The following is a 55,402-nucleotide window of genomic DNA, read 5'->3' on the forward strand; positions in this document are numbered from 1 at the left end:
GCTTCTCGACAACCCGCAGGACGAGCGCCTCAAGCGCTTCCTCAGGCGTGTCGGCTAGCGGTGCGTGGCGTGGTGCCCCCAGAGAGACTCGAACTCCCGACCCACTGATTACAAATCAGTTGCCCGCGTGATCTGTTGATTTTGCGCGTTAGGCATTGTTTCGCACCTAAGCGCTTACCCATCTTGCTTTTCTCTGCCGTTCTGGCCCATCAATGGCTCTCGTGGGATAACGCTGAAAAACATTCATCTGTTACCCCTCTGTTACCCCGTGCGACCGACTGATTGCGGCGCCGGACCAATTGTTGGGGGTGTGAATGGCGTCGAAGAGGTTCACCGCGAAGGGTGTGGAACACATGAAGCCGGACCCGGATAAGCGGCGAGAGGTTCCCGACCCTGCGCTTCCTGGGCTCTATCTCATCATTCAGCCGAGTGGCGCAAAAAGCTGGGCCCTGAGGTATCGGCATTCCGGCAAGCCGAAAAAGATGACGCTCGGCCGATGGCCCGTCATGGGGCTGGACTATGCTCGCACCGCGGCGACCGAGGCGCTCCAGCGGCTCGAGGATGGCACCGATCCGAACAACGCAGGGCAGGCCGAGAAACGGGCGATAGCGGCGGCGTCGGAGACCTTCGCTAAGGTTGTTGAGGACTACAGCGCTAGACACCTCGCGAAGTTGAAAAGCGGCGCGCATGTCACGCGAGAACTACAGCGGCACGCGGTGGCGCGATTTGGCCATCGACAACTAGGCGAGATCACTCGGCGGGACGTGCTCGACCTTCTGGAAGAGATCGCCGCGACGGGCAAGCTCACAACCGCCAACCGGCAAAGGGCTTATCTGGGAAGGCTCTTCGCTTGGGCGCTCGAGCGCGACATGATCGAGTCGTCTCCCGTAGCCGGCACGAAGCCAGTTGCACGGGAAAGGCCGCGCGAGCGCGTCCTGAGCCATGATGAAGTGCGGTGGTTCTGGCGGGCTTGCGAGCGTATCGGCCCACCCTTCGGGCCGATGGCGCGGCTGCTCCTGCTTACCGGCCAACGGCTGGGTGAGGTAGTCGGAATGACCAAGGGCGAATTGCGCAGCGACCTCTGGCACCTTCCCGCCGAAAGGACGAAGAACCGCCGGGCCCACGAAGTGCCACTGTCGCCGGCCGCGCTCGAGGTTCTGGCCGAGGCGCCACGGATCGCCAACGCGTCCGGGCTGGTATTCTCGACTACCGGCGTAACGCCGTTATCAGGTTACAGCCGCGCTCGAGATCGGATCGCGGTAGAAATGGAGCGACTCGCCGCGTCTGAGGTGGGCGAGCCAGTAGAGATTTTGCACTGGTCTTTCCACGACTTGCGGCGCACGGCGGCGACCGGCATGGCGCGGCTGGGCATCCCGGTGCGCACGACCGAGGCGGTGTTGAACCATGTGAGTGGCACGGGCGGCGGCATCGTCGGTGTATATCAAAGACACGATTTCGCCGTGGAGAAGCGCCGTGCCCTCGAAGCGTGGGCCGGGCTAGTGGCGGAGATTGTCGAGGGCGGCGGCGCCGCGAAAGTGGTCGGGTTGGAGGTGAAGCAATGAAGCGGAACCAGCGACAGACTATCTTGGAAGCGATCTCAGGTGACGGGGCTCGCCACTTTGCCGGACTGGTTGAAAAGGTGGAACGTGTTCGATGGGCCGAGAAACGCCTTGGCCTAAGATACGCCACCAATGATGGCGAGGCGAGAATCAGCGCTGCGGAGGCCGGAAACCTTGAGCCGTTGCGCCTTGCGCTGATCGATATTAGTTCGCCCCTCTCGGTTAGAGAGCGCTGGGCCATCTCTTACTTTCTTGAAGACACACGGAGGAGCGCGGGCCGCCCGGTCAACGTCAAAGCAGACTTAGACTCCGTGCGGTTGGTCTGTTGGTTCGAATTGGCCGAAGGCAAATCGCGCGAGCTCGCCGTCGAAGACGCGGCCAAGATCCTCCGTCTTTCCGTTCGCGGCCTCAGAGATCGGCTAAGGCGGTTCGAACGTAAACATGCCCAAGCGACGGAAATGATTCGCTGGCTTTGCGTAGCCGCTTGGCTGCATCCGGAACACGCCGAGACGATCAGGCGGCTCGCGCTTGGTGGCCGCCTCAGCCAAGAAATTAAGGCACTCGGCAAGTAACACCGAATTATTGCCGAAAACATCTTTGGCTTTTCGTTGGCCGTCGTGAGAATTGGTTTGCCGTCCCAACAGTGGAGACGGCAATGCCCGATGACCGACCCCACCACGCCTGCAAGCTTCTAACCGCTGATCAAGTCCGGCATCTGTTCGGCGGGGTCAGCGATATGAGCTTGTGGCGCTGGACCCAGGATTCAACTCTGGGTTTCCCCCAAGCAATCTATATTCAGCGGAGGCGGTACTGGCGCGAGGCCGACGTGCTGTCCTTCATAGAGCGCCGCGCTATGGCCAGCGCCGCCGAGGGCGAACGGCAAGCCGGGGGCGCGCCGTGAACTGTCCCCGCATGTCCCTTGAGGCCCGTGACTTCCTGAGCGTGTTCCGTGATCTGCGCGGCCATCACGCGAAGCCCACCGAGCTGACCGAATGTTCTGTCGTGACGCCGGTGGAGCTGCACGGCGCCGCGCGCGAACTGACAAATGCAGACCTCCTGCGCATCGAGTGGCGGAATGCCCCGAACACCGGGCAGCCTGGGCCGTTTCGGTGGCATCTTATCTCGAAAGAAATCACACGAAGTTAAAGGGTTAGACCCCGGCGCGGGTAAGCGGCCGGGGCCTCAGCAGTCGTCTTTCACGGGTTAGGCGGGGCTTCTGAGGTAGAGCGATACCGTGGAACGGCGCACATCGCACGGGCAGCTATTCCGCCACTGGCGGTCTCCCCACGCCCGAAGCGCCCACTGCCACCCTCTGGCGGTGAAAATCGGGGAGCGGACCAAGCCGAGGGAAAGGCAGGTCTGACCTAAGCGGCGGCCCGGCTCCGGTGAGCAGGCAAGATCGCGGCAGTCAGGGCGGGAGGCGGGGTTTCATCCCCTGCCCAGTAACCCGCTTTCTGACCGTCACAACGACCACTCACCAGTGAGCAGGTCAAGCGAGTAAGCACGAGGTCATTGTGACAAATACGGCTACCGAGATTGTTACAGCGCTGGAGAATGGGCCTTCGACTGCTCGGGAGCTGTCACATCGGCTGCACAGGATTGGCTACGCGAACCTGCGCCAGGCCCTGTCTAGGCTGGCGAAGTCCGGCATAGTGATCAAGCTGGGTCGCGGCCTCTACGCTCTGCCCTCGAGCGTAACACCGCCGGCCTGTTCTGCGTTCGTACCACAACCGAATGAGCGGCTGTCCAAACCGACCAAGAAAAGCGCAAACGAGGCATGGGTTGCCGACTGGCGCAGCCGAGTACAACAAGCGTTCGAGGACTACGAAGCTCTTGACCATCTGGGCAACCCGGAGGCGTTCGCACATCCGAAGCCGGATCGATAAACACATACTTTCGACATTAACGAGCGGATCAAGCGACGCCGTATAGGTCACTCACGAAGCTTTCACGCGGAACGCTATTTGCGCTTTTCCGTGCTCTTGGCGGGCCTATCACGCGCGCAGGCTGACCGTTGGTTCGGCGAGGGCGAGCTAGCCGGCGGTGGTCTGAGTTGCCCTTGTATTTTATTGCTAGGGCAATTCGGTCCGGCAACTGCTCCAGCTTCAAATTCCATCGAGCTGCCGGCCAATTTTGTCTGGCGGATCTAAGAGAGCATCTCTGCAAACGCTCAAGTGATTGATAAACCAAACAGGGCAAGCGCCAAGACGTCCGGAGACGCATGGCGGCGACAAGTGCTAAGAACTGAACGCATATCCCTCCGAGTATCGGAAGATACCCATTCGACGACCGCTCGAAGTCTGCGATCAAAGTTTACGGATTGGTGGAGCCGTCCTTGTCGCCGATCTGGAGTTGAAGCTCGTTCGACCTCAGCCACGCTGAAAGGAGGTCGGCAGTGGCCATTACCTGATCCGGTTTCCGGAGAGTGCACTCCCATACAGTGGCTAAGCGCCAACAGTCTTCCAGAAGCTTCTCGCGGACCGCTTCGTCCCGAGCGACATTGGCCTGAAATTTCTTCCGCCAGAACTCTTCGCGGGTCGATGGGGTCGTAGCGAAGCGGCAGCCCTCGTGGCGATGCCAGAAGCAGCCATGTACGAAGACAGCGGCGCGATACTTCGGCAGAACAAGGTCCGGTCGCCCGTAAACTTTCTTGGAATGGAGCCGGAAGCGGAAACCGCGCGCGTGCAACGCCCGCCTAAGCGCAAGCTCAGGCTTCGTGTTTTTTCCCCGGATCCTCGACATCATTCGGGAGCGGGTCTGCTGATCCACGATATCTGTCACATGCGTCCTGGTTTTTGTCCCTTAACCGAGTATACACCGATTGAATGAAGTTCGTCAGGAGCCTGATTTGCCTTCGACTTTCGGCATCGTTGATCTCTTCGCCGGCCCCGGCGGACTTGGCGAAGGGTTTGCGTCCCTTGTCGAGGATGCCCATGCGCCATTTCGGATCGGCATCTCGGTCGAGAAGGAGGCATCGGCGCAGCGGACCCTCATGCTGCGCGCGTTTCTGCGCGAGTATCGGTCGCGTCATGGCAGCTTGCCGAAACAGTTCATCGATTTCCATGCGGGAGATGCTGCTGAACCGGACTGGTCGGACATCGACGCTTCTGCTTGGGGATTGGCTGTCGAGGAGGCCCGCGGTCTCGAGCTCGGCACCGAGACCGCAGCAACAGCGATCGATGCCACCATCGAAAAACTGAAGTCGGCATACGACGATACGATACTAATCGGCGGCCCGCCGTGTCAGGCCTACTCCCTCGTGGGTCGGGCTCGGTCGAGGGGCAAGGTTGGCTATGTGCCGGAGGAGGATGAAAGGCACTACCTGTTTCGGGAGTACATCAGGGTGCTCGAGCGGCTCCGGCCGGCAGCCTTCGTGATGGAAAATGTTAAGGGTATGCTTTCCTCGACGGTCGAGAGCCGTCTCGTGTTTGAGATGCTGATGGACGATCTTTCATCGCTCGGGACCGGCCATGGCCATAAGTACGAACTGCGGGCCATCCGAGTCGACGATGGGAAGGCCAGCCTGAAGGAGGCTGCGCGACCTTCTGACTTCATCGTGCGGGCCGAGGACTTCGGAGTTCCGCAGCGGCGTCACCGGGTGATTATCGTGGGGATCAGGTCTGATCTGGCTCGAAAGGCGGCGGATGTCGATATAGCCGTTTCGAGGCCATCTCGAACTGTCGACGACGTCATTGGCTCGGTGCCTTCATTGCGTAGCGGCATAAGCCGCGCGCCAGACAGCGCAGTTGAATGGCACGATACAGTTGTTGATGCTGCGCGCCTGCTGACACGAATTCATGCCGGGAAGGATAATGAACCGCTCCGCGAGGCATTCAATTCGGTAGCACGGCGCATGGCGACGGAGGCTCCGAGACGTCGGACTGAAACGCGACTACCTGAGACCTACGGCAATTCGGACGACGAACTTCTAAATTGGCTGGAGCGTGGTGAACTCCGGGCAATCGCACAGCACGAGACGCGGGGACATATGGCGGCTGATCTGCGCCGCTACCTCTTCGCCTCCGTTTTTGGGGCCGTACGCGGCTACAGCCCGAAATCCGCCGATTTTCCGCTCGTACTAAGCCCGGATCATCGCAACTGGCACAGTGGCGCATTCAATGACCGGTTCCGGGTCCAGCTGGCCGATGAGGCTTCAACCACTGTGACGAGTCACATTTCGAAGGATGGCCATTACTTCATCCATCCCGATCCTCTGCAGTGTCGCAGCCTGACGTTGCGTGAAGCGGCAAGACTTCAGACATTCCCTGATGACTACCTTTTTATGGGCAACCGGACCCAGCAGTACGTCCAGGTAGGAAACGCTGTGCCGCCATTCCTGGCACGTCAGATCGCGGAACTGCTGCTGTCTTGTCTAGGTTAGCTCTGATTAATTGGCATGCATGAGTTAGTCTGCGATTGCATGCCGGAGGTTGGTCACGTGTGTTGTCAGTTCTGGCAAGGCAGAACAACGCTCAAGGAGATAATTCAAGGCATTACTTTCTGATCGATCAAGCTTCACGTTGCCTTCTCCAATCCTTGCCAGCGCGCGACATGACTTGGGTGATAACCAGTTGCGGCCTGCCGCAATCTTGCGGATCTCAAGGGCCGAGAAACCGATCGCCTCCTGCGTAGGCCGTGTTGCTTCGACAGGCAGCTTTGCTCTCTGCGCCTCAAGTTCGCTGGCGACGTTGGCCGCGGTAGAACCGTCGGTTTCGACCACGCTCTCCTCCCAAGCCGGCTCGGGTCTATCTTTGGGCATCTGAGCCATGGCCAGAAATTTTCTAAGTTCTTGGGAGTCACCTCGATGGAGAGCCAAGGTGTCGGCGACGTTCAGAACATGCTCGATTGCAGCTCTCTCACGCTTCGAGAGCCTTCCGGAGTGCGTCGAAGCCTTGCTCAGAGCTGACGCTGCAGCACGCCAGCGCCTTTTCAACGCAAAGGTTTGCAGTCGCTCAAAGGCAACCTTAGCGCTAGTTTCGTTTGCATCGGCTCCTTTCGAATGTCCTCCCTCAGAGGAATTCCCCGAAATACTCTGAACAGCGAATTTCGCAGGCGGATCGAAGTCGAATTCCTCAAGGCTCCAATCTGCTTCTGCGTGGTCCCAGCGGACCCTGTCTATCTCTTGGAATACTCCTCGCGCCGCCTCCGTCGTATTGGCCTTAAAGTAACTCTCTGCCGTTGCCTCCGCTTCGAAATCGAGGTTTGGGAGAAACTCCGGAACCACTTCGTTTTCCGACTCTCTGCTCCGCACCTTGGTACGCTGAGGTGTTTGTTGAGCATCAGTAGCTTGCGAGAGGGGCGTAGACCCTTTTCTCCTACCCGTCTCACTAGATAGAAGAGTTTCTTCGCGTGTGATCAGCTGTTCCGCGTCGTTTTCCGATCCGAAGGCAAATCGATGAACCACGGATCTTAATTTGCGAAGCAAGATCAGTTCTCCACTTGGCATTAGCGACTAACGGTCGTTTCTCGCTTCATCCTGAGGCATGCTCTATGTGCCTTGTTTCTCGCAACTCTTGAATGGAACCGTGTGGCGCGGGGAATTGAGCAGATCGCATTTTCGTCCAAGTGTCTGCTCGTTTCGCCACCTCCGAAATCTGCTGGCCTGGAGCAATCCTATTGAACTCATCGTTAACTATTACTGCCCACTCCCACAGAAGATTCCGCAGACCAACGGAAATCCCTTGCCGCAGCCATATTTGCTCGAGATCGAGCCGATCACCAAGTCGGTCCGCGACTATCGACACGACATACGTAGCAATATTTATCCACCCTTGGCGGAATGTCTCCTTGGCTTCCTTAGTCTTGATCATACTTTCGATTGCCTTGAACAGAATCACCTTGGCGATCATCCTACGATACCAGCGGACATCGAGCGGACTGGGCACAATGGTCGGATCGTCGTCGATAGCAGCCATGAAGGCCGCAAAGTTCTTTTCACCCGCCATTGCGACTTGGTTTGGCTTGCAACGCCATGCTTCATGGTACTTGGCGATGTCATTCTTGGTCAGCTTCCGTTTCGGCGGTATGATCTCCTTCAGATTTCGTCTCTTTGCTGGTGTGCTGCCTTCTCTCAGCAGCATGACGTTGTAGGCGCCAGCTGCACGCTCGTAGAACCATCTCGTCGCGCCGTCGGGGCACCATGTTTCGTTCGCGAGTTTCTCAAGTTCTCGATGAAACGGGCGGTTCGCCGACAGGTCGGACATCTTCACTGCGTTCTGACTGTTCGCATATCTGGAGACGTTGCTGATCAATCTTTCCCTAGCTTCGTCCTCGGAACCCTTGAGGATAATGATCTTCGCGGGAACCATAACGTGGCTGAGATCGATGGTGCGATCGTCGCGGGACGAGAAGTAGATAGTCGAGGTCGTCTGGCCGCCGTTGACGATCTGCAGCCCCTTCAGGAAGGACAAGCCCAGATTGCCGTCGTCAGTCCGCTCGAAGGCCGCTTGGTCGCAGACCAGCACGAGGCCATTGTTGAAGGCGAGAAAGTGCTCAGGCTCCTTTCGCAGCGTTTCGATGATGCCTTTATTGACTGCACGCTTGTTTCCCAGAAAGGTACGGATGTTGGCCTCTAGCAGAGTCGTGCCAAAGCGAAGATAGAGATCTCGGATGAGCTGTCCTGGAATTGCGGTAAGGGCGTATTCGTAATCTGCATCAGGGTCTGGCACGTGTACGCAGGGTAGTGCCCGACCGATCGATTGTACGAAACTCACGGCCAATTCGTCTCGCGGCTTGCCCTCGGTGTGACGGAACAGCCTCTCAATATCCATGGCCTCGACGTGCACCATTTTCTGATGAACTTCTTTGTTCGAGAACCGTTTGGTCTTGGTCTTGCCATCGGTAATAACGAAGACACGAAGACGATCTATGTCGCCCCAGCGAGATCGAATGGTTGCGACGAGGTCCCGGACCGGATGTACCGGATCGATCTTTGCGTCGAGTTTCCCGCTTGCCGCCCTAAAGAGAAATCGAATGCCCTCGCTTGCGGTCCCAGCGGCGTCTGAGTCCCTGAGATCGGACAGTTCTTCGGTTCCGAAATAGTGGGTCACGAACAGATCGAGAGCCGTTTCATCGGAGCTTAGCGCGTAGCCTGTGATGCGAAGCCTTGCGTTGCCGACCTTGCCGCTCCAGTGGCAGACCGTAGGTGCCTGGCAGATACCGGTTTCTGCGACATGCTCCATCACCATTTCAGCAAAGACGAGCTCATCCGAAGGAAATGGGCCTTCGCCAGCCTCCACACGCTCAGCAATGACTGTCTGCAGGTCGGAACGAAAGTTTCGGTGGAATTCTTCGAGGTTCATGTCATTCCAATCCAAATTCATTTAACAGCTCCGGAACCCCAATAGATGGGACTTCTAGGGCATCGAGGTCGAGTACATAGGCGGCGGAACGGATAGCGGCTGGCAGGGAGGCACGGATGAGGCGTGGCATGTCACCGTCCGAGCTGAATATCCTTGCATCCTTAATTGCCAGGGTTCGGCTGTAGAGCTGTGCATGCTCTTCGAGGTATCCCATCACCATGAGCAATGCCTCGAAGCCGCGCTGAACTCCAGCCAGTCGAAACCTCTCGCGGAGTTCGGACACGAGATCGACAAGCGAGATCCCGTCCGTATCTTCCTCAAAGCGGTAGGCGCAAAGGAAGATGGGAGCCCTATCGCAATCCAGTTGCTCAATGCTGTTGATCCGCGCCAGGAAGCTGCCGGTCCGGACAGTGCTCTTCACCTCTATCGCGCCACCCCGGACGTGGAAGTCCTGTGCAGTCCGCAACGGTCCCTGCCAGCAGTCGAGAGCACCTGCTCCGAGTGAGGTGTCCGTGAGCAGGCTGAGCATCCAGAGTTCGCCGAGCAGGCCGATCTGCGCATCGGACGAAAGAGGGCGGTGCGTTCGGGACATGAAAGCCTGCCACTCCTTGACCCGTTCGAGGAAGGTCCCCATGACATCGCGGCCCCGACTGTTGGCCGCTGTCTCCAGAGTTCTCAAGACATCAACGGCCATGATGGCGAAGATGTCGGGAGAGCCCTCTGACCGCCTGACGAGAGCAATCGCCGTCTTACCTACGAATACGGACTGACCCTCGATGCGGGAGACGTCGAAGCCCTTGCCTTCAGGAAGCCTTGCCGGGTTCACTGGCCACGATCCAGGAAAGGAGACGATCAAAGCCTCCCGTCCGAGGGGGAAGTGACACCCCGCCTCGACCGAGACGGCGCCCATCTTGGTGAGATGCACAAATCGCCAGTCTTCCGCCGCTTCCTGTCTTGCGAGCGCTCGCCAGGCGCGCGCTATCCCGTCTTCAGTCCACCCAGTCATTGAGTCCTCCCCAAAGTACGCTGTTGGCGATGTACCTCGAGTTGGAGACCCTTCTCTCGGAAGTACTTGACGGAAAACTGATTGCCCAAGCGACAACGGGATCGGCATTCTTCAGTTCATTGACCCCCGAACCCTCGGGATCGAGCAGATAGAGCATGAGCAAGCCGCGTTCGCGGCGAGGCGGAATGCCCGCTTCGGCGACGCCTTCTCCGAGTACATGACGGATTTGTGGGCCTCTCGGTTCGGACGGAGGCTCCTTGCCTTCGTTTCGATCCGTGTCGTTACGCCAGGTTTTCTGACTGAGATCGAGCGCAGCCTTCCATTCCGCCTCGGTCAAATCGATGGCCTGATCGCGAGGCGAGATCAGGGTCTTGATCGAGTATCGATCCGCATGTTCAGTCGTGCGTTTGCGCTGGAGCATGTTGACCGAACAACCACCTACCGTGCGAGGCTTGTCATCCGGGCCGCTGTCCTTCCCGATCAGTGCGACTGTCCAGTTTGTTAGCTCACGATCCTTTTTCATCTCCTCGATGAAGTCCGCGATCAGGGGACTCATGATCCGGAAGCTGGCGGGGTGGGTCCTGTATTCCCTCAGGAACGAGATGACGCTAAGAGCTGGTACATCTCGCCAGAGGTGACCGTTCCACTTCTGACCTTGTGGAAGGAAATGCTGATCGTTCAGATCCGTCGACGGACCAAGTGCGTCGATGAACCGATCTGTAGCTTCGAAGTTCGCCGTGACGTCCTCCTTGCGGTTGGGAAAGACGATCGTCTGCAGAAGGTCGCCCGAATAGGTCAGCTGCATCGCGCGAGCGTTTCTCATCTTGGCCCGAGAGGTGACCGTCAGCACCGAATGCGATTTCACCCGCAGACCGAACTGTTTTGGTGTGGCGCCGGCCGCGACCATGTTGTCGAACTCTTGGCGCAACTCTTCTGCGGCATCGGCGATGTGGCCGAACCACTCCACCATTTCCTGCGATGTGTAGAGGCGACAGACATCGAGGTAGCCGTCACGATAGCCGAACCATCGCCCCATTTGCATAAGAGTGTCATACATGCGCGCGGTTCGAAGGAAGTAGCTTGTGCAAAGACCTTCGAGCGTCAGGCCACGCGCCAGCTTATCGCCGCCAACGGCAATCACCTTGAGACCAGTGCCATCGTTTTCGGCGTAGTCGAGCGCATCCTTGGCAGTGCCATTGATCTCGCGAACGCGAATGTCGGACAGTACGTCGGGCAGGACGACACGAATTTCCGCCCAAGAGAAGTCCTCGAGAGTCTCACCTTCGACGAGGGAGGAACGGATACTCATCATTCCTGGTAGAAAGACCTCTTGATACTCAGTGCACATGGACGCTTCGAGGTCCGCCAGCGCGATGCCGCGGGTGTAGCGGCCTTTCAGATCGCGCACGTAATCTGCGACCTGGTTGACGACAGCGTTCTGTACCGAGGTGAAGCGGGTCACGTGAATGAGCATCGAGGAGTGTTTGCTGCCCTGTCCGCGCAGCTTTCTCACGGCACAGGCATAAACGAAGGAGCGGATCGCCTCTGCGAGCGAGTCCGGCACACGATCCTCTCCCTGCCATCGCGGCCGGTAGCCGTTCTTGTGTCGTGGCGGAATCCACGGCTGAAACTCTTCGTCCGACAGCGGGCGCACTAGGGGCAGGTCTTCCGCCGTGCTTGAAGACGAACCAAAGACGCGACCTGGCCCGATATAATTCGATGGCGCCGCAAGGCTGGTGATGAAGGCTGCCGGGAATAGATCTGGTCCGTGTTCCTGCGTCTCGCCGCGGTCATGAATGAAAATGTTCGCGAAGGGCGTCGCCGTGTAACCGACATAGGCCTTCCGAGAGAAATGAAGGAGGACAGAGCGAATTAACCTATTGATCGTCTTGGGTTCATGTTCGAGATCCGGATTGCCGAATTCGTCCACCACATCCTCACCAGTGTCGACCGATCCGTGGTCCGACTCGTCGTCGATCACCAGCAGCGGCAGATTAGTGACGAGCTTCTGACCAGTTTCAGGGTCGACGTGATTGGCCACACGGTTGCGGATCCAGTAAAGGAGCCGGTCAAGCACCGTCTTGTTCTTCTTGACCACAAATAACCACGGCCGCTGTTCTGGGCTGATGTTCATCTTCGCGGCGACGGCTGTATTGAAGTCGCCCTTGTCGCTCCGATTTGTGGCGGCGTTGGGACGGACTGACATGTCCGAGTCGATCAGTCCTACGCCTACTGCTGGGAGCTCCTCAGCATCCGCGATCGTAGCAAAACCGAGAAACCCCTCGTCCAGGCGGATCTGGGTCTGTGCTCTCAGGTTGTTGTGGAGGCCAGCCAGCACGATGATGATCTTGTAGCCGGCGTCAGCGGCCTTGCAGATCAGTCCGGTATAGTTGCCTGTCTTGCCCGACTGAACGTGGCCCACGACCAGTCCGCGACGATCCCAAGCGCCTTCCCGAGACGGGTCCTCGAGCTGTGAAAGAACCTCGTCAGTAGCGTCATCGAGGGCATCGAGGGCCGCCCAAGGGATGCGCGCTTCCATGTACTCAGAGTAACGCTGCCAATAGGTCCAGCCCTTCTTCCTTTCCGCATCAAGCCAAGCGACATGGTCCTTGCCGCTCGAAAGGGTGGCGTTCGCGCCCACGGTGCGGCTTGAACGGCGGATCAGTTCATCGACGAGCGCGTCCCGATCAACAAGGGTGAAATCGTCCTCCATCATGATCGACAACTTGGTCAACTCATTCTCGATCATTTCTGGCGTGACGGGGCTTTGAGCACGTTCCGCAGCGAGGCGGAGCATGTTCTGAGCCATTGAAAGGATTGAATCGAAGGCTTTCTGGTTTGAAATCGTCATTCCGTTTCTTCCGCTTCAAGCGCTGCAACTAGATCGAGGTGCCGATCGAATGGGGGCGAACGGCCAAGCCGCTCGCGCGCCTCGGTCGGGCTAAGCCCGCGGAATTTGACCAGTGCTTCAAAGATCGAGGACAGGGTTTCCCTGACTTCGTTGTCCGCCGCTCCGGCGAAACCGGTTCTCGGCGTCTCTTTGTCTTCCGCTGTATCCAACCAGATGCGCTGCACGGGAACTGTCTCTTCGATCAGCCGCAAGAGAGCGAGGATGTCGGCTTTGAGTGGACCGGCGCGATCTAGGATCGAGGCAACAAGGTCATGGTCACGAGCGATCCGGTATGACGTGCCTTGTGCCGAGCGCCTCGTTTGCCAAGCTTCGGCAATTGCGCTCGAACGCGTACCTGAGGACGGGGTGACGTGGCCCCGATGGGCGAAGACGCGCCGCGCCGTTTCGCGTGTTTCTGTTGCGAGACGGTGGAGCTGGGATCGAAGGCGTACCGGGGGGCTGGCTGTCGATTTTAGGACATTGATCTTCCAATCGGCATCCGCACTGTTCGGTATATCGAGCCGAATACGGGCGAGTCTGTGTGCTTCATCGCGGGGCCATGGCTTGCCGCCATCGCCTAGGCCAAGCCAGCCACCTGCGAGAAGTAGACGCCTGTTGCGGTAGACATAAAAGCCCTCCTGCTGGGTCCATCCTCCGGGCCCCGCCGCAGTTTCTTGTTCGGCAGGCTTGAGCATGTCGCGGTGCGGAAGGACATGGCATTGCACAGTCACACCGGTGGTGTGGAGGATCCGATACTCGGGGCTTTCGAGCGCCTTGCCGGGATGACCAAGGAGGTACGGGTCCCAAGGCTTCAATCCTCGGCCATTGAGAGCCAAGCGTAGCTTGGGCTGTTGGCCATCGAGGAGCCGATGAAAGGTCATCGAAAGATGCGAATCCACGCGATCCGCGAGCTCGATCATGTCGGTGGCCGCGAAGCCATCGGTTACTATACGGTCCAGCTTTTCCCAGAGAACAACTGTGCCGTGATCCATTTGGTCCAGCGGCCCGAGCAGATGCTCTGATCCCAGCGCTGGACCCTCGAAGAGCGGCCATTCGGCGCCGGGTTCCTGACCGATGAGATCGAGGTCCCAGCGCAAGCAGACGACCTGACCACCTTCCTTCCGACTAGCGACGGTCAGGCGACGAGCCTGAGAGAAGCTGGCCGTCTTCAGGCCCAGCCCGAAGCGCCCAAGGTCAGTGGCTGCTCGTTCAGCCCTCGGATCGCGAGCGCCAAGGCGCATGCCGGCCTCCAGAGCCGCGTCATCCATGCCGTCGCCGTCATCGACGATTCTTACCCAGCTATCTGAGCCGGCCCACTCAAGATGAACGGCGATATCGCGTGCATTTGCCGCGATGGAATTGTCGATCAGATCGGCGAGTGCGGTGGGAGGCGCGTACCCAAGCCCACGTAAAGATTCGAGCATCGAACCGGCATGCGGGGGAGCATTTCTCACAGTCATTGGCATTGCTCCCGGTCGGAGTCTGCTAGACCGAGACGGTTCAGCTTGCCAATCACTGCATTCCGGCTGGTTCCGCCCAGTTCCTGGACAATTTCACTTGCGCTCATACCGGCTGCCCAGAGTTCTCTGAGACGATCAACCCGACTTTCGGACCACGACATAAGTGATTGACGTTTCTTTCTAGGTTCCACGGAGCTTTGCTTCTTTCGCGTGGTCGAAGGCGAAGCTTTTGACCTGCGGCTACTGTCGTAACCCAAGAACTCTTCGAGCCGACGCTTGCGGCTGGGATTGCAAAGTTTTTCAAGGCCCTTCGCTTCTATCTGACGAATGCGCTCGCGGGTCACGCCGTAGATCTGTCCGATTTCTTCGAGTGTCATGTCAGAAGCGCGTCCGATTCCAAATCGCATCCGGATGACATCAGCCTGACGCTCAGGCAGTTCAGCCAGTGCATCTGCTACAATCTTTTCTGTTTCTTCTTGGTCGAAGACCTCAACTTCTGAAGGCTCGGGCAGCAGTTTGTCCCAGTCATCAAGGCTTGCGGGATATTCGGCTTCACGAGGGATGCCGCGGAACAGTCTGACCTCGTCGATGGTCCACTCCAGCGCTTCGGAAAGTTCGTGGTCGGAGACGGCGCCACCGATCCGAATGTCCAGCCTCTCTAAGGCGCGATCAAGCCTATTAATCTTCTCGTTCCGATGCACTGGGATGCGAATGGCCGCGCCTTCATCGGCGCGCCATCGCTGGATGGCCTGTCGCATCCAGTAGGTGGCATAACTGAGGAAACGATAACCACGCTCGGGATCAAACCGCCTTGTGGAGCGCTGCAGACCCATGAATGAGACTTGGAACACGTCCTCTGGATGCTCGCCGTCCTCCACGTTACGAGAGGCAAAGCGCCGGACGTATGGCAGATGCTCGCGAATAAGGTGCTCGGTAGCAGTTTCGGAGATCAAAATTTCGGCTTCCAGCTGACTAGCTTCGGCTTGGCACGCCGGGATCCGCTGCAGTCTGCGGACCAACTCTTTGTAAAATGCCAAGGTGAGATCCAATGCCTCGAGCGCCGCGAGCGCTTCTCTTCGTCGTTTGCCGTCCATCACCCGGCCATCGGCGTGCCACGACCTCAGGGCGTCCGCCGCAGCCAGTACTTCGGACGTCTCTCTATTGCCCGGGCGCGAAGGAATGATGGTTCGCAGTGAGACTGAGTCGGGGTCTCGCGAACCGTCCCGGACGCGGTCCATTTCATCAAGGATCATTTCAACCCCAGTCTCGGAGGCCAAGATAGCGAGATGGAGTTCCTGCTTAGCCCGCATCATTGACTCAAGCAGCTGCAGCTCGTCTGACTTGTCCATGAGGAAACGCTGTGTGCCGGGCAAATGCGTCCGACGAGTAAGTGTCGTCACTACCGCGTCAACGAGGTCATCGCACGAAATGTCCGAAACGGCGCCCCAAAAATCCGCACCATGCCCCGGCATCTGATCGAAGTTGAAGCCTGCTGCCTCTAGATTGCGCTGGAGATTGGTGCGTAGTTCCACAAGATCACCATTCCCTTCGCAATGGGCGACAAGGCTGTCGATATCATCTAGGGAGCAATGTCCTTTGGACAGAATGTCCTGTGCCCAGCTGAAGCAGAGGTCCGGGTCGATCGATACCCGCGTACCGATCTGGATGACTGCTCGTTTGACCGATTGTCGGCCGCGGTTGCGGACCTGCAAGAAATCATTCTCTTCACCCTGATCGGTGGCCGCAGCTCCGGTGGTGCCGATGCCCTCGCCGGCGATCGGTGCGGGGGAAAGGTCGAGTCCCCATTCGCCTTCCTCGCAATCCGAAACCAACGGAGACGGAGTGACAAGCGCTACAAATGTCCCTGATGCCGTGTCGCTCGGATGTTGATCGAAGTATTCCTTCGGCTCTGCCTCAGCCTCGAAATTCAGCAGGTCATCGAGTTCATCAGTCGTGTCGGCTGGTTCCGCCACCGAGTCCACGCTGAAGCGGTGTTCTCGAACTGCGTCGGATCCGGCAGCGACAGCCTCGACATCAGATGTAGCCGCGCCTTCGTTGACCCACTCCGCTCCTGTCTCCGCCAACTTGCCGACAAGCGAAGCGAGAAGCTTCGCGGCGAGACCGTGACCTTCGGCAAATGCCACATCCGCAGGTGTCTGTCGGTCGTGGTTCAGTGTGCTTGGGTCGGCACCCGACCGAATGAAGAGATCGCAAACGGCCAAGTTTCCCATGCGCGCGGCAAGGTGGAGTGGTGTATCTCCCTTCGGGTCGGTAGCCTGAAGGCGAGAAGATGCGGCAAACTCGCCAAGCTTTTCGAGTTGCCCTTCGGCGATCAAACGGATCTCAAACGGGCCAAGAACATGGCTTTCCAGTTCGCTCATGTCGCGTTGCGACTGCCAAGGAACCCGTCGGCGAACAAGCTTAGCTGCACGAAGGAGCGGCTTGGATCGGGCTCGAGGAGCTTGACCGAGCCGCGGACATTGGTCCGCGCGGTCTTGTTGTAGGCCAAGTTGTCGGGAGTGAGACCGATATCGCGGTTCATGACGGTGGGCGCTTGGTTAGCAAAGGTTGCGCACTGGTCCATCCACTTACAATGATCCATATTTTTCGCGCAATCAAACGGTGCCACAAACCAAGTCTTCAAGTCGTGAGTTAGGCTGACACGCCAATGTCGATCTTGCAAGTCCACTTACTCGAACGCCGTCTATCAGAGCCCAACGCGCTTAACTGGAAGGTGGATGATGGCAACTACCCAGACTATTGCTCTCGGCAAGACATGACCTGTTGGCCCTGCTCATGGGGAGAACTGCGCCGAAAGCGCAAATAGACCTTTTCAATCGTAGTCGTTGAATAAAATTTCTGAAGAAACCTCTATCCAAATATGAACATCTGTATAAGAGAAAGCATGCCTAGTTTAAGCAGCCGCCTTTCCGCATTAGAACGCTTAAGACCAGAATCTGAGGTGGCGATAGAAATTGACCTGCCGCCCGATCTCGAGGCTCGCGTCCGCGAAGCGAAGGACGCAGGCACCTTCCCGAGGTCATTATCGACAGATGATCTGCTCTGCATTGGGCGTGCATTCAGAGAGGCGCGAGGGAGTGCATGAGCCGTAAGAACGGCCAAGATACGGGCCGAGGAGCAGATGGTAGGTTCGGGCCAGGCAATCCAGGTCGCCCCAAGGGCTCTCGCCATCGGATTACTCGCGTCGCCCTCGAACTGCTTGACGGGGAGGCTGAGGCCCTCACGCGCTGCGCGATAGAAGCGGCCTTGGATGGCGACGCAAGAGCGATGAGGCTCTGCTTGGAACGCATTGTTCCACCGCGTCGAGAGGCGCCCGTCGAGTTCGATTTGCCAGCAATTCAAACTTCACGGGACGCGTCGCTGGCCGCCGGAGCAGTGCTCGATGCAGTCGCTAGTGGGAACCTGACGCCCTCTGAGGGTGCACACGTCATGGCGCTCGTGGAGGGGTTCCGTAGAACCCTAGAGACCACAGAACTTGAGGCGCGGATCGTCGCGCTAGAGAGATCCGAAGCTTAGGCGGATTTGTCGGCCGTCGCTGGGCGCGTGCAACGATGCCCGACCGCTTCTACCGAAAAGGGCAAAGCATGAAAGCTGACGACATGACCGATGACGAGGTAACTGCTGAGATCTTGGCGATCTACCGCGAACAGGACGCGTTCGGCCGGGCGGTGATGCAGCTCGAGGTCGCGGCGCTTACGCGCGGGGACCGAGACCTGTGCGAAGCGCTCTCGCAGTTGAGACTGGTGGGGGGCGGGGGCTTCGGGGACATGCCCGATCTCGTTCTTCTGGAGTGCCTAGGAAGGCTGCCTGACGAGGGCGAGCGGAACGCTTGGGGGCTAGCCTTCAACCTGAGCTACGAGGCCGGAAACCACGAGACCTTGGCGCGCCTCGAACGGCTGGCGCAGCGGCGGCTGGCCCACTGAGAGCGGGCAGCAACGCGGTCATGTTCCAGACGGGAAAATTAGGGCGACCCCATCCGATCTCGGCCTGCCCCGTACGGATGCCCCTGAGGGTCCGGTGTTGATTGAGACCGAGACCAATGGACCGGTTTTCAGATCGCGTAGCGGATGGCCTGGCGCCATAGGCGGGATGGGACGCTATCCTCCCAGCGTCTTTGCAAGTGCACCGGCGATCTCGCCAAGCAGCTGACCAGCCTGAGTTGCGTCGATGCGATTCTCTCGAGCCTCTACTGCCGCTTCGGAGATCGACATCTGGCCGTCACCGAAATCGATAGCCTGTCCGAGAGCAGCAAGGCCCCGGGAGGTTAGACAAACACCCGTGGAGGCTGCGTGGCCCCGCTGAGACTCGAAATAGACTAGTCCTTCTCGGGCCATCCACAGAAAAGCGTCAAGGAAGAGCTTCGTCTCCCTCTTGGCTGCGATTTGGCCTGCCGGAAGCTTGCGGCGCTCGATCCCGTCTCAGCGAGTTCGAGCAGAATTCGACCGACCATACGGGCTTGGTCTTTATACCTATCCGAGAGATTCAAGTCTGATCCCTTCACGACAATGTACGGTGGCGACGACGCTGCGCGAGCGAAACCAAGTGCGAGCCTATACCGTTACCCCTCTGTTACCCCCAAAAAATCTGGGTAACTCGGAAGCCCGGCTATCTGCGCCCAAGTTATTGATTTTTTTGGTGCCCCCAGAGAGACTCGAACTCCCGACCCACTGATTACAAATCAGTTGCTCTACCAGCTGAGCTATAGGGGCACGCATCGCCGTCTAGCACGCCGTTCTCGCGCGCGGCAAGCGCCTCAGCGGTTCGCCCGGGCGAGAAGAGCGACGGCGATCAGGCTGACCGCGGTGATGGTGAGAGCCGCCGGCGCCGCCTCAGCGATATTCTCCAGCGAGGCCTTCTCGTGGACGCGCGTCGCCAGCGTGTTGTAGTTGAACGGACGCAGGACCAGCGTGGCGGGCAGTTCCTTCACGCAGTCCACGAAGACCAGCAGCAGGGCCGATCCGACCGAGGCGCGCACCAGCGGGACGTGGACCGCGCGCAGCGTGCCCCCGGCGCTCCGCCCAAGGGACCGCGCCGCCATGGGCAGGCTCGGCGGCACCCGGCCCAGCGCGGCGTCCGACGTGCCCTGCGCGATGGCGAAGAAGCGGACCACATAGGCCAAGACCAGCGCCGCGGCCGTGCCGGTGAGCAAGAGCCCCGGATCGTAGCCCGTCAGCGCGAGGATTCCGTCGGCGATCCGGTTGTCGAAGGCCGCGAGCGGGATCAGGATTCCAATCCCCAGCACCGCCCCCGGGGCCGCGTAGCCGATCGCCGTTACGGGCATCAGCAGGACCGGCAACCGCTTCCCCGTGAGGCGCACGCCATAGACCATGAAGAGACCGCCCGCGACGCAGATCACGGCGGCGAGCCCGCCCGTCACCACCGTATGCAGGAAGGCCCGGCCCAGTCCCGGCGCCAGCCACTGGTCGGCATCGGCGGCATGGCCGGAGATCACCGCCACCGGCAGGACGAATCCCAGCAGGACCGGGAAGAGGCAGGCCGCGCTCGCCGTCCAGGCCTTCGCGCCGGAGAGCGTCTCTCCCTCGATCGGCCGGACCTGCCGTGCCGTCTGGAAGACCCGGGACCGGCGGCGGGAGAGCTTCTCCACCAGCACGAGCACCACGATCAGCGTGAGCGAGAGGACGGCGATCTGCGCCGCGCCGCCCACGTTGCCGGCCTGAAGCCAGACGGAGAAGATGCCGGTCGTCAACGTCTGAACCGCGAAGTAGTCGACCGTTCCGAAATCGTTGATCGTCTCCATCATGACGACCGAGACACCCGCGGCGACCGCCGGCCGGACGAGAGGCAGACCGACACGGACGAACCGCGCGACGGGCCCCGCGCCCAGCGCGCGCGCGACCTCGAAACCCGCGCCGGACTGCTCCCGCAGCGCCGCCCGTGCGAGGATGTAGACGTAAGGGTATAGCGCCGCCGAGAGCACGATGATCGCCGCGCCCCGTGTCCGGATCTCTGGAAACCAGTAGTCGCGCGAGGTCTCCCATCCCATGGTGCCGCGCAACCATGTCTGCACCGGTCCCGCGTATTCGAGGAAGTCCACGAGCGCGTAGGCGCCCACGTAGGCGGGCACGGCCAGGGGCATCAGCAGCGCCCACTGAAGCCAGCTTCTCCCCGGAAAACGGTACATGACGACGAGCCAGGCCGCCCCCGTTCCGACGGCCGCCGTCAGGGCGCCGACGGAGAGCATCAGCACCACGGTATTGCCCAGGTATCGCGGCAGGGTCGTCGAGACGAGATGCGGCCAGATGTTCTCCGTGGGCGTCAGGGCGAGCCAGAGGACCGCGCCAACCGGCAGAAGCACGACGGCGGCGATCAGCAGCGCACCGAGGGACCAGCCGTCGGGCGCGAAACGTGGCCGACCGGCCCCCTTGGGAAGCTGACTCGTTTGCTCGGACATCGACAGCGCCGTAGCCGAAAGCGGTTTGCCTGTCGAGTGAGCGGGGACTAGTCTCCCCGGCGGGCAAGGACCGGGGGCAGCGTGCAGATCGTCTATCATATCGGCGCGAATTGCACGGATGACGACCGCCTCCTTCGATCGCTCCTCAAGAACGCGGACACCTTCGCGCAGGAAGGGATCAAGGTGCCCGGGCCGGGAAAGTACCGGCGGCTGCTGCGCGAGACGATCCAGAATCTGAACGGACGTCCCCCCAGTCCCGACACCCGCGACATCCTGCTCGACGCGATCCTCGACGACGAGGAGGCCGACCGGCTGGTGATGAGCCATTCGGAGTTCATCTGCGTGCCGAACCGGGTCTTCCTCGACGGCGGCTTCTACAACCTCGCCGCGTTCAAGGTGGCTTCCCTCGCGCGGCTCTTCCCGGAAGACGCGCTGGAGCTGCACCTTGCCATCCGGAACCCGGCCACCCTGATACCGGCGCTCTACCATACCGCCCACTCGGGCGACTTCAGCGGCTTTCTCAAGGGGGCCGATCCGCGCCAGCTGAGCTGGTCGGACGTGGTGATCCGGATCAGGTCCGCGGCCCCCAACGCACCGCTGACGGTCTGGTGCAACGAGGACACCCCGCTGATCTGGGCGCAGCTCATCCGGGAGCTCTCGGGCGTCGACCCCACGACCCGGATCGCCGGCGGCTTCGATCTGCTCAACGCGATCATGTCCCCGGCGGGCATGCGCCGGCTGCTCGGCTACCTGAAGACCAATCCGCCCCGGACCGAAGCCCAGAAACGCCGGATCATCGCTGCCTTTCTCGACAAGTACGCGATCGACGAGGAAATCGAGGAAGAGCTCGACGTGCCCGGCTGGACACAGGAAATGGTCGAGGACCTGAGCGACGCCTACGAAGAAGACGTGGAGCGCATCGAACGGATGCCGGACGTCAATTTCATCTCCCCGTGACCACATGACCGACCGCGTCCGCGCCCAGTACGAGGCCTATCCCTACCCCACCCGCGATCCGCGCGACGAGGCGACCCGGCTCGTGTCCGGCTCGCCCTCGGACCCGGTCGAGATCGATCACTTCCTCTTCGGCGGCCGCAGGGACTGGTCGCAGGGCACCCGTATCCTGGTGGCCGGCGGCGGGACCGGGGACGGGCTCGTGCAGATCGCCCAGGTTCTCGCCTGGGCCGGCGTCGAGGCCGAGATCACCTATCTCGACCTGTCCGAGACCGCGCGCGAGATTACCGAGGCGCGGGTCGCCGCACGCGGGCTCACGGGCGTCCGGTTCGTCACGGGATCCCTCCTGGACGCGGCCGAGCTGGGGCGCTTCGACTACATTGACTGCTGCGGGGTGCTGCACCACCTGCCCGACCCGCCCGCGGGATTCGCCGCGCTCCGCTCTGCGCTCGCCCCCGGTGGCGGGATCGGCTTCATGGTCTATGCGCCGCTTGGCCGGACAGGTGTCTATCCGCTGCAGGAGGCCTTTGGCGAGCTATTCGGCCGAATGACCGAAACCGAACGGCTGTCCGCCGCCCGAGAGGTCATGGAGCGGATCCCGGCCGGCCATCCGTTCCGCCTCAATCCCCATCTCGGGGACCATCTCTCGAGCGATGCGGGGTTCTACGACCTGCTGCTGCACAGCCAGGACCGGTCCTACAGCGTCACCGAGCTTCTCTCGACGCTGGAGGCGACCGGGCTGTCCCTCGTTTCCTTCGTGCCCGAGGGGCTCTACGACCTGGAGCGCTTTCATCCCGTTCCGGAGGGGATGAGCGCGGCGCGGTCCATGGCGCTCGCCGAGGCGCTCGACGGCATGATGAAGGTCCATGTCGGCTACGCCGTCCCTCAGCCCGAGACGCGCGCGCCCGCCACCGCAAGACCGGACCTCGTGCCGCATCTCGAGGGGCCGGCGGATCGCATCGCCGCCGCGCTCGCCTCGCGGGGCCGGATCGGCCTTCGCGCCGCCGGGCGGGCGGTCACAGTGGCACTGCCGACGCAGGACGCAGCCTATGTCGCGCGGATCGACGGCAGGGCCTCGCTCGGCGAGATCGGCGCGCCTCCCGAGACCTGGTCCCGGATCGAGGCGGCCTTCAGGCCCTGGAACCTGCTGCGCTATTCCTCGCTGCCGCCGCGCCCGGAGTGATTCACATCCCCAGCGCGGACTTGTACATGTCCAGAACGGCCTCTTCCTCGGCGATGTCGTCTGGCTCGCGCTTGCGCAGGGCGATCACCTTGCGCATGACCTTGGTGTCGTAGCCGCGCGCCTTGGCCTCGGCCATGACCTCTTTCTGCTGGTCGGCGAGGTCCTTCTTCTCCGCCTCCAGCCGCTCGAACCGCTCGATGAACTGGCGCAATTCGTCGGCGGTCACGCGATAGCTGTCGGGTGCGGCATTGTTGTCGACCACGGGTGCATCGGACATCGGCTGGCCTTCTCGGATGGTGGCTGAGGGGCCTTTGCTAGCCCGCCGCAGAGGCCGCTTCAAGGGCCGATGGCGGCTCGGCCCTTGCACCGGCGGCGAGGCTCGGGCAAGTGGCCCCGGACCGAACCGGAGGACGGCATGGACTGGTTGATCTGGATTGGCGCGGCGCTTTCGGTGCTGGGCATTTGCGGCATCTTCCTGAGCATCGTGAAGGTCAGCCGGGCCCGCCGGGCGGGCCTCTCCGACGAAGAGCTGCGGAAGAGGCTGCAGGGAATCCTGCCGCTCAATCTCGGCGCGCTCTTCCTGTCCGTTATCGGACTAATGGCCGTGATCGTGGGCATCGCCCTCGGCTGACCGGCCCGGACGATCGTCCGGTATCGAATACCTGTCCTAGTGCCGCGGGAAGACGAAGCAGCGCTCGCGCCGGACCATCAGCCAGAGCGGCATCCCGACCCGCGGAAGAAAGACCGACGGCACCCGCGCCTTCAGGATCGAGCCGTCGAAGTCCATCTGGAACTCGACGAGGCTCTCGGCTCCCATGAAACGGGCCCGCCGCACGATCCCGCGGGCCGGCGTACCCTCCGCCGCCGTCGGATTCGGACCCCGCCCCCCGCGGTCGAAGTCGATCTTCACGTGCTGCGGACGAAAGACGATGTCGACCGCCGTCCCGTCCGGCACGCCGGGCGCGAGGAACTGGCCGAAAGGCGTTTCCGTAAGGGCGCCCCTCACCACGCCCTCGATCACGTTCACGTCCGAGAAGAAGGCCGCCGCCGCAAGGTCGGCCGGGGCATTGTAGATGTTGTAGGGCGCCCCCTGCTGGACGATGCGCCCGTCGCGCATGAGAGCGATCTCGTCGGCCATTCTCATGGCTTCGGCGGGCTCGTGGGTGACCAGCAGGACCGCCGTCCCCTCGGCCTTCAGCACGTCGAGCGTCTCGTCGCGGATCTCGTCGCGGAGCCGGTCGTCGAGGCCGGAAAAGGGCTCGTCCATCAGCATGATGCGGGGTCGCGGCGCGAGGGCGCGGGCCAGCGCCACCCGCTGCTGCTCGCCCCCGGAAAGCTCGTGCGGATAGGCCGAGATATGGCCCGTCATACCGACCCGCTCCAGCAGCTCCTCGACCCGCTCCTGCACGGCGCGCTTCGGGCCGGTCAGGCCGAAGGCCACGTTCCGCGCCACGTCGAGATGGGGAAAGAGGGCGAAGTCCTGGAACATGAGCCCGATGGAGCGATCCTCGGGCGGCACCCAGAGCGCGCCGTCGCAGACCGTGCGGCCGTCGACGGTGATGCGGCCGCTGTCCGGTCGCTCCACCCCGGCGATCATCCGCAGTGTCGTGGATTTGCCGCAGCCCGATGGCCCCAGAAGACAGGTCACCTGGCCCGCCATGACGGAGAGCGACACGCCGTCGACCGCGGTCCGCGCACCGAAGCGGCGCCGCAGGTCGGCCATCTCGAGCCGGGGCATGGGGGTCTCGGGTTTCATGGCGCCGCTATTCCGACCGGTCCAATCAGGATCGACGCCCGGAGATAGACTCTCGGACCGGCGTGGACAAGCGTCCGCCCCGGGGACGGACGCCTGTCCGGAACCGGACGGGCGATCAGATCGTCGCGTTCACCGCGCCGCCGTCGAGCAGCAGGTTCTGACCCACGATGAACTTCGCCTGCGCCGAGCAGAGGAAAGCGCAGGCCGTGCCGAAGTCGCCGGGATCGCCGTAATCGCGCGTCGGGATCGTCGCCTTCCGCTTGGCGCGGGCCTCGTCGAAACTGATGCCCTCCGACTTGGAGACTCCCGTGTCCAGCGCATCGGCCCGGTTGGTCGCGTGGATGCCCGGCAAGAGATTGTTGATCGTGACGCCGTAGGGCGCCACCTGCCGCGCCGTGCCCGCCACGTAGCCGGTGAGGCCCGCGCGGGCGGAGTTGGACAGGCCCAGCTGCGGGATCGGCGATTTCACCGACTGCGAGGTGATGTTCACCACCCGGCCCCAGCCGCGGTCCATCATCGCGGGCAGGCAGGCCTTCATCAACGCGATCGGCGTCAGCATGTTGGCGTCGAGCGCGGCGATGAAGTCGTCCCGCTCCCAGTCGGTCCACATGCCGGGCGGCGGACCGCCCGCGTTGGTCACGAGAATGTCCGGCTTGTTCGCGGCCTCGAGCACCTCGGCCTGCCCCTCGGCGGTGGTGACGTCGGTGGCGACGGTGGTGACCGAAACGCCGTATCTCCCGCGGATCGCTTCCGCCGCCGCCTCGAGCGCCTCGGCGCCCCGCGCGTTCATCACGAGGTCCACCCCGGCCGCCGCCAGCGCCTCGGCGCAGCCGAGTCCCAGCCCCTTCGAGGAGGCGCAGACCAGCGCGCGCTTGCCCTTGATGCCCAGATCCATTTGTCCGTCCTTTCCTTGTCGTTCGTGCAGAGATGCACCAAACGCCCGTGCGGGGCCAGAACGTTGACCAAGTCTCGCCCCATTCGTAGCCTAGCTCCTCGGGCCGGACCGGCCCCAAGGAAGACCCAAGCCCCATGTCCCTCGCCGACCCCATCCACGCCGTCCAGACCCTGCCGGTCTTTCCCGCAGAGGCGTTCCGCGTGGAATCCGGCGTGGCGGAGGGGGACGCGATCTCCTTCGCCGACGAACTGGTGATGGACGACATCTACCACCTCGGCACCGGCGCGGCCCGCAAGCGGCTGACCATCGCGCTCGGCGAGGCCGAGCGGACCTTTACCGTCGCATCCGGCTCCGAAGTGGGCCACGCCGGCAACCTGCTCCACCTCGACAGCTGCCTGACCTTCATGGCGGGCGACGGCTCGACCTACGAGGCTCTCGTCCTGGTCGAGGTCGAGGCCGACACGGCGGCGGGCGTCTACCTCCTGCCGCTGGCCACGCTGAAGGAGAAGCTGGACTACCGACTGGTCGGCGTCGACCGGAAGACAGCCTCCACTCGCTTCGCCGAAGTGGCCTGCGTCTCCTTCACCCGGGGGACGCATATCACCATGGCCAGCGGCGAGCAGCGGCCGATCGAGCGGCTCAAGATCGGCGATCGGGTCCTGACCCGCGACGACGGGCCCCAGGAGATCCGCTGGGTCGGGCAGAACACGCTCCGGGCCGTCGGCGCCTTCGCCCCGGTGGTCATCACCCGCGGCACCCTGCACAACGAACACGATCTCGTCGTCTCTCCCGATCACCGGATCTTCGTCTACCAAAGGCGCGACCGGCTGGGCGCGGGGCGGGCCGAGGTGCTGGTGAAGGCCCGCCACCTGGTGAACGGGACGACCGTCTACCAGCAGGACGGCGGCTTCGTGGACTACTTCCAGCTGCTCTTCGACGACCACCAGATCATCTATGCCGAGGGAATCGCCGCGGAGAGCCTGCTGGTGGACCCGCGCACCCGAGGCGCCCTGCCCGCCGACGTCCGCGACGGCATGGGCGCCGGAGACGCCTCCCACGCCCACCGGCCGCATCTCGACTTCGAGGTGCGCGACGAGCTGCTGGCCGGGCCCGACGCGGTGGAGGTCCTCAGGCGCGCCTCCTCGAGCGGCACCTGATCCGGCGGAGCGGCCCTCGTGGGCCGCGCTTCGTCAGCCCGGGATCGCCGCCGGCGATCCCGGGCGGTCCCGGGGGCTCCGCCCCCGCTTGCGCCCCCGGGGGGGGGGCGCAATTCTCCCCCGGGATATTTGCCCCCAGAAGACGGGCGCGATTGTGCTTCGCCCCGGGCCGGGATAGATCGCGGCCCATGTCGAACCGCCCTGCCCTGCCCCCGGAAATCGGCCGCCGCCGGACCTTCGCGATCATCTCGCATCCCGACGCCGGCAAGACCACGCTGACCGAGAAGTTCCTCCTCTACGGGGGCGCCATCCAGATGGCCGGACAGGTGCGCGCCAAGGGCGAGGCACGGCGGACGCGGTCGGACTTCATGCAGATGGAAAAGGATCGCGGCATCTCCGTTTCGGCCTCGGCCATGTCCTTCGACTACGACCGGTACCGCTACAACCTCGTCGACACGCCCGGTCACTCCGACTTCTCGGAGGATACCTACCGGACGCTCACCGCCGTCGATTCCGCGATCATGGTCATCGACGGGGCGAAAGGCGTGGAGAGCCAGACGCGCAAGCTCTTCGAGGTCTGCCGGTTGCGGGACCTGCCGATCCTGACCTTCTGCAACAAGATGGACCGCGAGAGCCGGGACACCTTCGACATCATCGACGAGATCCAGGAAAACCTCGCGATCGACGTGACACCCGCCTCCTGGCCGATCGGCATGGGGTCGGATTTCGTCGGCTGCTACGACCTGCTGCGCGACCGGCTGGAGCTGATGGACCGGTCGGACCGCAACCGCGTGGCCGAGAGCGTGAAGATCGAGGGGCTCGACGATCCCAAGCTGGCCGAGCACGTCCCGGCGCACCTGCTGGACCAGCTCCGGGAGGAGATCGAGATGGCGCGCGAACTGCTGCCGCCGCTCGACCACCAGGCGCTGCTCGAGGGGACGATGACGCCGATCTGGTTCGGCTCCGCGATCAACTCCTTCGGCGTGAAGGAGCTGATGGACGGCATCGGCCGCTACGGGCCGGAGCCGCAGCCGACCTCGGCCGAGCCCCGCCAGATCGCGCCGGAAGAGACCAAGGTGACGGGCTTCGTCTTCAAGGTCCAGGCGAACATGGACCCGAAGCACCGCGACCGGGTGGCCTTCGTCCGGCTCTCCTCGGGGCATTTCGAGCGGGGCATGAAGCTGACCCACGCGCGTTCGAAGAAGGCGATGACGATCTCGGCGCCGGTCCTCTTCCTCGCCTCCGACCGCGAGCTCGCGGAGGAGGCCTGGGCGGGCGACATCATCGGCATTCCGAACCACGGCCAGCTGCGCATCGGCGACACGCTGACCGAGGGCGAGGCGCTGAAGGTCACGGGCATCCCCTCCTTCGCGCCGGAGCTGTTGCAGGGGGTCCGCGCTGGCGACCCGATGAAGGCCAAGCACCTGGAAAAGGCGCTGTTCCAGTTCGCCGAGGAAGGGGCGGCAAAGGTCTTCAAGCCGGCCTTCGGCTCTGGCTACATCGTGGGCGTCGTGGGGGCGCTGCAGTTCGAGGTCCTCGCGAGCCGGATCGAGATGGAATACGGCCTGCCCGTGCGCTTCGACGCCTCGCAGTTCACCTCGGCCCGCTGGGTCCATGGCCCCAAGGCGAAGGTCGAGGCCTTCACCCAGGCCAACAAGCAGCACATTGCCCACGACAGCGACGGCGACGTGGTCTACCTCACCCGGCTTCAGTGGGACATCGACCGCGTTCAGCGGGACTATCCCGACATCACGCTTTCGGCGACGAAAGAGATGATGGCGTGATGGGCCGGGCGCGGCGCTCGGCGCGCGGCGCATGACCGGCGCCACGGACAACCCGATGACAGAGGGCGCGGCCGGGCCCGAGCAGGTGGACGATATCGTCTCGACCCTCGACGATCTCGCCCGGGAGAACGACGAGGTGAGCTTCGGCGACATCGTCGAGACGCTCGGCGCCAAGGGCTACGGACCACTGCTGCTCGCGCTCGCGGCGCTCATGGTGCTGCCGGTGGGCATGATCCCCGGCGTGGGCGGCGCCATCGGGCTCGTGATGGCGGTCATCGGGCTGCAGACACTACGGGGCCGAACCGGCCTCTGGCTGCCGAAAACCATCCGCGACCGTTGCATCGGGGCGCAGCGGATCCGGGGCGCGGCCGACCGGCTTCGGCCCGCGGCGCGCTGGCTGCGCAAGCGGCTCAAGCCGCGGCTGGTTATCCTGGCGGAGGGGCGCGTTTCGCTGACGGTCATCGCGCTGCTGCTGATCGCGCTCGGGCTTTCAATGACCGTGCTGGGGGCGATCCCGGTCCTCGTGCCCCTGGCGGGGCTGCCCGTTCTCTTCTTCGCGCTCGGGACCGTGGCGCGCGACGGGGCGGCCGTCGCGGCGGGATACCTGTTGCTGATCCCGCCGCTCTGGGTCGGTCTGGCCTGGGGCTAGGCGAGCTTCGCCTCAAGGCCGATATCGCAGCTCAGCACCTTCGACACCGGGCAGCCCTTCGAGGTGGCCTCGGCGATCTTCTGGAACTCGGCGTCGTCGATCCCCGGCACCGTCGCGGTAACCGAGATGTCGGCCTTCGTGATGGCGAAACCGTCATCCACCTGCTCGAGCGAGACGGTGGTCTTGGCGTCGATGTTGTCGGCGGTGTAGCCGGCATTGCCCAGCTCGAGGCTCAGCGCCATCGCGAAGCAGGAGGCATGGGCCGCGCCCAGCATCTCCTCGGGGTTCGAACCGGGCTCGCCCTCGAAGCGCTTCTGGAAGCCGTAGTTCACGTTCTTGAGCGCACCGCTCTCGGTCGAGACGGACCCCGTCCCCTCCTTCAGCGTGCCCTGCCAGTTCGCCGTGCCGTATTTGCGGATCATTGCGCTCTCCTTCTGGATGATTGTCCGACTCGGGAAACGGTCGGAGGGGCCAAGCCGTTCCGAGGCGCGACTTTCTTGACCTCGCGTGTCAGGCCGCGTATGGCGACGCCTCAAGGGGACCCCCGGCAATCCGGCCCGGGGTCGGCCGCGCGAGGATGCGGCCGTTCATGCCGCAACCAAGCGAAAGGCATCCATGACAAAATTCTCCGAGCTGAACCTCAATCCGAAGGTTCTGAAGGCCATCGAGGAAGCCGGCTACGAAACGCCGACTCCGATCCAGGAGGGCGCGATCCCCCCGGCGCTCGAGGGCAAGGACGTGCTGGGCATCGCCCAGACCGGCACCGGCAAGACGGCCAGCTTCACGCTGCCGATGATCACCCTGCTCAACCGGGGGCGCGCCCGCGCCCGGATGCCGCGGAGCCTCGTGCTCTGCCCCACGCGGGAGCTGGCGGCGCAGGTGGCCGAGAACTTCGACGTCTACGCGAAGTACACCAAGCTCACCAAGGCCCTGCTGATCGGCGGCGTGAGCTTCAAGGAGCAGGACGCGCTGATCGACAAGGGCGTCGACGTGCTGATCGCTACGCCCGGCCGCCTTCTCGACCATTTCGAGCGCGGCAAGCTGCTGCTGACCGGGGTCCAGATCATGGTGGTCGACGAAGCCGACCGGATGCTGGACATGGGCTTCATTCCGGACATCGAGCGGATCTTCGGCCTCACGCCCTTTACCCGGCAGACGCTCTTCTTCTCGGCCACCATGGCCTCGGAGATCGAGCGGATCACAAACACCTTCCTCTCGGCGCCCGAGCGGATCGAGGTGGCCCGCCAGGCGACGGCTTCCGAAACGATCGACCAGTCGGTGGTGGTCTTCAAGCCGACCCGCCGCGACCGCGAGGGATCCGAGAAGCGCGCCGTGCTGCGCGCTCTGATCGAGAGCGAAGGCGCGGACTGCCGCAACGGCATCATCTTTTGCAACCGCAAGGTCGACGTGGATGTCGTGGCGAAGTCCATGAAGAAGTACGGGCTCGACGCCGCGCCGATCCACGGTGATCTCGACCAGTCGCAGCGCACCAAGACGCTCGACGCCTTCCGCGACGGGTCGCTGCGGTTCCTCGTGGCCTCCGACGTCGCCGCCCGCGGGCTCGACATCCCGAACGTGAGCCACGTCTTCAACTACGACGTGCCCAGCCACGCCGAGGACTACGTGCACCGGATCGGCCGCACCGGCCGGGCCGGGCGCGAGGGCCGGGCCATGACCATCTGCGTGCCGCGCGACGACAAGTATCTCGAATCGATCGAAAAGCTGGTCGAGAAGGAGATTCCGCGCCGTGAGAACCCGGTGAAGCTGAAGGGTCCGAAGGACGACGCGCCGAAACAGGACGCAGCTCCGAAAGACGACAAGGCTCCGGAAAAGCAGGCCGCGCCGAAACCCGACGACAGTCCGAAAGAGGACAGCGGGTCCAAGGGCAAGAAGCGCTCCTCGCGTGGCGGCAAGGGCCGCGGCTCCGACAAGCGGGACGAGCCCGTCGTCGGCATGGGCGACGATGTCCCCACCTTCATCGCTCAGAGCTTCGAAGAGCGTCTCGTGAGCTGACCGGATCGCAACGGCCGTCCCCGGCCGTTGCTGCTCCGTCTCGCCCGCCCCCGTTCAGGCCAGGCGGCTGATCACCACGGTCACTTCCGGCTTCTTGCCGATCTCGTTCTGCGAGGTCCGCCGTACGATCGTGCGCAGCTCCTTCTCGAGCGCGCCGTCGTCCGCGAGCGTCTTCTTCGCCGCCCGCCCCACGAACTGGTCGAGATCCGCCTCCAGGACTTCCACCAGCGGCGTGCGAGATTGCCCTTCTTCGGCGAGACCCATGGTCTCGCACCAGGGCTCGCCCAGCGGCGTGCCGTCCTCGTCGATGATGAGCGTGACCAGCACATGGCCGTTCAGCGCCATGCGGATGCGGTCGCGCACGACGCCATCAAGCGCCCCGATCTGAACCGACCCGTCGAGATAGGTCCGCCCGGTCTCGATGAACTCCGCCACGCGCGGCGGCTCGGCGGAGAGATCGACCATCGTCCCGTTGACCGCCAGCAGCCCGCGCATACCGCCGGCCTCGGCAAGGCGCACGTGCTCGGTCAGGTGGCGGTGCTCGCCATGCATGGGCACCAGGCAGTCGGGCCGGACGACCTCGTGCATGGCCTGCAGGTCGGGCCGGTTGGCGTGGCCGGAGACGTGATAGAGGCCGGAGCTGTCGTCGATCACCTGGACGCCCTTCTCGGACATCTGGTTCATGATCCGGATCACCCCCCGCTCGTTGCCGGGGATGGTCTTGGACGAGAAGAGGAAGGTATCCCCCTCCTTCATCTCGAGCCCGAGGTACTTGCCGTTGGCGAGTTGGGCCGAGGCGGCGCGCCGTTCGCCCTGGCTGCCAGTCACCAGCAGCATCAGACTCTCGCGCGGGATGTCCTGCGCGTCTTCTGGCGTGACGGTCCTGGGGAAGTCCGTCAGCAGCCCGGTCTCGACCGCCGCCTCGACCATACGCCGCATCGCGCGGCCCAAGAGGCAGACGGAGCGCCCTGCCCGCTCGGCCGCGGTCGCCAGCGTCTTCAGGCGCGCGATGTTCGAGGCGAAGGTCGTTGCGACGACCATGCCCTGCGCCTCGGTCATCAGCCGCTCGATCTCGGGGCCGACAGAGAGCTCGGACCGTCCGGGATGATGCGAGAAGACGTTTGTCGAGTCGCACATGAGCGCGCGCACCCCGTCCTTCGACACCTCCGACCAGAGATCACGGTCGAAGGCCTCGCCCACGACAGGGGTCAGGTCGATCTTGAAGTCGCCGGTGTGCACCACGCGGCCCGCGGCGGTGTCGATCGCCAGGCCAGCGGACTCGGGGATGGAATGCGACACGGGGACGAAAGAGACGGAGAACGGCCCCGCCTGCACCGTCTCGGGCCAGGGGGAGACGGTCTGCACCGCGGCGGGATCGACCACGCCGTACTCTTCCAGCTTCCGGCGCGCGATGTTGGCCGTGAAGGCCCGCGCGTAGATCGGCGCCCGCAGGCGATGATAGAGGTGTCCGACCGCGCCCACGTGATCCTCGTGCGCGTGGGTGATGAAGACACCCTCGATCTTGTCGCGCCGGGCCTCGAGCCAGGCGATATCGGGCAGGATGAGGTCGACGCCGGGCGTGCCGTCCATGTCGGGAAAGGTCACGCCGAGGTCGACGACGATCAGACGCTCGTCGCCAGGCGTGCCGTAGCCGTAGACGTAACAATTCATCCCGATCTCCCCCGCGCCTCCGAGGGGGAGGTAGAACAGTCGCTCGCTCATGAATTTTCCTTGTTGTATCGATGGATGACCTTCAGGCCATGCATGGTCAGGTCGCTCTCGACCCTGTCAAATAGCACATCGGCCTGATCGAACAACGGCGCCAGGCCACCTGTCCCGATCACTCTCATGGGCCGGTCGTATTCCGCCTTGATCCGCCCGGTCAGCTCACGGACGAGGCCGACGTAGCCCCAGAAGATCCCCGACTGCATGCAAGCGACGGTATTGGTCCCGATGACCGCCTGCGGCTTGGTGATATCGACATGCGGCAGCGCCGCCGCGGCCTGGTGCAGGGCCTCCAGCGACAGGTTCACGCCGGGCGCGATGACTCCGCCCACGTAGGCCCCGTCCTCTGCCACGACGTCGAAGGTCGTCGCCGTCCCGAAGTCCACGACGATGAGGTCGCCGCCATGCCTGTCGAAGGCACCGGCGGCATTCACGAGACGGTCGGAGCCCACCTGGGTGCCCGCGTCGACGCGGGGATCGGTGGGCAGCAGGCAGTCCGGCTTGCCCACGACGAGGGGGCGCGTGCCGAAATACCGGTCGGAAAAGACCCTGAGATTGAAGACCACCCTCGGCACCGTGGACGAGATGATGACGTCGGTGATGCGCGGCTCGATCCCGTGATGGGTCACGAGGGTCGAGAACCAGACGAAGTACTGGTCGGCAGTCCGCTGGTGCTCGGTCGAGGTCCGCAGGGTGCAGATGAACTCGGTGCCGTCCCAGATCGAGAACACCGTGTTGGTGTTGCCGCAGTCGATGCAGAGCAGCATGGGCGCCTCAGAAATAGATGTCGGCGGCGGGGATCGCGCGCGGGCCGTCCGGCGTCACGAGGACGAGGTTGCCCTCGCTGTCGACCGTCTCGAAGGTGCCCGTCACGTCCTCGCGCCCTGTCCGGGCCGTGATGACCTCGCCCAGCCGCGCGGCGTGCTCGAGCCACTCCTCCCGGACCCGGTCGAAACCGAGCGCCTCGAGGATGCCCTCCTGCGTGGCGTAGTTCGACGCGAGGACGGTGAGGAACTCCTCCGGCTCCACCCGCTCTCCGCCCTGGTCGAAGAGCGACACCGGCCGGAAGGCCATGTCCGGCTCGTCCGCCGGGGCGTCCACGAGGTTCACGCCGATGCCGATGGTCAGCCAGTCGACGTAGGGCGCGCCGCCGCTTTCCAGAAGGATGCCGGCGACCTTGCCCTCGTGCAGCAGCACGTCATTGGGCCACTTGAGCGATAGCGCATCCCGGTCGACGTAGATCGCAAGCGTCTCGAAGAGGGCGTTGGCGGCCAGGAAGGAGCGGCGGGCGGCCTCCGGGGCCGTGCAGGCGGGCTTCATCACGAGGGTCGCGGCGAAGTTGCCCGCCGCCATGGCCCAGGCCCGGCCGCGCCGGCCCCGCGCGCCCGTCTGCCGGTGCGCGAGGACCCAGGTCGGCCTTGCGATCTCGGGGGCGAGACGGGCCGCCTCCTCCATCGTCGAGCGGCACTCGTCCAGGATCAGACGGTCGTGTCCCTCGGGCCAGAGGGCCCCGGTGTCCCCACCCTCAGTTGACAAGCGTTTCCGCCGCGGCCGCGGCCAGCGGCTCGATCCCGAAGAGGTTGACCACGCCAAGGACCATCACCGCCGCGGAGCCGACGAGCAGGGTCCAGAGAACCGCGTTGCCGCCCTTGTCCAGCGCCTCCCGCTCCTCGCCGAAATACATGTAGTAGACGATACGGAGGTAGTAGAAGGCCGCGATGACGCTGGCGATCACGCCGGCGACGGCCAGCCACGCGAGCCCGCCGTCGTAGGCCGCGCGCAGGACGTAGAACTTGCCGAAGAAGCCCACCAGCGGCGGCACGCCGGCGAGGGCGAACATCAGCACGAGGAGCGCCAGCGCCTTGAGCGGTTCGCGCGCGGAGTAGTTGTGCAGCGCGTCGATGTCCGTCACGGGGCGTCCGTCCTTCTCCATCGAGAGGATGAAGGCGAAGGTGCCCACGTTCATCACGATGTAGATCACCATGTAGACCAGCATCGCCTGCACGCCGAAAGCCGTCCCCGCCGCGAGCCCCATGAGCGCGAAGCCCATGTGGGTGATCGAGGAATAGGCCATCAGGCGCTTGATGTTGGTCTGCCCGATCGCCGCGATCGCGCCGAGGAACATCGAGACCACCGAGAGGAAGGCCACGATCTGCTGCCAATCGCCGGTCACGCCGCCGAAGGCGTCGAACATGACCCGGGCGAAGAGGCCCATGGCGGCCATCTTGGGGGCCGTCGCGAAGAAGGCCGTAACCGGGGTCGGCGCGCCCTCGTAGACGTCGGGCGTCCACATGTGGAAGGGCGCGGCGGAGACCTTGAAGGCGAAACCGGCGGAGAGGAACACCAGCCCGAAGAGCAGGCCCAGCGGCACCTCGGTCGAGGCCGCCTCGATGATCCCGGAGAAAAGCGTGGTGCCCGCAAAGCCGTAGGTGAGCGATGCGCCGTAGAGCAGCAGGCCCGAGGAGAGCGCGCCGAGCACGAAGTACTTCAGGCCCGCCTCCGTCGACTTCACGCTGTCCCGCCGTAGCGAGGCCACGACGTAGAGCGCGAGCGACTGCAGCTCGAGGCCCATGTAGAGCACGATCAGGTCCCCTGCCGAGACCATGACCATCATCCCCACCGAGGCGAGCGCCACCAGCATCGGGTACTCGAACCGAAGCAGATCGCGGCGTGCCATGTATTCCTGGCTCATGACCAGGACGAGGGCGGCGGAGACGAGGATGACGACCTTGGAGAACCGTGCGAAGCCGTCGTCGATGAAGGAACCGCCGAAGGCCACCCGGGTCTCGTCCGGCCCGTAGCCGATCCAGACGGCGCAGGCGAGGAAGACCGCGGCCGTCGCCCAGACCAGCGCACCCGCAACCTTGTCCTTGCCGGTGTAGACCGCGCCGATCAGACCCAGCATCGCGTAGACGGCGATCACCAGCTCCGGAAGGGCGACTTGGATATCCGCAGAGATCATGGCGCGGTTACTCCTGGATTTCGGCGATTTGCGTGGCCGGCTCGTAGGCCGCCTGCGCGGTTTCCACGTTCGAGATCAGGTTCTCGACGGAGGGGCCGATGATGTCGGTCACGAGGCTCGGGTAGACGCCGAGCAGGATGGTCATCACCACGAGCGGGGCGAAGATCGCACGCTCCCGGCCGGTCATGTCGGTGATCGACTTCAGGCTTTCCTTGATCAGGTCGCCCATGACCACCCGGCGGTAGAGCCAGAGCGCATAGGCCGCGCTGAGGATCACGCCCGTCGCGGCGACCGCGGCGACCCAGGTGTTGACCTGGAAGACGCCCATGAGCGTCAGGAACTCGCCCACGAAGCCCGAAGTGCCCGGCAGGCCCACGTTCGCCATGGTGAAGAGCATGAAGATCAGCGCGTAGGCCGGCATCCGGTTCACGAGGCCGCCGTAGGCGTCGATCTCCCGGGTGTGCATCCGGTCGTAGATGACGCCCACGCAGAGGAAGAGCGCGCCGGAGATGAAGCCGTGGCTCAGCATCTGGAAGATCGCCCCGTCGATACCCTGCTGGTTCACCGCGAAGATGCCCATGGTCACGAAGCCCATGTGGGCGACCGACGAATAGGCGATCAGCTTCTTCATGTCGGCCTGCACCAGCGCGACGAGCGAGGTGTAGACGATGGCGATGGCAGACAGCCAGAGCACCAGCGGCGCCATGACATCGGTTCCGATGGGGAACATCGGCAGCGAGAACCGCAGGAAGCCGTAGCCGCCCATCTTCAGCAGGATCGCCGCCAGCACGACCGAGCCCGCCGTGGGCGCCTGGACGTGCGCGTCCGGCAGCCAGGTGTGCACTGGCCACATCGGCATCTTCACCGCGAAGGACGCGAAGAAGGCCAGCCAGAGCATCGTCTGCAACCCGCCGACGATCTGGATCCCGAACAGCGGGAAGGTCTCGCTCGCGAAGTTGTAGCCGAGCAGGCCGGTCACGCCCTCGGGACAGGCGCCGATACAGGTCGTGCCCGACTGCGAGAACATCACGACCATGGCCACCAGCATCAGCACCGAGCCGAGGAAGGTGTAGAGGAAGAACTTGAACGAGGCGTAGATCCGGTCCTTGCCGCCCCAGATGCCGATGATCAGGAACATCGGGATCAGGCCGCCCTCGAAGAAGAGGTAGAAGAGCACGAGGTCCAGCGCCATGAAGACGCCGAGCATCAGCGTCTCCAGCACGAGGAAGGCGATCATGTAGTCCTTCACGCGGTGCGTCACGTTCCAGCAGGCCGCGATGGTCAGCGGCATGAGGAAGGTGGTCAGCATGACGAAGAGCACGCTGATCCCGTCGACGCCCATCCGGTAGCTCAGGCCCAGCAGCCAGTCCCGGTCCTCCACGAACTGGAAGCCCGTGTCCTGCGGGTCGAAGCCGAACAGGATGAAGAGCGAGATGATGAAGGTCGCGACCGTGGTCGCCAGCGCGACCCACTTGGCGTTGGACTGCGCCGCCGCGTCGTCGCCGCGCAGGAAAAGCGCGAGGATCGCGGCGCCCAGCAGCGGGAAGAACGTCGTGAGCGAAAGCAGGTTGCCCATCAGTTGGCCCCCCCGAAGATCGTCATCCAGGTGATGAGCAGCGCGATCCCGATCACCATCAGGAAGGCGTAGGTGAAGATGTAGCCCGACTGCAGCCGCCCGAGCTGGCGGGTGAAGAAGGGCACGATACCCATGGCGATGCCGTTGATCCCGCCGTCGATGACGCCGCCGTCACCCCGCTTCCACAGGAACCGTCCGAGCCCAAGGGCGGGCCGCACGAAGACCGCGTTGTAGAGCTCGTCGAAGTACCACTTGTTCAGCAGGAACTCGTAGAGCGGCCGCTGATTTTCGGCGAGCTTGCCCGGCAGATCGGGGCGGCGGATGTACATCAGGTAGGAGACCCCGAAGCCCAGGAGCATCGCGATGAAGGGCGAGACCTTGACCCAGGTCGGCGCGTGGTGCGCGCCGTCCATCACGTGGTTGTCGGGGCTCATGTAGATCGCCCCCTCGCCCGGCGCGGCGTAGCTCGCCTCGGCATGCTCCTCGTCGGTGGGCTCTGTCACGGCCTCTCCCGCCGCCTCGACGTCGCCCTCGGCGAGTTCCTCGACAGCAGCGCCGACGCCGACGCCTTCGGCTACTTCGCCCTCTTCGCCGCCTGTCTCCTCGACGGCCTCGTGGGTCGTCGGGATGCCGAAGAAGCGGTTCACGCGGTCGTGCTCGCCGAAGAAGGGCGCGTACCAGATCATCCCGGCGAAGACGGCGCCGAGCGCCAGCACGCCGAGCGGCGCGGTCATGACCGTCGGGCTCTCATGCGCGTGCTCATGCGTATGCTTGTCGCCACGCGGCTTGCCGAAGAACGTCAGGAACATCAGCCGCCAGGAGTAGAAGCTCGTGAAGGCCGCCGCGATGACCAGCGCCCAGAAGGCGAAGGCCCCGCCGCCGGCCCAGGCGCTCTCGATCACCGCGTCCTTGGACAGGAAGCCGGCGAAGCCGATGTGCGTGAGCGGGATGCCGACGCCGGTGATGGCCAGCGTCCCGATCATCATCGCCCAGAAGGTATAGGGCATCTTCTTCCGCAGGCCGCCGTAGTTCCGCATGTCCTGCTCGTGGTGCATCCCGTGGATCACGGAGCCCGCGCCGAGGAAGAGCATCGCCTTGAAGAAGGCATGTGTGAAGAGGTGGAACATCGCCACCGAGTAGACGCCCACGCCCGCGGCCACGAACATGTAGCCGAGCTGCGAACAGGTCGAATACGCGATCACGCGCTTGATGTCGGTCTGCACGAGACCCACCGTCGCGGCGAAGAAGGCCGTCGCCGCGCCCACCACGGTGATGAAGCCCGTGGCCCAGGGCGCGAATTCCATGATCGGCGACATGCGGCAGACCAGGAAGACGCCCGCGGTGACCATGGTCGCCGCGTGGATCAGGGCCGAGACCGGCGTCGGGCCCTCCATCGCGTCCGGCAGCCAGGTGTGCAGCAGCAGCTGCGCCGACTTGCCCATGGCGCCGATGAAGAGAAGGAAGGCCACGACCTCGGCCGCGTTCCAGTCGGACCAGAGGAAGGTCACGACGGTCTCGGACAGTTCGGGCGCCGCCGCGAAGATGTCGTTGAACTGGATGCTGTCCACGAGGAAGAACAGCATGAAGATGCCGAGCGCGAAGCCGAAGTCGCCGACACGGTTCACAACGAAGGCCTTGATCGCGGCGGCGTTGGCGGAAGGCTTGCGGTAGTAGAAGCCGATCAGCAGGTACGAGGCGAGGCCCACGCCCTCCCAGCCGAAGAACATCTGCACCAGGTTGTCGGCCGTCACGAGCATCAGCATCGCGAAGGTGAAGAACGACAGGTAGGCGAAGAAGCGCGCCTTGTAGTGCTCGCCGTGCCGGAAGTTCTCGTCGTGCGCCATGTACCCGAAGGAATAGAGGTGCACGAGCGCCGAGACGCTGGTGATGACGATCAGCATGATCGCCGTCAGCCGGTCCAGCCGGATCGCCCAGTAGGTGTCGAGCGTGCCGGACGAGATCCAGCGCATGATCTCGATCTGCTGGGTCTCCATCGGCAGGGTGAAGAAGATGATCCAGGAGAAGAAGCAGGCGACGAAGAGCAGGCCGGTGGTGACCCACTGCGCGCCCTGCTCGGTGATGATCCGCCAGCCGAAGCCCGCGATGAGCGCGCCGATCAGCGGCGCGAAGAGGATGATCTGCGCCATGGTGTCAGCCCCGCATCACGTTGATGTCTTCCACGTCAATCGTGCCGCGGTTGCGGAAGAAGCAGACGAGGATCGCGAGCCCGATCGCCGCCTCGGCCGCGGCGACCGTCAGGACGAAGAGCGTGAAGACCTGGCCCGTCAGATCCTCGAGGTACGAGGAGAAGGCCACGAAGTTGATGTTGACCGACAGCAGCATGAGCTCGATCGACATCAGCAGGATGATGACGTTCTTCCGGTTCAGGAAGAGGCCGAAGATCCCGATGACGAAAAGCGCCGCCGCCACCGTCAGGTAGTGTTCCAGTCCGATCATGTCCCTGGTCCCTCTTCCGTCCGCTTCAGAGGCTGACGAATCCGCCGATGATGAGAATGGCCACGATGACCACGACGAGAATGATGGTGTTGCGGCTCATGACCGGTCTCCCCTTGCCCGCTGTGCGATCCCTGCACTCTGTCCCATCTGTCCCTCGTTCACTTGGCGGCTCTCTTAACCGCCGGAAAATCCATTTGCCACCGCTACCCCGACGACGATCGCGACGATCACCGCGATGGCGGGGCCGGCCTTCATTCCGGCGGCTGCCAGGGCGTCAGCCCCTCGCCCGCGTCGGGGTAGAAGGCCGCGCAGCCGCAGTTCTGCCGCTCGCTCTGGCGCACCTGCGCGGGGGCGCCGTTCGCCGTTAGGCGAAAGGCGATGTCCTGGCCGGAGAACTCCACCTCCGAGGCCAGCGCCTCCTGCATGAAGCCCACGATCTCGTCGGACGTCCGGCGCTCGCCATTCGGCAGCTCCGGCTGAGCAGCGATCAGGAGAAAGCCGCTCTCGCACTCTGTGAAGACCACGAAGGGATCGGGAACCTCTTCGCTCGCCGCGTCCGTGTAGGCCTGCGCGACGAAGCCCTGCCCCAGGTCCTGCGGCACCTCCGAGAGCGCCTCGTCCCCGGACATGGGCACGCAGGCCTCGGGCGCGGGCGCCTGCGCCGCGGCCGAGCCGGCGGCGAGGATCAGCGCGGGCGCGATCCGGGAGAACGAGACGAAGCGCATCAGAGCCCCTGCCCCGACTTCACGTCCTTGAGCTCCATCGACTTGGCCGGATCGCGGTAGATCTGCGCCAGGATGTCCTGCCGCTTCACGTCCTCGCGGTGGCGCAGCGTCAGGACGATCGCCCCGATCATCGCGACCAGCAGGATGAGACCCGCCAGCTGGAAAAGCAGGATGTAGCGGTCGTAGAGCACGAGGCCGAGGCCCGTGGTATTCTGCACGCCGCCCTCGACCGGCACGGCGCGGCGCATCTCGGCGCCCTCGCCGAAGGTCCAGACGCCAAAGGCCAGCGCGAGCTGCATCAGGATCACGACACCGATCAGCAGCGCCAACGGCATGTACTTTGCCATCTCAGCCTTCAGCGCGGCGAAGTCGATGTCGAGCATCATGACCACGAAGAGGAAGAGCACCGCGACCGCGCCGACATAGACGATGATCAGCAGCATCGCGACGAACTCGGCCCCGAGCAGGATGAAGAGCCCGGCGGACGAGAGGAAGGCCAGGATGAGCCAGAGCACGGAGTGCACCGGGTTCCGGGCGATGACGGTAAACAGCCCCCCGGCGACCGTGGCGGTCGCGAAGATGTAGAAGGCGATGACGGCTGGGGTCATTGATCCTCGTCCTTTCCCTCTTCCATGACCTCGTTGGCGAGTTCCATCGCCTTGGTCATGGCCGGTACGCCGCCGAACACCGCGGCCGTCGCGATCGTCTCGGCGATCTCCTGTTTCGTCGCCCCCGCCTCCCGGGCGTGGCGCACGGTAAGCCGGACCTGGCTCTCCGCTTGGGCTCCCATGATGGTCAGACCCTGCAGCGTCAAGAGCAGCCGTGTCTTCGCATCGAGCCCCTCCGGATTGAAGGTCTTGCCGAGAAAGCTCTCCATCATTCCGGCGGGCATCGTCGGCCACATCTGCTCGAACCCCTTGGGCGTGAAGGTCTCGAGCGCGGGATTCATGGCCCGGGCCCAGTCCTGGCCCATCTTCATCATCGCCTCGAAGGGGTTGCTCTGATCACTCATGGCGTCTCCGCGAGACGGCGGGATGTCTGTGTCCCGCCTGTCCGCTCATCGGTAGGGCGCGTCGATTTCCAGGTTGCGCGCGATCTCGGCTTCCCAGCGCTCCCCGTTTTCCAGGAGCTTCTGCTTGTCGTAGTAGAGCTCTTCCCGGGTCTCGGTGGAGAACTCGAAGTTCGGTCCCTCGACGATCGCATCGACCGGGCAGGCCTCCTGGCAGAAGCCGCAGTAGATGCACTTGGTCATATCGATGTCGTAACGCGTGGTCCGACGGCTGCCGTCCTCGCGCGGTTCGGCGTCGATGGTGATGGCCTGAGCCGGGCAGATCGCCTCGCAGAGCTTGCAGGCGATGCAGCGTTCCTCGCCGTTGGGGTAGCGGCGCAGCGCGTGCTCGCCCCGGAAGCGCGGGCTCAGCGGGCCCTTTTCGTGCGGGTAGTTCAGCGTCGCCTTGGGAGCGAAGAAGTACTTCAGCCCCACCTTGAAGCCGGCGAAGAAGTCCTGAAGCAGAAAGTACTTCGCGGCGCGGGTGTAGTCGATCTGAGTCATCTCAGCCTCCAATCGCCCAGCGGGCCCAGAACCCGCCGAGGACCTCGAATTTGGCAAGGAAGGACACCAGCACGACCCAGGCGAGCGAAATGGGCAGGAAGACCTTCCAGCCCAGCCGCATCAGCTGGTCGTAGCGGAACCGGGGCGTGATCGCCTTCACCATGGCGAAGATGAAGAAGCAGAAGAGCATCTTCAGCGCCATCCAGAGCACGCCGTCTGGCAGGAACGGGATGGGCGAAAGCCAGCCGCCGAGGAAGAACACCGACACCAGGGCGCACATCAGCACCACGGCCATCAGCTCGCCGATCATGAAGAGCAGGAAGGGCGTCGAGCTGTACTCGACCTGGTAGCCGGCCACGAGCTCGGATTCGGCCTCCGGCAGGTCGAAGGGCGGGCGGTTGGTCTCCGCGAGGGCCGAGATGAAGAACAGGAACATCATCGGGAAGTGCGGCAGCCAGTACCAGTTGAAGATCCCCCAGTCGCCGTCCTGCGCCATGACGATGGCGCTGAGGTTCAGCGAGCCGGTCGAGATGATCACGCCGATGATGATGAGGCCGATGGAGACTTCGTAGGAGATCATCTGCGCCGCCGAGCGGAGCGAGCCCAGGAAGGGATACTTCGAGTTCGAGGCCCAGCCGCCCATGATGATCCCGTAGACCTCCAGCGAGGAGATCGCGAAGATGTAGAGCACCGCCACGTTGAGGTCGGCCAGCACCCAGCCTTCGTTGAAGGGGATCACCGCCCAGGCGACGATCGGCACGATGAAGGCGATCATCGGCGCGAGGAAGAAGACCGTCTTGTCGGCGCCCGCCGGGACGACGATCTCCTTGACCACGTACTTCAGGAAGTCCGCGAAGCTCTGCAGCAGGCCCCAGGGCCCCACCACGTTGGGGCCGCGGCGCATCTGCACAGCGGCCCAGACCTTGCGGTCGGCGTACATCAGGAAGGCCAGGCTGATGAAGATCGGCAGGATCACCAGCAGGCACTGCCCGAGGACCAGCAGCACGATCCCGAGATTGGTGGTGGTGAAGAACTCGACCATGCGTATGTCCTCTCAGACCGTCGGTACGCCGGCGCGCTCGCAGGTCTCGACCGTGAACGCGGCGTCAATGGTTTGCAGGCCTGCGGGCAGGCCCGGCGAGATGGTGTAAACAGCATCCGCCAGCCAGATTCCACCCTCTTCCTCGACGTTCGTGCGCAGGTGACGGGCGTACTGGTAGCCGCGGATGAGCGTGTACTGCGCCGCGGCGCATTCGGCGTAGAGCCGCAGGTCCACCGGCCCCTCCGCATTGCGCATGGCAACGCGGAAATTGACCAGATCGCCGTCCAGAAGACGTGTCTCGATGCCCTCGTAGACCGGCGGAGGGCCCTCGGGCGCCTCCGCGTCGGGGGCGTCCTGCGGCGCCGCGCCGCAGGCGGCGAGCAGCGGCGCGAACAGCACCGGGGCCAGGGCGAAGCGGCGCATCGCGCTCACTCCGCGGCGATCCGGTCCCCGCCGCGCGCCTTGGCGCCCGCCGCGAGCTCACCCATCAGGGCGGAGGCGCGGGCGATCGGGTTCGTGAGGTAGAACTCCTCGATCGCGTAGGCGAAATCGCCCTCCCCAAGCGAGGTGTCGCCCGCGGGACCGGGCTCGATCGGCTGAAGCTCGTCGAGATCGCCCAGGTGCGGCAGCTCGCCGATGAGCGCCTGCCGCAGCTGCGCGAGGCTGTCGAAGGGCAGAACCTGGCCCACCTCGGCCGAAAGCGCCCGCAGGATCGCCCAGTTCTCCTTGGCCTCGCCAGGTGGGAAGGCCGCGCGCAGCGCCAGCTGGGGCCGGCCCTCGAGGTTCACGAAGAGGCCGTTTTCCTCGGTGTAGGCGGCGGCAGGCAGGATCACGTCGGCGCGATGCGCGCCGCGGTCGCCGTGGCTGCCCTGGTAGATGACGAAGGGACCGTCCGGGATCTCGGTCTCGTCGGCCCCGAGGCTGTAGACAACGTCCGCCCCGTCGAGCGCGGCACCCAACCCACCTTCGGCGTGGCAGCCGGCGTCCAGCGCGCCGACGCGGGCCGCCGCGGTGTGAAGGATCAGCAGCTTGCCGCCCGCGGCCTCGGCCATCTTGCGGCAGGTCGCCAGCACGCCAGCGGCGTCCGGGCCCATGAGCGCGCCCATGCCGAGCACGATAATCGTACCTTCGGTGCCCGACAGGTCCTGCCCGGCCAGCTTCGAGAGCGCCGCCCGGTCCGCGCCGAGCTCGGCCACGTCGTAGGTCAGGTCCACCGGCGCGCCGATCCGGCTCACCGCCGCGCCGCGCAGCCAGGCCTTGCGGATACGGGAGTTGAGCACCGGCGCCTCGGCCCGGGGGTTGCTGCCCACGAGAATGACGTGACCGGCGGTGTCGAGTTCGGCGATCGTGGCGTCGCCCACGTAGCCGGACCGGTCCGACGTGCCGAGCATCGCTCCGTCGACCCGCGCCTCGACCGCCCCGCCGAGCGAGCCCACGAGGCCCTTCAGAGCATAGGCAGCCTCGACCGGGGCGAGATCGCCCACGAGGCCCGCGACCTTCTTCGCGCCCTTCAGCGCCGATGCCGCCTTTCCGAGCGCCTCGGGCCAGGTGGCCGGGCGCAGCTTGCCGTTCTCGCGGATGTAGGGCCGATCGAGCCGCTGGCGGCGCAGACCGTCGATCACGAAGCGGGTCTTGTCGTCGATCCACTCCTCGTTGATGCCGTCATGGTTGCGGGGCAGGATCCGCATGACCTCGCGGCCCTTGGTATCCACGCGGATCGCCGCACCCATGGCGTTCATGACGTCGACGCTCTCGGTCTTCGTCAGCTCCCAGGGCCGGGCCGTGAAGGCATAGGGGCGCGAGACCAGCGCCCCCACCGGGCAAAGGTCGATGATGTTGCCCTGCATGTTGGAGTGAAGGGTCTCGTTGAGATAGCTGGTGATCTCGGCGTCCTCGCCCCGGCCGGTCTGGCCCATCTGGTGGATGCCGGCCACTTCGGTCGTGAAGCGCACGCAGCGGGTGCAGGAGATGCAGCGCGTCATGTGGGTCTCGACCAGGGGCCCGAGATCAAGGTCCTCGGTGGCGCGCTTGGGCTCGCGGTAGCGCGAAAAGTCGACGCCGTAGGCCATCGCCTGGTCCTGCAGGTCGCATTCGCCGCCCTGGTCGCAGATCGGGCAGTCCAGCGGGTGGTTGATGAGCAGGAACTCCATCACCCCCTCGCGGGCCTTCTTGACCATCGGCGAGTTCGTCTTGACGACCGGCGGCTGGCCCTCGGGACCGGGGCGCAGGTCCTTGACCTGCATGGCGCAGGAGGCGGCGGGCTTCGGCGGGCCGCCGACCACCTCGACGAGGCACATGCGGCAGTTGCCGGCGATCGACAGCCGTTCGTGGTAACAGAAGCGCGGGATCTCGATGCCGGCCTCTTCGCAGGCCTGGATGAGGGTCATCGCCCCCGGCACTTCGACCTCTTTTTCGTCGATGACGACCTTGCGCAAATCGGACATGGGGATGGGCCCTTTCGATCGCTCGCTGCGCGCGCCGCCGCTCGCGGGCGCACCCGTTTTGCCGCTACCTATCGCGCACCGGCAGGCAATGCCAGTGGGGAGGCGGCGGCAATCCGGCGAAAAATCGACGCGGGGCCGGGCCCTGCCCGATCCTAGCGCAGAAGCTGGCCGATGGTCGTGCCGGCCGCGATCTCGGCGCGCCCCACGGCGCAGTGGCTCTCGGCGATGCCCTTGACCGCGCCCTTGGCCGCGAGACGGGCGCGGGCCTCGGCCTCCAGCCGGTCGGCCTCCGCGTCGTCGTCGAGGAAGGCCTCGATCTCGGCGCGTGTGTAGCCCAGCTCCAGAGCCGTGCCGCGCAGCTGCTCCAGGTAGGCCAGCCCGCGCAGGAGACGCGCGTCGAGACTGTCGCAGACCTCGCCGATCTCGTAGGCGATTCCCGCGGCGATGAGGCCCTCGCGGATCACCCGTTCTTCGGCGAGCGGTGCGGCCTGGGCGGCGCTCGCGGCCAGGAGGGTCAGGGCGGTGACTGTCTTGCGCATGGATCGTGTCCCGGTCTGCTCTTGTTATGGGCCAGAGATCGGCCCGGGGGCGCGGCTATGCAATAGCAAGCCCCGGCGCTCGGCGGGCAGATGCCGGAACCCGCCCGCCCCGCCGGGGGTTTTTGGGGACGAATTTCCTCGCAACGATCAGGAGGCGCAGATGTCTCTCGTCCGCAGTTTCGTCCGCCGTGCCGCCGTGCTCGGCGTCACCGCCTACCTCGGCGCCAAGTTCCGCAAGGCCATGGACGGCGACGGTCGGTCCCGCGGCTACGATCACCCCCACCCCTCGCCCGACGAGCGCCGCAGCTCGCCGACCCCCGACGGCGAGGACTGGCGCGACTGGTCCGAGCAGGACGAACGGCTCGACGAGACCTTCCCGGCCAGCGACGCGACGGCGAAATACTGACCTGACCCGAGGACGCGGAGCGGCCTGGCGGCCGCGCCTTGCAAGCCCGGTGATCGCCGATGGCGATCTCCGGGCGGCTTCGGGGCGCTGCCCCGCCCGCGGCCCGTGGCCGCGGACTCCCCGGGATATTGGGGCCCAGAAGACAGACAAGCCCCGTCAATCTGGCGGGGCTTGCATAGACATTTCAATGACTTGAGGTGGCGTCCAAATTTGGACGCCCCGGCTTACTCCGCGGCGATGGGGACGCGGCCGGACTTGAGCCTCTCCTCGATCTCGTCCCGGAAGTTGCGGATGAGACCCTGGATCGGCCAGGCCGCCGCGTCGCCGAGCGCGCAGATCGTGTGGCCCTCGACCTGCTTGGTGACCTCGAAGAGCATGTCGATCTCCTCGACCGCGGCCTCGCCCTTCACCAGGCGGTCCATCACCCGCATCATCCAGCCCGTGCCTTCGCGGCAGGGCGTGCACTGGCCGCAGCTCTCGTGCTTGTAGAACTTCGAGAGCCGCCAGATCGCCTTGATGATGTCGGTTGACTTGTCCATCACGATCACCGCCGCCGTGCCGAGGCCGGAGCCCAGCTCGCCGCGCAGGTAATCGAAGTCCATGATCGCGTCCTTCATGTTCTCGCCGCGCACGCAGGGCACGGATGACCCGCCGGGGATCACCGCCTTGAGGTTGTCCCAGCCGCCGCGGATGCCGCCGCAATGGGTCTCGATCAGCTCCTCGAAGGAGATCGACATCGCCTCCTCGACGACGCAGGGATTGTTCACGTGGCCGGAAATCGCGAAGACCTTGGTGCCCGCGTTCCGCTCGCGCCCGAACCCCGCGAACCAGCTCGCGCCGCGGCGCAGGATGGTGGGGACGACGGCGATCGACTCGACGTTGTTCACCGTCGTCGGGCAGCCGTAGAGGCCCGCGCCCGCCGGGAAGGGCGGCTTCATGCGCGGCATGCCCTTCTTGCCCTCGAGGCTTTCCAGCAGGGCGGTTTCCTCTCCGCAGATGTAGGCGCCGGCGCCGTGGGTCAGGTAGAGGTCGAAGTCCCAGCCGGACCCGGCGGCGTTCTTGCCGAGCAGCCCGTCGTCGTAGGCCTCGTCGATGGCCGCCTGCAGCGCCTCCCGCTCGCGGATGTATTCGCCGCGGATGTAGATGTAGCAGGCATGGGCGTTCATGGCGAAGCTGGCGATCAGGCAGCCCTCGATCAACGTGTGCGGATCGTGGCGCATGATCTCCCGGTCCTTGCAGGTCCCGGGCTCGGATTCGTCGGCATTGACCACGAGATAGGCCGGGCGACCGTCGCTCTCCTTCGGCATGAAGGACCACTTGAGGCCGGTCGGGAAGCCCGCGCCGCCACGGCCGCGCAGGCCGGAGGCCTTCATCTCCTCGACGATCCAGTCCTTGCCCTTCTTGATGAGATCGGCGGTGCCGTCCCAGTGGCCGCGCGCCTTGGCGCCCGCAAGGGTGCGGTCGTGCATCCCGTAAAGGTTGGTGAAGATGCGGTCTTCGTCCTTGAGCATGTCCGGTCTCCCGCGGGAACGTCAGCGATTTCGGGTCTTTTGCCAGATGCGGACCGTGACAGCCAGTGCCCAAATGAACGCAGCCAGTGCGACGAGATAGAGCAGGATCTCGTAACGTGGGGGCACCCCGGTCAGGCGGACGAGAAAGGGCGCGAGGATGGCGAGGAGCCCCCCGCCCGCGATGGCGAGCGCCGCCTGGCGGGCCTGCCGCGCGATGTGCCGGTCGTCTTCGTCGCTCATAGGGCCCCGCCCGGGAAGGCCACCAGGGTCACCTCGGCGCTGCGCGCGTGCCGGCCCGGCGGACGGTAGGTGACCTTTGTCTTTCTGGTGGCGGCCGTCTTCGGTGCCGGAGGCGTCGTGGGCCGTATGAGCCCGGCCGCCATCATCGGACCCGCCAGGGCATGACGCCAGAGGACGAGGCCGGGCGCCAGTGCGGCACCGGCGAAGACGGCCGCCGGTGCCATGTGCCTGGCGAGCAGCGGAATCGGGTCGGCGCCGGTCATTGGCCCTCGGCGAGGACCGAGGCCGCCTCGACCCAGCCGCCGCGGCTGGCGCGGCCCGGCGGGCCTTCGAGGTTCTCGTCGATCCAGGCGACCTCCGCCTCGCTCCAGGCGGCGATCTGGTCGAAATGGTGAATGCCGAGCGCACGGAGCTGCTGGGCGAGCTTCGGCCCCACCCCGTTGAGCAGCGTCAGATCGTCCGCGACGCCACCGCGGGGGGCGTCGAGCCCTGGCGGGCGGTGCGGACCCTCGGGTGTCTCCTTGGTTGCCGCCTCGAGATCGGGCGCGGGCTCGGACCTGGCGCCGGGCTGAGCAACCTCGTGGAGGGCGTCGGTGTCCGGCTCGTCCGACGGGACCAGCGGCTCGGGCGTCGCATCGACCGCCACCGCCGCGGGCGTCCGCATCAGCGGGGCGGCACCGCGCAGGGCGAGCATCGGCCCGGCCAGGCTCATGCGCCAGATGTAGCGCTGCATGGCGAAGGCGCCGGCCATGCTCATCGCGACGGGAAGGCCGAAGGGCATCATGGCGGTCGCAGGGATCATTCCGGGAAATGCGGGAGCGGAAGAGCTGGTGGCAGTCATCGGTCGTCACTCCTGGTGATCGCGGACGCCGGGCGGTGGCGCCCGGCTCCGATCCTGACTCAGACGCCGCAGCGCAGCAAGAGCCGCCTAGGGGGTGCCGCCCTGTGAGAGCGTCTTCGCCTGCGAGACCCAGTCGTCGCGCGTCACGCGGCCCCGGAAGCCTTCGAGGTTGTCGTCCACCCAGGCCACCTCCCTGTCGGACCAGTTCGCGATCTGGTCGTAGTGGTAGAAGCCCATGCCGTGCAGCTGCTGCTCGAGCTTGGGGCCGACACCCTTGATCTTCTTGAGGTCGTCCGGGCCGCCGGCCCGGGCGGAAGAAAGCGTCTCCGGCTTGTCGGATTCCTGCGGCGAGAGTCCGCCCGACGGCGTGGCGTCGGCCTCGGAGGCCCCAGCGACGCCCGGAGCGGGTTGCGGCGTCGGGTCGGAGGCGGGTCCGGCCTCGGCTTCCGATGTCCCGGGAGCGGAAGCGGCCGTCGCGCTGGTCGTTGGTGCGGCCGAGGCCCCTTTCGCCGACGAGGACCGCCCGTACTCGGTGCGCGGCGAGAAGGAGCCGCTGCCAGAGCCCCCGGAGCCAGAAGCGCCCGTATTCCCCTGCCCCACCGTGGCGGCGGTCGTCTTGCTGATCGTCTCGCCGCCCATGGGCTGAGACTTGGGGCAGACGACGAGGCTGAGGAAGATGGCGATCCCGATCGCCAGCAGGATCCCCAGGAAGATGCCGCCGGTGACGGAGATGCCGCCGAGAAGCGGCAGCATCACCGCGGCGATCAGGCCCGCCGCGCCGCCTGCGGCCCAGCATCCGGCCTGGCACCTGAGGTGTCCGGTTTGATTCTCCGCCATCGCAAACTCTCCCAGTTAACCGGGCGCCGGCGAGTGGCGGCGCCTCTCTCAGGAGGAGAATAGCGGTTTTGTGGCGTCTGAGAACCGTCTGCGCGTGAGCGGGGCCCGATGGGCCCCTGGCTCAGTTGCGCTTCGCGAGGTCCCGGGCCTGGGAGACCCAGTCGTCCCGCTCGATCCGGCCCTTGAACTTGAGCCGGTTGTCGACCCAGGCGATCTCGCCCGGCCCCCAGGAGGCGATCTGGTCGAAATGGTAGAAACCCATTTCGTTGAGGAGCCTTTCCAGCTGCGGGCCGACGCCCCGGAGCTTCTTGAGGTCGTCCTTGTCGCCCCGCGGCGCATCGAGCGTCTCCGGCTTGACCTCTTCGGTGTCCGGTGCGCCGGGTGCCGGCGTGTCCTCGCCCTCGGCGTCGGCTTCGAGGCGGGCCTCTTCGGCCTTGGCGCCGGTGTCTTCCGAAGGGGCCGTGCCGGCGCGCTCGGCCGGGCGACCGGTCGCCTCGCTGCCAGGCGCCTCGCCGGGAGCTTCGGAGACCTTGTCGCTCGCCTCGCCCCGGTCGCGCGGCGCGGGACCTTCGCCCTTGCGGCGACCGCCCTGCCGGCCGGTCGGACCCTCGGGCCCCAGAAGCTCGTCGCGGGAGGCCTGGCCGGTCGGGGCCGCGCGGCCACCGGCATCGCCCCAGGGCGCCCGCAGCGGCACCTCGGTGCCGTCGATGCGCTTGACCGTGTCACCCAGTTCCTGAGCCAGGGCGACGGAGGCATTGGCGGGACTCTTGTCCGCCTCGTACTCCTTCAGCGAGGTCAGACCCGCAGCAGGCTCGGAGGCATAGCGTCCGGTCTGCGGTCCGGGGGTCGGCACGCGACCCGCGGCAAGCTCGTCGATGATCCAGGCGAGTCTCTCTTCGGTGAGATCCTCGTAGTAGTCCTTGCCGATCTGGGCCATGGGCGCGTTGGCGCAGGCGCCGAGGCACTCGACCTCTTCCCAGGAGAACTTGCCGTCGTCCGACAGAGTATGCGGCGCGGGGGCGATCTTTTCCTTGCAGACCGCCATCAGGTCCTCGGCCCCGCAGATCATGCAGGAAGTGGTGCCGCAGATCTGGATGTTGGCCACCGACCCCACGGGGTGCAGCTGGAACATGAAGTAGAAGGTCGCAACCTCGAGCGCGCGGATGTAGGCGAGCCCGAGCATCTCCGCGACATGTTCGATCGCCGGCTTCGTCAGCCAGCCTTCCTGTTCCTGCGCACGCCAGAGAAGCGCTATGATCGCCGAGGCCTGGCGGCCCTCGGGATACTTCGTCATCTGCGCCTCGGCCCAGGCCTGGTTCTCGGGCGTGAAGGCGAAGCTCTCGGGCTGCTCGGGGTTGAGGCGTCTCAGCATCGGGTCAGGCTCCCAAATCGGCGCTCGGGGCCCGCGCGGGGACCCGGTTCGGCGACGGGGTAGCGCCGGGTGCGAGGGGGGTCAACCTGTCACGCGGTGACGGCGCAGGGCCCGGAGGTCAGTACGAAACCCAGTGGAGAGGTCTCGCGCATTTCCCCGGAGGCGGCGAGGTATTCCGTGATCGCCCGAAGCTTGTTGTCCTCGAACCCCGTGCGGGCTTCGACGATCTCCGCTTCCCGAGGCCCCCCGACGCGACAGCCGGCCTGGGCCACGGCCGAGCGGAAGAGCGCGAGGTCGGCGTCGGTCACGCCCGCCGGACGCTGGGGCGGCTGCGGCGCCGTGGCGCAGGCGGAGACCGCCAGGACGGCGAGCAGGGCTGGAAGCGATTTCATGGTCGGTCCTCCTGGGCTGGCGTCGGGAGAGCCTAGGGCGGGGACCGCAGCGGCGCAATGTCAGCCCCTGCCCTGCCGCGGCAGGACGGGCGACCTCTCGCCGGTGCGGTCCCCTCTATTCCGGCAGCCCGGCGGCGAGCAGGACGCCGGGCGCCTGGACCATCACCGGTCGACTTCGCCGAAGACGATATCGATAGAACCGAGGATGGCCGAGACGTCGGCCAGCTGGTGGCCTTTGCAGAGGTAGTCCATGGACTGAAGGTGCAGGTAGCCCGGCGCCCTGATCTTGGCGCGGTAGGGCCGGTTCGTGCCGTCGGCCACGAGGTAGACGCCGAACTCGCCCTTGGGGGCCTCGACACAGGCGTAGACCTCGCCCTCGGGCACGTGGAAGCCTTCGGTATAGAGCTTGAAGTGGTGGATGAGGGCCTCCATCGAGGTCTTCATCTCGGCGCGCGGCGGCGGCGTCAGCTTGCCGCGGGCCAGCACGTCGCCCATGTTCGCCGGGTCCTTCAGCTTCTCGCAGGCCTGCAGGATGATGCGGCGCGACTGCTCCATCTCGGCCATGCGGACGAGGTAGCGGTCATAGCAGTCGCCGTTCTTGCCCACGGGGATCTGGAACTCGAACTCGTCGTAGCACTCGTAGGGCTGAGCACGGCGGAGATCCCAGGCGAGGCCCGACCCGCGGACCATGACGCCCGAATAGCCGTGATCGAGGCAGTCCTGCTCGGTCACGATGCCGATGTCGACGTTGCGCTGCTTGAAGATCCGGTTCTCGGTGACAAGCTCGTTCATGTCCTCGAGAAACTTCGGAAAGTCCGTCGTCGCCCAGGCGGCGATGTCGTCGATCAGCTTGCTCGGCAGGTCCTGGTGGACGCCGCCGGGGCGGAAGTAGGCCGCGTGGAGCCGCGCCCCGCAGGCGCGCTCGTAGAAGATCATCAGCTTCTCACGCTCCTCGAAGCCCCAGAGCGGGGGCGTCAGGGCGCCCACGTCCATGGCCTGCGTGGTCACGTTCAGCAGGTGGTTCAGGATGCGGCCGATTTCGCAGTAGAGCACGCGGATGAGCTGCGCCCGGCGCGGAACCTCGACCTTGGTCAGCTTCTCGATGGCCAGGACCCAGGCGTGTTCCTGGTTCATGGTGCCGACGTAGTCGAGCCGGTCGAAATACGGCAGATTCTGGAGGTAGGTCCGGCTCTCCATCAGCTTCTCGGTGCCCCGGTGGAGCAGGCCGATATGCGGGTCCACCCGCTCGACGATCTCGCCGTCGAGTTCCAGCACCAGCCGCAGCACGCCGTGCGCCGCCGGGTGCTGGGGACCGAAGTTGATGTTGAAGTTGCGGATCTTCTGCTCGGACGTCTCGACGTCGTCGAAGCCCTTGGTCGGCGTGCCGTCCATCATTGGGACTCCCCTTCCTTCTCGTCCCCCGGAAGGACGTAGTCCGCCCCTTCCCAGGGCGACATGAAGTCGAACTGGCGGTATTCCTGAACGAGCTTCACCGGCTCGTAGACCACGCGCTTGGCTTCCTCATCGTAGCGGACCTCAGTGTAGCCCGTCGTCGGGAAGTCCTTGCGCAGCGGATGCCCGCGGAAGCCGTAGTCCGTGAGGATGCGCCGCAGGTCGGGATGGCCCGAAAAGAGCAGCCCGTACATGTCGAAGACCTCCCGCTCGAACCAGTCGGCGGCGGGATAGACGCCGGTCAGCGAGGGGACCATGTCCTCTTCCCGCACGGCGGTTTTCAGGCGAATCCGGTGATTCCGGTACATCGAGAGGAAGTGGTATACGACGTCGAACCGCTTGGCGCGGCCCGGGTAGTCGACCGCGGTGATGTCCACGAGGGTCGAGAACCGGCAGGTCTCGTCGGTCTTGAGGAAGTCGGCGAAGCCCACGAGGTTCGCGAGCGTCACGTCGACCGTCAGCTCGCCGAGCGTCACGTTCCAGTCGACGACGCAGTCCGAGCGCTTGGCCTCGAGGTACGCGCCGAGCTCTTGCATCGCGGGGGTCAGGGCCTCGTCCAGCATCTCTGTCCGTCCTTCTGGGGCGTCCGGCAAGGGACGCGTGTCGTCTGGCTACCGGGTGATCGTGCCGGTGCGCCGGATCTTCCGCTGCAGCTGAAGCACGCCGTAGAGCAGCGCCTCCGCCGTCGGCGGGCAGCCGGGCACGTAGACATCGACCGGCACGACGCGGTCGCAGCCGCGCACCACCGAGTAGCTGTAGTGATAGTAGCCCCCGCCATTGGCGCAGGAGCCCATGGAGATCACGTAGCGCGGCTCGGGCATCTGGTCGTAGACCTTGCGCAGAGCGGGGGCCATCTTGTTGGTCAGCGTGCCGGCCACGATCATTAGGTCGGACTGGCGCGGCGAGGCGCGCGGCGCGGTGCCGAACCGCTCCAGGTCGTAGCGCGGCATCGAGACGTGCATCATCTCGATCGCGCAGCAGGCGAGCCCGAAGGTCATCCAGTGCAGCGAACCAGTGCGCGCCCAGTTGATGACGTCCTCGGTTGAGGTCAGCAGGAAGCCCTTGTCCTGCAGTTCCCGGTTCAGGTCCTGGGTCGCGACCTCGCGGTCGGGGCCGGCCTGAAATTCACTGGTCGCTACTCCCATTCGAGAGCTCCCTTCTTCCATTCGTAGGCGAAGCCGATGGTCAGGACGGCCAGGAACACCATCATCGACCAGAACGCCGCCATGCTCAGTTCACCGAAGGCGACGGCCCAGGGGAAGAGAAAGGCGATCTCGAGGTCGAAAATGATGAAGAGGATCGAGACAAGGTAGAACCGCACGTCGAACTTCATCCGCGCGTCGTCGAAGGCGTTGAAGCCGCATTCGTAGGCGCTGACCTTCTCCGGATCGGGATTGCGCACCGCGACGATGGCCGCGGCAAGGAGGAAGACGAGGCCCAGCGCGATGGCCAGCCCCAGAAAGACGACGACGGGGAGGTATTCCCTCAGAAACTCTTCCATCCGCGGTTCCTTCGGCTGCTGTCGGGCTCGATCTATCCCCCGCGCCTGCCGGGGTCAACGGGCGCGCCCCTGTGCCGCGCCTCGTTAACGCAGGCTTTACGTTGCGTGCTTGGGAAGCGGGCGCCGGCAGGACGCTCCGCAGCTACTCCGCCGCCTGCCCCGCTTGGTGGACGGCGGAGACCTCCGACCGGATGATCCGCGCGATGAGGGCGCAGTCCTCGGTCGTGAAGGTCAGCGGCAGACGCATGTCCAGCAGTCCGGCGAGAACCCTGTCGGTTCTCGGCAACTCCGGCACCGGGGCGTAGCGCCAGCTGTCGTACCGCGAGGTGAAGGCCACCGGTTCCGCGTCGCCGAACCATTTCAGCTCGACCCCGCGCGCGGCGCAGCGCGCGACCACGGCGCGGACGTTCGTCTCGTCCCAATCGAGCAGGAGGAACTGGAACGACGACGCGACGTAGCCCTCGGCCTCCGGTCGCCCGACCAGCGTCAGGCCGGGCGTGTGGCGCAACCCCTCCTCCATCGCGCGATAGAGCGCATTCCAGCGGTGCCCTCGTTCGGTGAGCGAGCGCAGTTGCGGGCGAAGGATGGCCGCGCGCAGATTGTCCATCCGAGACGAGACATTCGGGACCTCGAGCCGAACCTTCCGGAACGCCTCTTCCGGCGGCGCGGCGAGGTGCCGACCGTAGAGCATGTAGCTGCCCGATCCGATGACCGCCCGCGCCATGACGTCATCGTCGTCGGTGACGAGGAAGCCGCCCTCGCCTGAATTCAGATGCTTGTAGGTCTGG

Annotated in this window: 55 protein-coding genes and 2 tRNA genes (1 of these 57 cut by a window edge); 15 read left to right on the plus strand and 42 right to left on the minus strand. The window is 64.7% G+C overall.

The genetic code is table 11. From position 1 onward, the window contains the following. Nucleotides 1-70 precede the first annotated feature (70 nt). Nucleotides 71-210: transfer RNA gene (locus F3S47_RS00005), tRNA-Thr, on the minus strand. 104 nt (nt 211-314) lie between these two features. Here F3S47_RS00005 and F3S47_RS00010 point away from each other — a divergent pair. The 4 genes from F3S47_RS00010 (at nt 315) to F3S47_RS19695 (ending at nt 3,445) form a co-directional block, all read left to right on the plus strand. Beyond that, on the plus strand, nt 315-1,562 hold the full coding sequence (locus F3S47_RS00010) for a tyrosine-type recombinase/integrase (RefSeq protein ID WP_150443176.1): 1,248 nt from the start codon (nt 315-317) through the stop codon (nt 1,560-1,562). Next, nucleotides 1,559-2,131, plus strand: a complete 573-nt coding sequence (locus F3S47_RS00015) for a hypothetical protein (protein ID WP_150443177.1) — start codon at nt 1,559-1,561, stop codon at nt 2,129-2,131. Before F3S47_RS00010 ends, F3S47_RS00015 begins: the two co-directional genes overlap by 4 nt. 340 nt (nt 2,132-2,471) lie before the next feature. Then, nucleotides 2,472-2,705, plus strand: coding sequence for a hypothetical protein (locus F3S47_RS00025; RefSeq protein ID WP_150443179.1), 234 nt, complete (start codon nt 2,472-2,474; stop codon nt 2,703-2,705). Between the two features lie 368 nt (nt 2,706-3,073). After that, nucleotides 3,074-3,445 (plus strand): type IV toxin-antitoxin system AbiEi family antitoxin domain-containing protein, encoded by a 372-nt coding sequence (locus F3S47_RS19695; RefSeq protein ID WP_396279575.1) that lies wholly within the window; start codon nt 3,074-3,076, stop codon nt 3,443-3,445. A gap of 427 nt (nt 3,446-3,872) precedes the next feature. On the opposite strand, the gene F3S47_RS00030 is transcribed toward F3S47_RS19695, so the two are convergent. After that, complete coding sequence (locus F3S47_RS00030; RefSeq protein ID WP_150443180.1) at nt 3,873-4,340, minus strand: very short patch repair endonuclease; 468 nt, start codon at nt 4,338-4,340, stop codon at nt 3,873-3,875. A gap of 67 nt (nt 4,341-4,407) precedes the next feature. On the opposite strand from F3S47_RS00030, the gene F3S47_RS00035 reads away from it, so the two are divergent. Next, on the plus strand, nt 4,408-5,940 hold the full coding sequence (locus F3S47_RS00035) for a DNA cytosine methyltransferase (RefSeq protein WP_150443181.1): 1,533 nt from the start codon (nt 4,408-4,410) through the stop codon (nt 5,938-5,940). Nucleotides 5,941-5,964: 24 nt separating this feature from the next. Here F3S47_RS00035 and F3S47_RS00040 read toward each other — a convergent pair whose 3' ends face one another. From F3S47_RS00040 to F3S47_RS19245, 7 genes are all read right to left on the minus strand, one after another. After that, the gene (locus F3S47_RS00040; RefSeq protein WP_150443182.1) at nt 5,965-6,783 is read right to left on the minus strand and encodes a hypothetical protein; all 819 of its coding nucleotides are present in this window, start codon (nt 6,781-6,783) and stop codon (nt 5,965-5,967) included. A 247-nt stretch (nt 6,784-7,030) separates the two neighbouring features. Next, a complete protein-coding gene (locus F3S47_RS00045; RefSeq protein WP_150443183.1) occupies nt 7,031-8,860 on the minus strand; it encodes an AIPR family protein in 1,830 nt (609 codons plus the stop codon). A gap of 1 nt (nt 8,861) precedes the next feature. Continuing rightward, the gene (locus tag F3S47_RS00050; RefSeq protein WP_150443184.1) at nt 8,862-9,866 is read right to left on the minus strand and encodes a PD-(D/E)XK motif protein; all 1,005 of its coding nucleotides are present in this window, start codon (nt 9,864-9,866) and stop codon (nt 8,862-8,864) included. After that, a complete protein-coding gene (locus F3S47_RS00055) occupies nt 9,850-12,717 on the minus strand; it encodes a Z1 domain-containing protein (protein WP_150443185.1) in 2,868 nt (955 codons plus the stop codon). The genes F3S47_RS00050 and F3S47_RS00055 overlap by 17 nt, the downstream gene beginning before the upstream one ends. Next, on the minus strand, nt 12,714-14,216 hold the full coding sequence (locus F3S47_RS00060; protein ID WP_150443186.1) for an ATP-binding protein: 1,503 nt from the start codon (nt 14,214-14,216) through the stop codon (nt 12,714-12,716). The genes F3S47_RS00055 and F3S47_RS00060 overlap by 4 nt, the downstream gene beginning before the upstream one ends. Next, on the minus strand, nt 14,213-16,597 hold the full coding sequence (locus F3S47_RS00065; protein ID WP_150443187.1) for a sigma-70 family RNA polymerase sigma factor: 2,385 nt from the start codon (nt 16,595-16,597) through the stop codon (nt 14,213-14,215). Before F3S47_RS00065 ends, F3S47_RS00060 begins: the two co-directional genes overlap by 4 nt. Next, the gene (locus F3S47_RS19245; protein WP_191090031.1) at nt 16,594-16,758 is read right to left on the minus strand and encodes a hypothetical protein; all 165 of its coding nucleotides are present in this window, start codon (nt 16,756-16,758) and stop codon (nt 16,594-16,596) included. Before F3S47_RS19245 ends, F3S47_RS00065 begins: the two co-directional genes overlap by 4 nt. A gap of 560 nt (nt 16,759-17,318) precedes the next feature. On the opposite strand from F3S47_RS19245, the gene F3S47_RS19700 reads away from it, so the two are divergent. Together F3S47_RS19700 and F3S47_RS00075 are read left to right on the plus strand one after the other, a co-directional pair. After that, nucleotides 17,319-17,753, plus strand: a complete 435-nt coding sequence (locus F3S47_RS19700; RefSeq protein WP_150443188.1) for a DUF5681 domain-containing protein — start codon at nt 17,319-17,321, stop codon at nt 17,751-17,753. A gap of 68 nt (nt 17,754-17,821) precedes the next feature. Further along, nucleotides 17,822-18,160, plus strand: a complete 339-nt coding sequence (locus F3S47_RS00075; RefSeq protein WP_150443189.1) for a hypothetical protein — start codon at nt 17,822-17,824, stop codon at nt 18,158-18,160. A 710-nt stretch (nt 18,161-18,870) separates the two neighbouring features. Here F3S47_RS00075 and F3S47_RS00080 read toward each other — a convergent pair. Continuing rightward, nucleotides 18,871-18,946, minus strand: a tRNA-Thr gene (locus tag F3S47_RS00080). 44 nt (nt 18,947-18,990) lie between these two features. Continuing rightward, a complete protein-coding gene (locus F3S47_RS00085; protein ID WP_150443190.1) occupies nt 18,991-20,649 on the minus strand; it encodes an ABC transporter permease in 1,659 nt (552 codons plus the stop codon). An 81-nt stretch (nt 20,650-20,730) separates the two neighbouring features. Between F3S47_RS00085 and F3S47_RS00090 the strand changes: the two genes are divergently transcribed. Both F3S47_RS00090 and F3S47_RS00095 read left to right on the plus strand, forming a co-directional pair. Beyond that, nucleotides 20,731-21,606: a hypothetical protein gene (locus F3S47_RS00090; RefSeq protein WP_150443191.1), complete on the plus strand. Its 876-nt coding sequence runs from the start codon at nt 20,731-20,733 to the stop codon at nt 21,604-21,606. 4 nt (nt 21,607-21,610) lie between these two features. Then, the gene (locus tag F3S47_RS00095; protein ID WP_150443192.1) at nt 21,611-22,786 is read left to right on the plus strand and encodes a class I SAM-dependent methyltransferase; all 1,176 of its coding nucleotides are present in this window, start codon (nt 21,611-21,613) and stop codon (nt 22,784-22,786) included. A 1-nt stretch (nt 22,787) separates the two neighbouring features. Here the strand turns inward: F3S47_RS00095 and F3S47_RS00100 are convergent, their stop codons facing one another. Further along, entirely contained in the window at nt 22,788-23,063 is a 276-nt protein-coding gene (locus F3S47_RS00100; protein WP_150443193.1) for a DUF2312 domain-containing protein, read from the minus strand. A gap of 138 nt (nt 23,064-23,201) precedes the next feature. On the opposite strand from F3S47_RS00100, the gene F3S47_RS00105 reads away from it, so the two are divergent. Then, nucleotides 23,202-23,417, plus strand: a complete 216-nt coding sequence (locus F3S47_RS00105; RefSeq protein WP_150443194.1) for a cytochrome c-type biogenesis protein CcmH — start codon at nt 23,202-23,204, stop codon at nt 23,415-23,417. Between the two features lie 36 nt (nt 23,418-23,453). Here the strand turns inward: F3S47_RS00105 and F3S47_RS00110 are convergent, their stop codons facing one another. Further along, complete coding sequence (locus tag F3S47_RS00110) at nt 23,454-24,542, minus strand: ABC transporter ATP-binding protein (RefSeq protein ID WP_150443195.1); 1,089 nt, start codon at nt 24,540-24,542, stop codon at nt 23,454-23,456. A gap of 115 nt (nt 24,543-24,657) precedes the next feature. Continuing rightward, nucleotides 24,658-25,437 carry an SDR family oxidoreductase gene (locus F3S47_RS00115; protein WP_150443196.1) on the minus strand — a complete coding sequence of 260 codons (780 nt, stop codon included), beginning with the start codon at nt 25,435-25,437 and terminating at the stop codon, nt 24,658-24,660. Nucleotides 25,438-25,571: 134 nt separating this feature from the next. Here F3S47_RS00115 and F3S47_RS00120 point away from each other — a divergent pair, with 134 nt between their 5' ends. From F3S47_RS00120 to F3S47_RS00130, 3 genes are all read left to right on the plus strand, one after another. After that, nucleotides 25,572-26,594: a Hint domain-containing protein gene (locus tag F3S47_RS00120; protein ID WP_150443197.1), complete on the plus strand. Its 1,023-nt coding sequence runs from the start codon at nt 25,572-25,574 to the stop codon at nt 26,592-26,594. A 188-nt stretch (nt 26,595-26,782) separates the two neighbouring features. Continuing rightward, nucleotides 26,783-28,378 (plus strand): peptide chain release factor 3, encoded by a 1,596-nt coding sequence (locus F3S47_RS00125; protein WP_150443198.1) that lies wholly within the window; start codon nt 26,783-26,785, stop codon nt 28,376-28,378. A gap of 31 nt (nt 28,379-28,409) precedes the next feature. After that, nucleotides 28,410-29,027, plus strand: coding sequence for an exopolysaccharide biosynthesis protein (locus F3S47_RS00130; protein WP_150443199.1), 618 nt, complete (start codon nt 28,410-28,412; stop codon nt 29,025-29,027). Here the strand turns inward: F3S47_RS00130 and F3S47_RS00135 are convergent. Next, entirely contained in the window at nt 29,024-29,449 is a 426-nt protein-coding gene (locus F3S47_RS00135; RefSeq protein WP_150443200.1) for an OsmC family protein, read from the minus strand. The two genes, F3S47_RS00130 and F3S47_RS00135, sit on opposite strands and share 4 nt — an antisense overlap. Nucleotides 29,450-29,642: 193 nt before the next feature. On the opposite strand from F3S47_RS00135, the gene F3S47_RS00140 reads away from it, so the two are divergent. After that, complete coding sequence (locus F3S47_RS00140; protein WP_150443201.1) at nt 29,643-31,040, plus strand: DEAD/DEAH box helicase; 1,398 nt, start codon at nt 29,643-29,645, stop codon at nt 31,038-31,040. A 54-nt stretch (nt 31,041-31,094) separates the two neighbouring features. Here the strand turns inward: F3S47_RS00140 and F3S47_RS00145 are convergent, their stop codons facing one another. From F3S47_RS00145 to F3S47_RS00215, 15 genes are all read right to left on the minus strand, one after another. After that, nucleotides 31,095-32,762, minus strand: a complete 1,668-nt coding sequence (locus F3S47_RS00145) for a ribonuclease J (protein ID WP_150443202.1) — start codon at nt 32,760-32,762, stop codon at nt 31,095-31,097. Then, nucleotides 32,759-33,532: a type III pantothenate kinase gene (locus F3S47_RS00150; RefSeq protein WP_150443203.1), complete on the minus strand. Its 774-nt coding sequence runs from the start codon at nt 33,530-33,532 to the stop codon at nt 32,759-32,761. Before F3S47_RS00150 ends, F3S47_RS00145 begins: the two co-directional genes overlap by 4 nt. A 7-nt stretch (nt 33,533-33,539) precedes the next feature. After that, the gene (locus F3S47_RS00155; protein WP_223877664.1) at nt 33,540-34,301 is read right to left on the minus strand and encodes a biotin--[acetyl-CoA-carboxylase] ligase; all 762 of its coding nucleotides are present in this window, start codon (nt 34,299-34,301) and stop codon (nt 33,540-33,542) included. Beyond that, a complete protein-coding gene (gene nuoN, locus F3S47_RS00160; protein WP_150443204.1) occupies nt 34,291-35,727 on the minus strand; it encodes an NADH-quinone oxidoreductase subunit NuoN in 1,437 nt (478 codons plus the stop codon). The genes F3S47_RS00155 and nuoN overlap by 11 nt, the downstream gene beginning before the upstream one ends. Nucleotides 35,728-35,734: 7 nt before the next feature. Then, a complete protein-coding gene (locus tag F3S47_RS00165; RefSeq protein WP_191090032.1) occupies nt 35,735-37,303 on the minus strand; it encodes an NADH-quinone oxidoreductase subunit M in 1,569 nt (522 codons plus the stop codon). Continuing rightward, nucleotides 37,303-39,450, minus strand: coding sequence for an NADH-quinone oxidoreductase subunit L (gene nuoL, locus F3S47_RS00170; RefSeq protein WP_150443206.1), 2,148 nt, complete (start codon nt 39,448-39,450; stop codon nt 37,303-37,305). The genes F3S47_RS00165 and nuoL overlap by 1 nt, the downstream gene beginning before the upstream one ends. A gap of 4 nt (nt 39,451-39,454) precedes the next feature. Then, complete coding sequence (gene nuoK, locus F3S47_RS00175) at nt 39,455-39,760, minus strand: NADH-quinone oxidoreductase subunit NuoK (protein WP_150443207.1); 306 nt, start codon at nt 39,758-39,760, stop codon at nt 39,455-39,457. 251 nt (nt 39,761-40,011) lie between these two features. Next, nucleotides 40,012-40,485, minus strand: a complete 474-nt coding sequence (locus F3S47_RS00180) for a hypothetical protein (protein WP_150443208.1) — start codon at nt 40,483-40,485, stop codon at nt 40,012-40,014. Continuing rightward, complete coding sequence (locus F3S47_RS00185) at nt 40,485-41,093, minus strand: NADH-quinone oxidoreductase subunit J (RefSeq protein WP_150443209.1); 609 nt, start codon at nt 41,091-41,093, stop codon at nt 40,485-40,487. Before F3S47_RS00185 ends, F3S47_RS00180 begins: the two co-directional genes overlap by 1 nt. Beyond that, complete coding sequence (locus F3S47_RS00190; protein ID WP_150443210.1) at nt 41,090-41,497, minus strand: carboxymuconolactone decarboxylase family protein; 408 nt, start codon at nt 41,495-41,497, stop codon at nt 41,090-41,092. The genes F3S47_RS00185 and F3S47_RS00190 overlap by 4 nt, the downstream gene beginning before the upstream one ends. A gap of 45 nt (nt 41,498-41,542) precedes the next feature. Continuing rightward, nucleotides 41,543-42,037 carry an NADH-quinone oxidoreductase subunit NuoI gene (gene nuoI, locus F3S47_RS00195; RefSeq protein WP_150443211.1) on the minus strand — a complete coding sequence of 165 codons (495 nt, stop codon included), beginning with the start codon at nt 42,035-42,037 and terminating at the stop codon, nt 41,543-41,545. A 1-nt stretch (nt 42,038) separates the two neighbouring features. Beyond that, complete coding sequence (gene nuoH, locus F3S47_RS00200) at nt 42,039-43,079, minus strand: NADH-quinone oxidoreductase subunit NuoH (protein WP_150443212.1); 1,041 nt, start codon at nt 43,077-43,079, stop codon at nt 42,039-42,041. Between the two features lie 12 nt (nt 43,080-43,091). Beyond that, nucleotides 43,092-43,502, minus strand: a complete 411-nt coding sequence (locus tag F3S47_RS00205) for a hypothetical protein (RefSeq protein WP_150443213.1) — start codon at nt 43,500-43,502, stop codon at nt 43,092-43,094. A 5-nt stretch (nt 43,503-43,507) separates the two neighbouring features. Then, entirely contained in the window at nt 43,508-45,523 is a 2,016-nt protein-coding gene (gene nuoG / locus F3S47_RS00210; protein ID WP_150443214.1) for an NADH-quinone oxidoreductase subunit NuoG, read from the minus strand. Nucleotides 45,524-45,675: 152 nt separating this feature from the next. Beyond that, nucleotides 45,676-46,062, minus strand: coding sequence for a DUF5333 domain-containing protein (locus F3S47_RS00215; protein ID WP_150443215.1), 387 nt, complete (start codon nt 46,060-46,062; stop codon nt 45,676-45,678). A gap of 160 nt (nt 46,063-46,222) precedes the next feature. Here F3S47_RS00215 and F3S47_RS00220 point away from each other — a divergent pair, with 160 nt between their 5' ends. Further along, the gene (locus F3S47_RS00220; protein WP_150443216.1) at nt 46,223-46,468 is read left to right on the plus strand and encodes a hypothetical protein; all 246 of its coding nucleotides are present in this window, start codon (nt 46,223-46,225) and stop codon (nt 46,466-46,468) included. Nucleotides 46,469-46,692: 224 nt separating this feature from the next. Here F3S47_RS00220 and nuoF read toward each other — a convergent pair whose 3' ends face one another. From nuoF to F3S47_RS00280, 12 genes are all read right to left on the minus strand, one after another. Next, entirely contained in the window at nt 46,693-47,979 is a 1,287-nt protein-coding gene (gene nuoF, locus F3S47_RS00225) for an NADH-quinone oxidoreductase subunit NuoF (RefSeq protein ID WP_150443217.1), read from the minus strand. Between the two features lie 21 nt (nt 47,980-48,000). Then, nucleotides 48,001-48,219, minus strand: a complete 219-nt coding sequence (locus tag F3S47_RS00230; RefSeq protein ID WP_150443218.1) for a DUF5337 family protein — start codon at nt 48,217-48,219, stop codon at nt 48,001-48,003. Beyond that, a complete protein-coding gene (locus tag F3S47_RS00235; RefSeq protein ID WP_150443219.1) occupies nt 48,216-48,482 on the minus strand; it encodes a hypothetical protein in 267 nt (88 codons plus the stop codon). Before F3S47_RS00235 ends, F3S47_RS00230 begins: the two co-directional genes overlap by 4 nt. Beyond that, the gene (locus F3S47_RS00240; RefSeq protein WP_150443220.1) at nt 48,479-49,060 is read right to left on the minus strand and encodes a hypothetical protein; all 582 of its coding nucleotides are present in this window, start codon (nt 49,058-49,060) and stop codon (nt 48,479-48,481) included. The genes F3S47_RS00235 and F3S47_RS00240 overlap by 4 nt, the downstream gene beginning before the upstream one ends. An 87-nt stretch (nt 49,061-49,147) precedes the next feature. Next, a complete protein-coding gene (locus F3S47_RS19500) occupies nt 49,148-49,897 on the minus strand; it encodes a hypothetical protein (protein WP_223877665.1) in 750 nt (249 codons plus the stop codon). Between the two features lie 121 nt (nt 49,898-50,018). Continuing rightward, nucleotides 50,019-51,269 (minus strand): NADH-quinone oxidoreductase subunit E, encoded by a 1,251-nt coding sequence (locus tag F3S47_RS00250; protein WP_150443221.1) that lies wholly within the window; start codon nt 51,267-51,269, stop codon nt 50,019-50,021. 89 nt (nt 51,270-51,358) lie between these two features. Further along, nucleotides 51,359-51,661: a hypothetical protein gene (locus F3S47_RS00255; RefSeq protein WP_150443222.1), complete on the minus strand. Its 303-nt coding sequence runs from the start codon at nt 51,659-51,661 to the stop codon at nt 51,359-51,361. 162 nt (nt 51,662-51,823) lie between these two features. Further along, nucleotides 51,824-53,053 (minus strand): NADH-quinone oxidoreductase subunit D, encoded by a 1,230-nt coding sequence (locus F3S47_RS00260; protein ID WP_150443223.1) that lies wholly within the window; start codon nt 53,051-53,053, stop codon nt 51,824-51,826. Further along, complete coding sequence (locus F3S47_RS00265; RefSeq protein WP_396279594.1) at nt 53,053-53,676, minus strand: NADH-quinone oxidoreductase subunit C; 624 nt, start codon at nt 53,674-53,676, stop codon at nt 53,053-53,055. The genes F3S47_RS00260 and F3S47_RS00265 overlap by 1 nt, the downstream gene beginning before the upstream one ends. 48 nt (nt 53,677-53,724) lie before the next feature. Beyond that, on the minus strand, nt 53,725-54,258 hold the full coding sequence (locus tag F3S47_RS00270) for a NuoB/complex I 20 kDa subunit family protein (protein WP_150443224.1): 534 nt from the start codon (nt 54,256-54,258) through the stop codon (nt 53,725-53,727). Beyond that, nucleotides 54,249-54,614, minus strand: coding sequence for an NADH-quinone oxidoreductase subunit A (locus F3S47_RS00275; RefSeq protein WP_150443225.1), 366 nt, complete (start codon nt 54,612-54,614; stop codon nt 54,249-54,251). The genes F3S47_RS00270 and F3S47_RS00275 overlap by 10 nt, the downstream gene beginning before the upstream one ends. Before the next feature lie 142 nt (nt 54,615-54,756). Then, on the minus strand, nt 54,757-55,402 hold the 3' portion of the coding sequence (locus F3S47_RS00280; protein ID WP_150443227.1) for a DegT/DnrJ/EryC1/StrS family aminotransferase. It continues 560 nt past the right edge of the window; the window shows 646 of its 1,206 coding nt (coding positions 561-1,206); its start codon lies off the right edge, out of view; its stop codon occupies nt 54,757-54,759.

The sequence above is a fragment of the Histidinibacterium aquaticum genome (assembly GCF_008710275.1).
Taxonomy (GTDB): Bacteria; Pseudomonadota; Alphaproteobacteria; order Rhodobacterales; family Rhodobacteraceae; genus Oceanicola; species Oceanicola aquaticus.

Excerpts from the sequence above, each read along its gene's own strand:
- F3S47_RS00055 (WP_150443185.1), bottom strand. The coding sequence starts at position 12,717 with ATGACGATTTCAAACCAGAAAGCCTTCGATTCAATCCTTTCAATGGCT.
- F3S47_RS00150 (WP_150443203.1), bottom strand. The coding sequence starts at position 33,532 with ATGCTGCTCTGCATCGACTGCGGCAACACCAACACGGTGTTCTCGATC.
- F3S47_RS00050 (WP_150443184.1), bottom strand. The coding sequence starts at position 9,866 with ATGACTGGGTGGACTGAAGACGGGATAGCGCGCGCCTGGCGAGCGCTC.
- F3S47_RS00240 (WP_150443220.1), bottom strand. The coding sequence starts at position 49,060 with ATGACTGCCACCAGCTCTTCCGCTCCCGCATTTCCCGGAATGATCCCT.
- F3S47_RS00075 (WP_150443189.1), top strand. The coding sequence starts at position 17,822 with ATGAAAGCTGACGACATGACCGATGACGAGGTAACTGCTGAGATCTTG.
- F3S47_RS19245 (WP_191090031.1), bottom strand. The coding sequence starts at position 16,758 with ATGAACCGCGATATCGGTCTCACTCCCGACAACTTGGCCTACAACAAG.
- F3S47_RS00060 (WP_150443186.1), bottom strand. The coding sequence starts at position 14,216 with ATGACTGTGAGAAATGCTCCCCCGCATGCCGGTTCGATGCTCGAATCT.
- F3S47_RS00065 (WP_150443187.1), bottom strand. The coding sequence starts at position 16,597 with ATGAGCGAACTGGAAAGCCATGTTCTTGGCCCGTTTGAGATCCGTTTG.
- F3S47_RS00135 (WP_150443200.1), bottom strand. The coding sequence starts at position 29,449 with ATGATCCGCAAATACGGCACGGCGAACTGGCAGGGCACGCTGAAGGAG.
- nuoI (WP_150443211.1), bottom strand. The coding sequence starts at position 42,037 with ATGACTCAGATCGACTACACCCGCGCCGCGAAGTACTTTCTGCTTCAG.
- F3S47_RS00190 (WP_150443210.1), bottom strand. The coding sequence starts at position 41,497 with ATGAGTGATCAGAGCAACCCCTTCGAGGCGATGATGAAGATGGGCCAG.
- F3S47_RS00230 (WP_150443218.1), bottom strand. The coding sequence starts at position 48,219 with ATGAGCGACGAAGACGACCGGCACATCGCGCGGCAGGCCCGCCAGGCG.
- nuoG (WP_150443214.1), bottom strand. The coding sequence starts at position 45,523 with ATGTCCGATTTGCGCAAGGTCGTCATCGACGAAAAAGAGGTCGAAGTG.
- F3S47_RS00235 (WP_150443219.1), bottom strand. The coding sequence starts at position 48,482 with ATGACCGGCGCCGACCCGATTCCGCTGCTCGCCAGGCACATGGCACCG.
- nuoH (WP_150443212.1), bottom strand. The coding sequence starts at position 43,079 with ATGGTCGAGTTCTTCACCACCACCAATCTCGGGATCGTGCTGCTGGTC.
- F3S47_RS00140 (WP_150443201.1), top strand. The coding sequence starts at position 29,643 with ATGACAAAATTCTCCGAGCTGAACCTCAATCCGAAGGTTCTGAAGGCC.
- F3S47_RS00215 (WP_150443215.1), bottom strand. The coding sequence starts at position 46,062 with ATGCGCAAGACAGTCACCGCCCTGACCCTCCTGGCCGCGAGCGCCGCC.
- F3S47_RS00015 (WP_150443177.1), top strand. The coding sequence starts at position 1,559 with ATGAAGCGGAACCAGCGACAGACTATCTTGGAAGCGATCTCAGGTGAC.
- F3S47_RS00110 (WP_150443195.1), bottom strand. The coding sequence starts at position 24,542 with ATGAAACCCGAGACCCCCATGCCCCGGCTCGAGATGGCCGACCTGCGG.
- F3S47_RS19500 (WP_223877665.1), bottom strand. The coding sequence starts at position 49,897 with ATGGCGGAGAATCAAACCGGACACCTCAGGTGCCAGGCCGGATGCTGG.
- F3S47_RS00085 (WP_150443190.1), bottom strand. The coding sequence starts at position 20,649 with ATGTCCGAGCAAACGAGTCAGCTTCCCAAGGGGGCCGGTCGGCCACGT.
- F3S47_RS00120 (WP_150443197.1), top strand. The coding sequence starts at position 25,572 with ATGTCCCTCGCCGACCCCATCCACGCCGTCCAGACCCTGCCGGTCTTT.
- nuoF (WP_150443217.1), bottom strand. The coding sequence starts at position 47,979 with ATGCTCAAGGACGAAGACCGCATCTTCACCAACCTTTACGGGATGCAC.
- nuoN (WP_150443204.1), bottom strand. The coding sequence starts at position 35,727 with ATGATCTCTGCGGATATCCAAGTCGCCCTTCCGGAGCTGGTGATCGCC.
- F3S47_RS00145 (WP_150443202.1), bottom strand. The coding sequence starts at position 32,762 with ATGAGCGAGCGACTGTTCTACCTCCCCCTCGGAGGCGCGGGGGAGATC.
- F3S47_RS00180 (WP_150443208.1), bottom strand. The coding sequence starts at position 40,485 with ATGCGCTTCGTCTCGTTCTCCCGGATCGCGCCCGCGCTGATCCTCGCC.
- F3S47_RS00165 (WP_191090032.1), bottom strand. The coding sequence starts at position 37,303 with ATGGGCAACCTGCTTTCGCTCACGACGTTCTTCCCGCTGCTGGGCGCC.
- F3S47_RS00010 (WP_150443176.1), top strand. The coding sequence starts at position 315 with ATGGCGTCGAAGAGGTTCACCGCGAAGGGTGTGGAACACATGAAGCCG.
- F3S47_RS00220 (WP_150443216.1), top strand. The coding sequence starts at position 46,223 with ATGTCTCTCGTCCGCAGTTTCGTCCGCCGTGCCGCCGTGCTCGGCGTC.
- F3S47_RS00130 (WP_150443199.1), top strand. The coding sequence starts at position 28,410 with ATGACCGGCGCCACGGACAACCCGATGACAGAGGGCGCGGCCGGGCCC.
- F3S47_RS00045 (WP_150443183.1), bottom strand. The coding sequence starts at position 8,860 with ATGAACCTCGAAGAATTCCACCGAAACTTTCGTTCCGACCTGCAGACA.
- F3S47_RS00205 (WP_150443213.1), bottom strand. The coding sequence starts at position 43,502 with ATGCGCCGCTTCGCCCTGGCCCCGGTGCTGTTCGCGCCGCTGCTCGCC.
- F3S47_RS00115 (WP_150443196.1), bottom strand. The coding sequence starts at position 25,437 with ATGGATCTGGGCATCAAGGGCAAGCGCGCGCTGGTCTGCGCCTCCTCG.
- F3S47_RS00255 (WP_150443222.1), bottom strand. The coding sequence starts at position 51,661 with ATGAAATCGCTTCCAGCCCTGCTCGCCGTCCTGGCGGTCTCCGCCTGC.
- F3S47_RS00185 (WP_150443209.1), bottom strand. The coding sequence starts at position 41,093 with ATGACCCCAGCCGTCATCGCCTTCTACATCTTCGCGACCGCCACGGTC.
- F3S47_RS00265 (WP_396279594.1), bottom strand. The coding sequence starts at position 53,676 with ATGCTGGACGAGGCCCTGACCCCCGCGATGCAAGAGCTCGGCGCGTAC.
- nuoK (WP_150443207.1), bottom strand. The coding sequence starts at position 39,760 with ATGATCGGACTGGAACACTACCTGACGGTGGCGGCGGCGCTTTTCGTC.
- F3S47_RS00275 (WP_150443225.1), bottom strand. The coding sequence starts at position 54,614 with ATGGAAGAGTTTCTGAGGGAATACCTCCCCGTCGTCGTCTTTCTGGGG.
- F3S47_RS00250 (WP_150443221.1), bottom strand. The coding sequence starts at position 51,269 with ATGCTGAGACGCCTCAACCCCGAGCAGCCCGAGAGCTTCGCCTTCACG.
- F3S47_RS00100 (WP_150443193.1), bottom strand. The coding sequence starts at position 23,063 with ATGTCCGATGCACCCGTGGTCGACAACAATGCCGCACCCGACAGCTAT.
- F3S47_RS00095 (WP_150443192.1), top strand. The coding sequence starts at position 21,611 with ATGACCGACCGCGTCCGCGCCCAGTACGAGGCCTATCCCTACCCCACC.
- F3S47_RS00105 (WP_150443194.1), top strand. The coding sequence starts at position 23,202 with ATGGACTGGTTGATCTGGATTGGCGCGGCGCTTTCGGTGCTGGGCATT.
- nuoL (WP_150443206.1), bottom strand. The coding sequence starts at position 39,450 with ATGGCGCAGATCATCCTCTTCGCGCCGCTGATCGGCGCGCTCATCGCG.
- F3S47_RS00260 (WP_150443223.1), bottom strand. The coding sequence starts at position 53,053 with ATGGACGGCACGCCGACCAAGGGCTTCGACGACGTCGAGACGTCCGAG.
- F3S47_RS00025 (WP_150443179.1), top strand. The coding sequence starts at position 2,472 with ATGTCCCTTGAGGCCCGTGACTTCCTGAGCGTGTTCCGTGATCTGCGC.
- F3S47_RS19700 (WP_150443188.1), top strand. The coding sequence starts at position 17,319 with ATGAGCCGTAAGAACGGCCAAGATACGGGCCGAGGAGCAGATGGTAGG.
- F3S47_RS00270 (WP_150443224.1), bottom strand. The coding sequence starts at position 54,258 with ATGGGAGTAGCGACCAGTGAATTTCAGGCCGGCCCCGACCGCGAGGTC.
- F3S47_RS00125 (WP_150443198.1), top strand. The coding sequence starts at position 26,783 with ATGTCGAACCGCCCTGCCCTGCCCCCGGAAATCGGCCGCCGCCGGACC.